This window comes from Hansschlegelia zhihuaiae, assembly GCF_004103825.1.
In the GTDB taxonomy this organism is placed as follows: Bacteria; Pseudomonadota; Alphaproteobacteria; order Rhizobiales; family Methylopilaceae; genus Methylopila; species Methylopila zhihuaiae.
In genome coordinates this window covers 1-56106 of record NZ_RYFI01000023.1, presented here as the reverse complement: position 1 = coordinate 56106, position 56106 = coordinate 1, and the positions used below count along the sequence as shown (strand labels likewise).

Annotated in this window: 55 protein-coding genes (1 of these 55 only partly in view); 13 read left to right on the top strand and 42 right to left on the bottom strand. The window is 64.9% G+C overall.

Annotated elements, in window-relative coordinates:
- A protein-coding gene (locus EK403_RS19285; protein WP_128779098.1) for a UvrD-helicase domain-containing protein crosses the window boundary here: on the bottom strand, positions 1–2059 show its 5' portion. 1340 nt of this gene lie to the left of the window's left edge; only the first 2059 of its 3399 coding nucleotides appear in the window; it begins with the start codon at positions 2057–2059; its stop codon lies beyond the left edge, outside the window.
- A complete protein-coding gene (locus EK403_RS19280) occupies positions 2059–4047 on the bottom strand; it encodes a PD-(D/E)XK nuclease family protein (RefSeq protein ID WP_245479800.1) in 1989 nt (662 codons plus the stop codon). Before EK403_RS19280 ends, EK403_RS19285 begins: the two co-directional genes overlap by 1 nt.
- A gap of 234 nt (positions 4048–4281) precedes the next feature.
- On the opposite strand from EK403_RS19280, the gene EK403_RS23425 reads away from it, so the two are divergent.
- The 7 genes from EK403_RS23425 to EK403_RS19250 all read left to right on the top strand — a co-directional run bounded on the left by EK403_RS23425 (position 4282) and on the right by EK403_RS19250 (position 15805).
- Complete coding sequence (locus EK403_RS23425) at positions 4282–4941, top strand: hypothetical protein (RefSeq protein ID WP_245479799.1); 660 nt, start codon at positions 4282–4284, stop codon at positions 4939–4941.
- A 70-nt stretch (positions 4942–5011) separates the two neighbouring features.
- Positions 5012–5872: a WYL domain-containing protein gene (locus EK403_RS19275; RefSeq protein ID WP_128779091.1), complete on the top strand. Its 861-nt coding sequence runs from the start codon at positions 5012–5014 to the stop codon at positions 5870–5872.
- Entirely contained in the window at positions 5856–9125 is a 3270-nt protein-coding gene (locus EK403_RS19270; RefSeq protein ID WP_128779090.1) for a helicase-related protein, read from the top strand. Before EK403_RS19275 ends, EK403_RS19270 begins: the two co-directional genes overlap by 17 nt.
- The gene (locus EK403_RS19265; protein WP_128779089.1) at positions 9122–9817 is read left to right on the top strand and encodes a DUF4391 domain-containing protein; all 696 of its coding nucleotides are present in this window, start codon (positions 9122–9124) and stop codon (positions 9815–9817) included. The genes EK403_RS19270 and EK403_RS19265 overlap by 4 nt, the downstream gene beginning before the upstream one ends.
- Before the next feature lie 10 nt (positions 9818–9827).
- Complete coding sequence (locus EK403_RS19260) at positions 9828–11732, top strand: site-specific DNA-methyltransferase (RefSeq protein ID WP_128779088.1); 1905 nt, start codon at positions 9828–9830, stop codon at positions 11730–11732.
- A gap of 10 nt (positions 11733–11742) precedes the next feature.
- Positions 11743–14781, top strand: a complete 3039-nt coding sequence (locus EK403_RS19255; protein WP_128779087.1) for a type III restriction-modification system endonuclease — start codon at positions 11743–11745, stop codon at positions 14779–14781.
- Positions 14782–14911: 130 nt separating this feature from the next.
- Positions 14912–15805, top strand: a complete 894-nt coding sequence (locus EK403_RS19250; protein WP_128779086.1) for a LysR family transcriptional regulator — start codon at positions 14912–14914, stop codon at positions 15803–15805.
- Here the strand turns inward: EK403_RS19250 and EK403_RS19245 are convergent.
- The 40 genes from EK403_RS19245 to EK403_RS19050 all read right to left on the bottom strand — a co-directional run bounded on the left by EK403_RS19245 (position 15800) and on the right by EK403_RS19050 (position 50567).
- Positions 15800–16039 (bottom strand): DUF2274 domain-containing protein, encoded by a 240-nt coding sequence (locus EK403_RS19245; protein ID WP_128779085.1) that lies wholly within the window; start codon positions 16037–16039, stop codon positions 15800–15802. The genes EK403_RS19250 and EK403_RS19245 overlap by 6 nt on opposite strands.
- Before the next feature lies 1 nt (position 16040).
- Complete coding sequence (locus EK403_RS19240) at positions 16041–17225, bottom strand: TraB/TrbI/VirB10 family type IV secretion system protein (protein ID WP_128779084.1); 1185 nt, start codon at positions 17223–17225, stop codon at positions 16041–16043.
- The gene (gene trbG, locus EK403_RS19235) at positions 17222–18202 is read right to left on the bottom strand and encodes a P-type conjugative transfer protein TrbG (protein ID WP_128779083.1); all 981 of its coding nucleotides are present in this window, start codon (positions 18200–18202) and stop codon (positions 17222–17224) included. The genes EK403_RS19240 and trbG overlap by 4 nt, the downstream gene beginning before the upstream one ends.
- On the bottom strand, positions 18199–18888 hold the full coding sequence (gene trbF / locus EK403_RS19230; RefSeq protein ID WP_128779082.1) for a conjugal transfer protein TrbF: 690 nt from the start codon (positions 18886–18888) through the stop codon (positions 18199–18201). The genes trbG and trbF overlap by 4 nt, the downstream gene beginning before the upstream one ends.
- The gene (gene trbL / locus EK403_RS19225) at positions 18885–20243 is read right to left on the bottom strand and encodes a P-type conjugative transfer protein TrbL (protein WP_128779081.1); all 1359 of its coding nucleotides are present in this window, start codon (positions 20241–20243) and stop codon (positions 18885–18887) included. Before trbL ends, trbF begins: the two co-directional genes overlap by 4 nt.
- A 3-nt stretch (positions 20244–20246) precedes the next feature.
- Complete coding sequence (trbK-alt, locus tag EK403_RS19220; RefSeq protein WP_128779080.1) at positions 20247–20531, bottom strand: putative entry exclusion protein TrbK-alt; 285 nt, start codon at positions 20529–20531, stop codon at positions 20247–20249.
- Between the two features lie 23 nt (positions 20532–20554).
- The gene (gene trbJ, locus EK403_RS19215) at positions 20555–21322 is read right to left on the bottom strand and encodes a P-type conjugative transfer protein TrbJ (RefSeq protein WP_128779079.1); all 768 of its coding nucleotides are present in this window, start codon (positions 21320–21322) and stop codon (positions 20555–20557) included.
- The gene (gene trbE / locus EK403_RS19210; RefSeq protein ID WP_128779078.1) at positions 21319–23778 is read right to left on the bottom strand and encodes a conjugal transfer protein TrbE; all 2460 of its coding nucleotides are present in this window, start codon (positions 23776–23778) and stop codon (positions 21319–21321) included. Before trbE ends, trbJ begins: the two co-directional genes overlap by 4 nt.
- A 14-nt stretch (positions 23779–23792) precedes the next feature.
- The gene (locus tag EK403_RS19205; RefSeq protein ID WP_128779077.1) at positions 23793–24074 is read right to left on the bottom strand and encodes a VirB3 family type IV secretion system protein; all 282 of its coding nucleotides are present in this window, start codon (positions 24072–24074) and stop codon (positions 23793–23795) included.
- On the bottom strand, positions 24074–24406 hold the full coding sequence (locus EK403_RS19200) for a TrbC/VirB2 family type IV secretion system protein (protein ID WP_128779076.1): 333 nt from the start codon (positions 24404–24406) through the stop codon (positions 24074–24076). The genes EK403_RS19205 and EK403_RS19200 overlap by 1 nt, the downstream gene beginning before the upstream one ends.
- The gene (trbB, locus tag EK403_RS19195) at positions 24403–25386 is read right to left on the bottom strand and encodes a P-type conjugative transfer ATPase TrbB (RefSeq protein ID WP_128779075.1); all 984 of its coding nucleotides are present in this window, start codon (positions 25384–25386) and stop codon (positions 24403–24405) included. Before trbB ends, EK403_RS19200 begins: the two co-directional genes overlap by 4 nt.
- Positions 25387–25574: 188 nt before the next feature.
- The gene (locus EK403_RS19190; protein WP_128779074.1) at positions 25575–26003 is read right to left on the bottom strand and encodes a CopG family transcriptional regulator; all 429 of its coding nucleotides are present in this window, start codon (positions 26001–26003) and stop codon (positions 25575–25577) included.
- Between the two features lie 5 nt (positions 26004–26008).
- Positions 26009–28000 carry a conjugal transfer protein TraG gene (locus EK403_RS19185; RefSeq protein ID WP_128779073.1) on the bottom strand — a complete coding sequence of 664 codons (1992 nt, stop codon included), beginning with the start codon at positions 27998–28000 and terminating at the stop codon, positions 26009–26011.
- Between the two features lie 26 nt (positions 28001–28026).
- Complete coding sequence (locus EK403_RS19180; RefSeq protein WP_128779072.1) at positions 28027–29766, bottom strand: relaxase/mobilization nuclease domain-containing protein; 1740 nt, start codon at positions 29764–29766, stop codon at positions 28027–28029.
- Between the two features lie 243 nt (positions 29767–30009).
- Entirely contained in the window at positions 30010–30789 is a 780-nt protein-coding gene (locus EK403_RS19175; RefSeq protein ID WP_128779071.1) for a lytic transglycosylase domain-containing protein, read from the bottom strand.
- A gap of 3 nt (positions 30790–30792) precedes the next feature.
- Complete coding sequence (locus EK403_RS19170; protein WP_128779070.1) at positions 30793–31128, bottom strand: DUF736 domain-containing protein; 336 nt, start codon at positions 31126–31128, stop codon at positions 30793–30795.
- Between the two features lie 68 nt (positions 31129–31196).
- Positions 31197–31742, bottom strand: a complete 546-nt coding sequence (locus EK403_RS19165) for a S26 family signal peptidase (protein ID WP_128779069.1) — start codon at positions 31740–31742, stop codon at positions 31197–31199.
- Positions 31739–32260: a DUF2840 domain-containing protein gene (locus EK403_RS19160; RefSeq protein ID WP_128779068.1), complete on the bottom strand. Its 522-nt coding sequence runs from the start codon at positions 32258–32260 to the stop codon at positions 31739–31741. Before EK403_RS19160 ends, EK403_RS19165 begins: the two co-directional genes overlap by 4 nt.
- Positions 32257–32508, bottom strand: a complete 252-nt coding sequence (locus EK403_RS19155) for a hypothetical protein (protein ID WP_128779067.1) — start codon at positions 32506–32508, stop codon at positions 32257–32259. The genes EK403_RS19160 and EK403_RS19155 overlap by 4 nt, the downstream gene beginning before the upstream one ends.
- Positions 32505–33158, bottom strand: a complete 654-nt coding sequence (parA, locus tag EK403_RS19150; RefSeq protein ID WP_128779066.1) for a ParA family partition ATPase — start codon at positions 33156–33158, stop codon at positions 32505–32507. Before parA ends, EK403_RS19155 begins: the two co-directional genes overlap by 4 nt.
- On the bottom strand, positions 33155–34219 hold the full coding sequence (locus tag EK403_RS19145; RefSeq protein WP_245479798.1) for a replication initiator protein A: 1065 nt from the start codon (positions 34217–34219) through the stop codon (positions 33155–33157). Before EK403_RS19145 ends, parA begins: the two co-directional genes overlap by 4 nt.
- Positions 34220–34333: 114 nt before the next feature.
- A complete protein-coding gene (locus EK403_RS19140) occupies positions 34334–34615 on the bottom strand; it encodes a helix-turn-helix transcriptional regulator (RefSeq protein WP_128779064.1) in 282 nt (93 codons plus the stop codon).
- Positions 34616–34751: 136 nt separating this feature from the next.
- The gene (locus EK403_RS19135; protein WP_206659591.1) at positions 34752–35294 is read right to left on the bottom strand and encodes a DUF2285 domain-containing protein; all 543 of its coding nucleotides are present in this window, start codon (positions 35292–35294) and stop codon (positions 34752–34754) included.
- Positions 35260–35514, bottom strand: a complete 255-nt coding sequence (locus tag EK403_RS22770) for a transcriptional regulator domain-containing protein (protein WP_128779063.1) — start codon at positions 35512–35514, stop codon at positions 35260–35262. The genes EK403_RS19135 and EK403_RS22770 overlap by 35 nt, the downstream gene beginning before the upstream one ends.
- Before the next feature lie 128 nt (positions 35515–35642).
- On the bottom strand, positions 35643–35903 hold the full coding sequence (locus EK403_RS19125; protein ID WP_128779062.1) for a DNA -binding domain-containing protein: 261 nt from the start codon (positions 35901–35903) through the stop codon (positions 35643–35645).
- Positions 35904–35999: 96 nt separating this feature from the next.
- Positions 36000–36266, bottom strand: coding sequence for a helix-turn-helix domain-containing protein (locus EK403_RS19120; RefSeq protein WP_128779061.1), 267 nt, complete (start codon positions 36264–36266; stop codon positions 36000–36002).
- A gap of 270 nt (positions 36267–36536) precedes the next feature.
- On the bottom strand, positions 36537–36863 hold the full coding sequence (locus EK403_RS19115) for a DUF736 domain-containing protein (protein WP_128779060.1): 327 nt from the start codon (positions 36861–36863) through the stop codon (positions 36537–36539).
- 571 nt (positions 36864–37434) lie between these two features.
- Positions 37435–37875, bottom strand: coding sequence for a hypothetical protein (locus EK403_RS19105; protein ID WP_128779059.1), 441 nt, complete (start codon positions 37873–37875; stop codon positions 37435–37437).
- A gap of 132 nt (positions 37876–38007) precedes the next feature.
- Positions 38008–38175, bottom strand: a complete 168-nt coding sequence (locus tag EK403_RS22535) for a hypothetical protein (RefSeq protein WP_164919683.1) — start codon at positions 38173–38175, stop codon at positions 38008–38010.
- 281 nt (positions 38176–38456) lie between these two features.
- Positions 38457–38879, bottom strand: a complete 423-nt coding sequence (locus EK403_RS19100; protein ID WP_128779058.1) for a type II toxin-antitoxin system VapC family toxin — start codon at positions 38877–38879, stop codon at positions 38457–38459.
- Positions 38876–39130, bottom strand: a complete 255-nt coding sequence (locus EK403_RS19095) for a FitA-like ribbon-helix-helix domain-containing protein (protein ID WP_128779057.1) — start codon at positions 39128–39130, stop codon at positions 38876–38878. Before EK403_RS19095 ends, EK403_RS19100 begins: the two co-directional genes overlap by 4 nt.
- 84 nt (positions 39131–39214) lie before the next feature.
- The gene (locus EK403_RS19090; RefSeq protein ID WP_128779056.1) at positions 39215–40141 is read right to left on the bottom strand and encodes a DUF2493 domain-containing protein; all 927 of its coding nucleotides are present in this window, start codon (positions 40139–40141) and stop codon (positions 39215–39217) included.
- 313 nt (positions 40142–40454) lie between these two features.
- The gene (locus EK403_RS19085) at positions 40455–41495 is read right to left on the bottom strand and encodes a DUF7146 domain-containing protein (protein ID WP_206659590.1); all 1041 of its coding nucleotides are present in this window, start codon (positions 41493–41495) and stop codon (positions 40455–40457) included.
- A complete protein-coding gene (locus tag EK403_RS19080; RefSeq protein ID WP_128779054.1) occupies positions 41495–45841 on the bottom strand; it encodes a strawberry notch family protein in 4347 nt (1448 codons plus the stop codon). Before EK403_RS19080 ends, EK403_RS19085 begins: the two co-directional genes overlap by 1 nt.
- A 149-nt stretch (positions 45842–45990) precedes the next feature.
- Positions 45991–46287 (bottom strand): hypothetical protein, encoded by a 297-nt coding sequence (locus tag EK403_RS19075; protein ID WP_128779053.1) that lies wholly within the window; start codon positions 46285–46287, stop codon positions 45991–45993.
- Entirely contained in the window at positions 46284–46547 is a 264-nt protein-coding gene (locus EK403_RS19070; RefSeq protein WP_128779052.1) for a DUF6117 family protein, read from the bottom strand. Before EK403_RS19070 ends, EK403_RS19075 begins: the two co-directional genes overlap by 4 nt.
- Entirely contained in the window at positions 46544–46960 is a 417-nt protein-coding gene (locus EK403_RS19065; protein ID WP_128779051.1) for a hypothetical protein, read from the bottom strand. The genes EK403_RS19070 and EK403_RS19065 overlap by 4 nt, the downstream gene beginning before the upstream one ends.
- A 69-nt stretch (positions 46961–47029) precedes the next feature.
- Positions 47030–47251: a hypothetical protein gene (locus tag EK403_RS19060; protein ID WP_128779050.1), complete on the bottom strand. Its 222-nt coding sequence runs from the start codon at positions 47249–47251 to the stop codon at positions 47030–47032.
- A 60-nt stretch (positions 47252–47311) separates the two neighbouring features.
- Positions 47312–49456 (bottom strand): ParB/RepB/Spo0J family partition protein, encoded by a 2145-nt coding sequence (locus EK403_RS19055; RefSeq protein ID WP_128779049.1) that lies wholly within the window; start codon positions 49454–49456, stop codon positions 47312–47314.
- Between the two features lie 160 nt (positions 49457–49616).
- A complete protein-coding gene (locus tag EK403_RS19050) occupies positions 49617–50567 on the bottom strand; it encodes an ArdC family protein (protein WP_128779048.1) in 951 nt (316 codons plus the stop codon).
- Between the two features lie 233 nt (positions 50568–50800).
- On the opposite strand from EK403_RS19050, the gene EK403_RS19045 reads away from it, so the two are divergent.
- The 6 genes from EK403_RS19045 to EK403_RS19020 all read left to right on the top strand — a co-directional run.
- On the top strand, positions 50801–51394 hold the full coding sequence (locus EK403_RS19045; RefSeq protein ID WP_128779047.1) for a DUF6088 family protein: 594 nt from the start codon (positions 50801–50803) through the stop codon (positions 51392–51394).
- 108 nt (positions 51395–51502) lie between these two features.
- Complete coding sequence (locus EK403_RS19040) at positions 51503–51730, top strand: hypothetical protein (protein ID WP_128779046.1); 228 nt, start codon at positions 51503–51505, stop codon at positions 51728–51730.
- Positions 51723–54206 carry an AAA family ATPase gene (locus EK403_RS19035; RefSeq protein ID WP_128779045.1) on the top strand — a complete coding sequence of 828 codons (2484 nt, stop codon included), beginning with the start codon at positions 51723–51725 and terminating at the stop codon, positions 54204–54206. Before EK403_RS19040 ends, EK403_RS19035 begins: the two co-directional genes overlap by 8 nt.
- The gene (locus tag EK403_RS19030; RefSeq protein WP_164919682.1) at positions 54207–54926 is read left to right on the top strand and encodes a DCL family protein; all 720 of its coding nucleotides are present in this window, start codon (positions 54207–54209) and stop codon (positions 54924–54926) included.
- A gap of 212 nt (positions 54927–55138) precedes the next feature.
- On the top strand, positions 55139–55759 hold the full coding sequence (locus tag EK403_RS19025) for a type IV toxin-antitoxin system AbiEi family antitoxin domain-containing protein (RefSeq protein ID WP_164919684.1): 621 nt from the start codon (positions 55139–55141) through the stop codon (positions 55757–55759).
- On the top strand, positions 55749–56106 hold a 358-nt coding region (locus EK403_RS19020; protein WP_164919681.1), incomplete at its 3' end, for a nucleotidyl transferase AbiEii/AbiGii toxin family protein. The genes EK403_RS19025 and EK403_RS19020, both read left to right, overlap by 11 nt.

Here is a 56106-nt window from a genome sequence, read left to right as displayed (position 1 = left end):
AGAGAGATTGCAGTCGTTCGATGACCTCGCGCGCGAGCGGGTGCGTGATGAGGGCGGGGTCGATGCTGAGATCCAGGCGCGGAATCCGATCCGGCTGTTCCTCCGAGCGCGGAAGCGCCCAGATGATGTCCAGCAGGTTTTCCTCGGTGAGGCCGACCAGAGGCCCGCGCAGCAACGCACCGAGCGCCAGCGTGTCGCGGCGATCGGCCAGGACGCGGGTCAGGGCGATGAGATCCTGGATTTCCTGGCGGCGGAACAGCCCCTTGCCGGCCTGGGTCGCCACGGGGATGCCGCGGCGCTCCAGGGCCTCCTCGTAGCGCCACAGCTCCGCGCCGGTCGGCGCCAGCAAGGCAATGTCGCCCGGCTGGCAGGGACGTTCCGAGCCGCTGCGACGGTCGACGACGGGGTGACTTTCGATCAGCCGGGCGCACAGCTCGGCGATGGCGTCGGCTTCGGCGTCACGCTGCCGCTCGGCGCTGGCCTTGCCGTTTTCGTCGGCCACGGCGATGTCGAGGGCCGCCACGCACAGGCCGCCCCGGTCATCATGAAACGGGTCGAGAGCAGTGAAGCCCGGCTGCCCATCGGCCGAGAGCACGGCCTCGAAGCGCTCGTTGACGAAGGTGAGGATCGAGGCGCAGGAGCGGAAATTGGTAGAGATCGACAAGAGGCTGCCGGGGTCCTGGGCGCGGAAGGCGTCGCGCGCCTGCACATAGGCGCCGACATCGGCGCCCCGGAAGCGATAGATCGCCTGCTTGGGGTCGCCGACCAGGAAGAGCGCGCCCGGCCGGATTTGGAACCGGGTCCAGTCGTCATTGCCATCGACCGGCTCGCCGCACAGTCGCCAGAAGATTTCGGTTTGCAGGGGATCGGTGTCCTGGAACTCGTCGACGAGGACATGGGCGAAACGCTGCCCCAGTGCCCGGCGCACGGCATCGTGGTCGCGCAGCAAGTCGCGCGCCGCGAAAATCAGATCGTCGAAATCGAGCTGGGCGCTGGCGCGCTTGTGGTCGCGATAGCGTTGCAGGATCGGTCGCGCTTCGTCGATCATCGCCGCCAGGGCATGGCCGGCGGCCGCTTGCACGAGCGCGACCCAGGCGTCGCAGCAGGCGGTGTAGTGGGTTTCGGCGGCGTCGTTCAGCCGATCGCCGTCGGCCTTGGGAAGACCAGCTTCCTTGGCCGCGGCGGCCCATTTGCCCTTCTTGCGGTAGGAGGCGAAGGCGCCGGCCTTGGTGCAAAGGTCCGGGTGAGGACGCGCGGTCAGTAGGCGAACGAGGCCCGCCGGCGTCGCGGGGTCGGGACCGTTCGCCACGGCGGTCGCCATTTCGGCCAGGCGCTCGACGATCGTCACCGTTTCGGGTTCGGCCGCAGCCGCGCCATCCATGAAGCCCGCGAAATCCGCGGCGGCCTGCCGGTACGCCGTCAGGCACCCGTCGAGCGGAGAGATGGGCGGGGCCGCGAGCGTGGGGCGGCGGCGCAGATTCTCGGCGATCTTATGGATGAGCGCCACGGTCTCGCTGGGGCTGTGCAGCACCATCTCGGCCAGGATGCCGCCCTGGCCGCCGGACAGGCGTTCGCGCAGCCAGCCATCGACAATCTCAAGGAAAGTGAGATCGGCGTGGTTGCGGTCCATGACGCCGGCGCCGGGATCGATGTCGGCTTCCGCCGGATAAGGCTTGATCAGGCGCTGGCAGAAGCCGTGGATGGTCGAGCAGGTGATTTCGTCGATCGCGGCGCTGGCGGCGGCGAGGTTGTCGCGATGGGCCTGGGACAGCCCATCGGGCAGCGCCACGCGCAGCTCGGTCGCGATCGTGCCGGCCGAGAGATCGGCGACGAACTCGCGGACACGCGACAGCAGCTCGCTCGCGGCGAGTTCGGTGAAGGTGACGGCGGCGATGGAGCGCGGCGCGACGCCTTCGGCCAGCATGGCGGCGATGCGGCCAGCCATGACGGCGGTCTTGCCTGAGCCCGCGCCGGCCTCGACCAGGATCGAGCGATCATGGAGGCTGATCGCATCGCGGCGCGCGCCGTCGTCCTTCAGCACCTTGGACACACTGCTCATCATTCCGCCTCCCAGACCTGAGCGACATCGCCAAGCCGCTCCGTGGCGGCCGGCATTTTGCGTTTGCAATAGGTGGCGCTGGCGTTGGCCGGCAGGGCGAAGGCGAGGTCGTCATAGTCGCCGCCGGTATCCGGGCCAGGCAGGGCCGCGCCTCCGGCGAGACTCGACCGTGCCGCGCGCAGATAGCCGGTGATCTCTGCCAGCACGGCCTCGGGATCGTCGAGCTGAAGATCGACGGGCTCGCGCGGGTAGAGCAGCGAGGCGCTGATGGCGACGTCGTCCCCGAGGAGCGCCTTCACCGCGAAGGCATAGAGGCAGCGTTGAAGCTCGCGTCCGCCGTTCAGCCGGATCTCGCCCCGCGGCGGTCGGCCGGTCTTGTAGTCGCGCACGAGCGCGCGCTTGCCGTCGCCCGAGATGTCGAGCCGGTCGATATAGCCGGCGATGCGGAAGTCCGTGTCGGGAATCGTGACCGGCGTGCTCGCATCCCAAGGCGTCTCGGCGTCGGATTTCGGCTCCAAGCCGCCGAACGGCACTTCGCCAAAGGCGCGCGCTCCGGGCAGGATCTCATCGCCATAGGAAAGGGCGCGCCCCGCCATCACGCGGGCATCGTCGAGGGTGCGCCCCCAGATGACGGACGGAGGAACCGGGCGCTCGCTCTCCCAATCGGCGGCGACGGCCTGCGCGGCCTGGGCCACCGCCGCTTCGATGGTCTCCGTGTCGGCTGAAGCAAGGCCGCCGCCGGCTTCGAGGTCGCGCAAGGCGCGGTCGAGAACCATGTGGACGAGGTCGCCGATCCCGAGCGCGTCGAGGACGAGCGGTTCGGCGCTACTCTGCGGTTCACGCCATCCGAACGCATAGACCCACACGAAGCTGAGCGGATTGCGCAGCAGGCGGCGCAGCGAGCTGGCCGACTGGGTGCCGCCGAGGATGGCGAGCACGAGCGGGTGATCCGCCCGCACGAGCCCGTCATGGGGAGTGATCTCGGCCCGCCGCCAGTCGCGCCAGCAGCCCTGCGCGCCGACCGCTTGCGGATCGGCCGCGAACTCCTGGGGCCGGGCCATGAGGCGGTCGGTCTCGCTGAAAGCGTGCGCCGGCGTCGCGTTGCGGCGCAGATAGGTTTCGTCGCTCCGACCGGCGAGCAGGGGGCTGCGTCCCAATAGACGCCCGTCGCTGTCGCGTCGGGCGCGCGAGAGAACGACGGTATCTGCCGTCGTGGCGATGATCGTCTCGAAATCTCGGCGGTCGGCGAGATTGACCGGCAGCGGATCGAGCACTGGGGTCGGGATGATATGGTCCGGGATCAGCCGGTCCTCGGCGATCCCGCGCGGCCAGCGCGAGGAATTGAGCCCGAGGAGCCGCACGAAGCGGCGAGGCGACGCGGCGAGTGCGCTGGCCGGCATCCAGGCGACGCAGACGCACGCTTCCAGTCCGTCGTCCTGCTTCAGGGTTTCGAGCGTCGCGTCGATCGAGGCGGCAGGGCCGGCGAGCAGCGCCTTGCGCCAGATCGCGAGCGCGCGGCCCTTGAGGAAGGCATCTCCGATCTCGCTGGCGGCGTCCGATCCTTTCGCCAGAGTGTCGACCGCTGTGCGGAGTGCGGGAACATGGTCGGCGCCGTCGGGCCAGTCTTCCGGCGTCAACCGGGCCAGAAGGCGGTTCCAGGCGCTCGGCGTCGAAAGCGGCGCATCGGTCGGCAGAACGCGCAGCCAGCCTTCGGGCAGGGTCTCGAAAGGCCCGTTGTCCCGGCAGAGCGCCGCGAGGCGGCGAAGCCGCGACTGCGACAGGCCGCGGACCACGATGTCGGCCAGCGCCGCAGCCGCCTGGCCCTCGCGGGTGGTGATGGTGCGGACGCCATGGACGAAGTGCAGGTCGATGTTGGCGTCGGCGCGCAGGGCCAGGAAATGATCGTCATAGTCGGCGGGCGAGGCGGTCGCGATGGCGATCTCCGAAGGCGAGACGCCCGAGGCAAGCAGGCTGCGCGCCCAGCGCATCGCCTCGATGGCCTCATGATAGGCCGTCGCGGCGCTGACGGCGCTGATCCCCGGCGCTTGCGCCGGTGCGCGCGCGACCGTGACGCCGGTGCCGTCCAGCCATGCGGGAACGCTCCTCGGGCCGGCCGACCACCGCACGGGAATATGGGCGGTGAGGGCCTGGAGCAGCGGCCGCCAGCAGGGCGAGAGTTCGGTAAGGCCGACGATCTCCATCGGGCCGAGGACCGCCGGTGCATGACTGATGCGGGCGGTCGCGGCGGAGACGATATCGAGAGGTCGCATCATGCCGGGCGGAAGCTGGTCGAGAACGGCCGCTTCCAGGCGCGCGATGGCGGCGAGACGGGGATGATCCGCCGCGTGTGCGGCCAGATCGATGCCCGCGCGCCAGGCTTTGTGGAGCGTGTCAGCCGCCGCGTCGATCATGCCGGGAAGAGCCTTGATGCTCTCCAACTCGCCCATCGGCGTTGTGGGCAGGGCCGCCTGGATGGCCGCGCGCAGGCTCTCGTCGTCGATAGGGCGGACGAAGCCTCCGGCCAGCCGGACGGCCGCCTGCTCGAAGGACATGATCTGGAGGCCATGGCGACCGTCACGGCCCGCCGCCAGGCGGCCCTCCCGCATGGCGAGGCGGCCGTGAACGACCAGTGTGGATCGATGTGCGATGGTCATGGCCGCTCTCCTTCCGGGCATTACTTGCTGTTGAGCCGCTGGGCCGGCGTCGATGCGGCTGCCGTCTTTGCGAGCGTGCTGCTGTTGGGGTTGCGCAACGCCTTGGCCGCGCCGCCGGCGGTCCGCTTGTTGGTGATTTCAATCCCTGAACCGCGTTTCCGCATGTCGCGCCCCACCCCAAAACCATCCAGTCAATCACCATTGACGGATCGCCCCATATGGGAATAATAATTACATGGATCGCGTCGATGCGTCCATATAGTTTTTATCCTAATCGGCGCGCGGAGGCAGGAAAGCAATGCCAGAGGCCGCTGCGGCATTGAAATGGGGTGTGGAGCGCCGGCTCGAATTCATCGAGTTCCGTCTTTACTGGGAAGGTGGCGTGAATCGTTCGGACATCATCGAAGCGTTCGACGTGTCCGTGCCACAGGCGTCGAAAGATTTGACGCTGTACCAGGAGCGCGCGCCTCGCAACGCCATCTACGATAAGAGTGCCAAGCGCTACATCGCGAGCAATGAGTTTCAGCCCTGCTTTCTAAAGCCAGATGCTGGACAGTACCTCAACCAGCTTCGCTCCGTCGCTGAAGGCATTTTGGCCTCATCCGAATCCTGGATTGCTCATTCCCCCCCTTATGCCGGACCGCCTGTGCCGGCCCGTGGGGTCAACAACGATACGTTGCGAACAGTGCTTGCGGCGATCCGCCAAAACCAGGCAGTCGAGATCAAATATCAATCGCTCTCCAGCGATGATCCACGTTGGCGATGGATCGCGCCGCATGCAATCGGCTTTGACGGGTTCCGGTGGCACACCCGCGCCTTTTGTGAGGTCAGCAAGTCGTTCAAGGACTTTTTGCTCTCACGGATCATAGAGGTCAGGTCGATTCGGTCGAGTGGAGTGTCGCCGGAGGATGATGCCGATTGGAACGAACTCGTCACGCTGGAAATAGGGCCGCATCCGCAACTTTCCGAAAGCCAAAAACGGATCATTGCCCTCGACTACGGCATGCGAGGGGGACGTGCTCAGATTCAGGTTCGAAAGGCGCTGCGCTACTATGCGCTGAGACGGTTGGGGCTCGATACGCCGCCGGAGGCTCGGCGCCCGCAAGATCAGCAAATCGTGCTTCTGCGTGAGGGGGCTGTCGATGAAAATCATCGATAACACCTCCCTGCTTCTCGGCGACGATCTGAAGGCGACGGTAAGACGCGGTACGCGGCTGAAGATCGCGGCGTCGTGCTTCTCGATCTACGCCTTCGAGGCGCTCAAATCGGAGTTGTCGAAGGTCGAGAGCCTCGAGTTCATCTTCACCGCCCCGACCTTCGTACCGATGGAAGTGACCGACCGTCTGCGCAAGGAGCGGCGAGAGTTCTTCATTCCGAAGACGACGCGCGAGCGGGGGGTGTACGGAACCGAATTCGAGATACAGCTTCGCAACAAGCTGACGCAACGAGCTGTCGCTCGCGAATGCGCCGAGTGGATTCGAAAGAAGGCGCGCTTCAGGTCGAACACGACCAGGGCGCCGATGCAGCAGTTCATCCATGCGGGTTCGGAAGCTGGCGACGTCGCGTATATGCCGATCAGCGGTTTCACGGCCGTCGACCTAGGCTACCAGAAAGGTGACGCGGTCTCCAACCTCGTGACCCGCATCGACGATGCCGCTCATACGCAGGTCTACCTTCAGCTCTTCGGCCAGATATGGAACGATGAGGAGAAGGTCAGCGATGTAACGGCCGCAATCTGCGACCACATCGAGTCCGTCTACCAGGAAAATTCCCCCGAGCGGATGTATTTCCACATCCTCTACAACATCTTCCAGGATTTCCTCGAAGAGGTCGATCAGGATGCGCTGCCGAACGATCTGACCGGCTATAAGGACAGTCTCGTCTGGAACAAGCTGTTCAACTACCAGCGAGACGCGGCGACTGGCATCATCAACAAGCTGGAGATGCACAATGGCTGCATCCTGGCGGACAGCGTTGGCCTCGGCAAAACCTTCACCGCGCTCGCGGTGATAAAATACTACGAGCTGCGCAATCGGTCGGTTCTGGTGCTCTGCCCGAAGAAGCTTGCCGACAACTGGCGGAACTACAACACCAACCTGACGACCAACATCTTTGCCAAGGACCGCTTCAACTACGACGTCTTGTGCCACACCGATCTCTCCCGCACTTCGGGAGAGTCGTTCGGCATCCCGCTTAACCGCGTGAATTGGGGCAACTACGATCTCGTCGTCATCGACGAGTCGCACAATTTCCGGAACAACGACGTCTTCAAGGACCGGGAGACACGCTACCAGAAGCTGATGAACAAGGTCATCCGCTCTGGCGTGAAGACCAAGGTTCTGATGCTCTCGGCGACGCCGGTAAACAATCGGTTCAACGATCTGCGCAATCAGCTTGCCCTCGCCTACGAAGGGGAGTCCGAAAACCTCAGCCGGCACCTCAAGACTAAAACAGGGGTCGAGGAGATATTTCGGCGCGCCCAGAAGGCCTTCAATGCCTGGTCGGAGCTTCCGCCACCGGAGCGGACGGCGGCCGCCATCCTCAAGGCGCTCGAGTTCGATTTTTTCGAGCTGCTCGACGCGGTGACGATCGCCCGGTCACGCAAGCATATCGAGACCTTCTACGACACGAAGGATATCGGAAAGTTCCCGCAGCGCCGAAAGCCGCTGTCTCATCAGTGCCCGATAACCCACCGGCCCGACGTGCTCGGGCTCAACGACATCTTCAGCCACTTGTCGGTGCTCAAACTCGCTGTCTACGCCCCGATCAGCTACATCCTGTCGAGCCGGCTGCGCAAATACGAAGAGATCTACGACACCCAGGTCGAGGGCGGGCGCGGCAAGCTGCGCCAAGCGGATCGCGAGCGGAGCCTTCAGGCTCTCATGACCACCAACCTGCTCAAACGGCTGGAAAGTTCGGTCGAAGCCTTCCGGCTTACCTTGCGCGCGCTGAGTGGGAACATCGCGCAGACGCTCGATGCGATCTCGACCTTCGAACGGACCGGCGGCTCGGCGAGTGTCACCGATCATCTCGGTGATCCTGGCTTCGACGACGACGAGGACCTGGTCGGGCTCGACGAGTTTACGGTCGGCAGGAAGATCCAGATCAGCCTCGCGGACATGGACCTGCCGTCCTGGAAGCACGATCTGGAGGCTGACCTCGCCCTGATCCGGGACCTGATCGCCTCGATGGACAAGGTCGGTCCCGATGATGACGCCAAACTTCAGCACCTCAAGGACGTTATTACCCGTAAGGTTGGCGAGCCGCTGAACCCCGGCAATCGCAAGGTTCTCATCTTCACCGCCTTCGCCGACACGGCGAAGTACCTCTATGCCAACCTGACGCCGGCCTTCCTGCAATCTCACGGACTCAATTCCGGCCTGGTGACGGGATCCGACGCGCCGAAGACCACGCTGAAGAAAAGCTACGATTTTCAGTCCGTCCTGACGCTGTTCTCCCCGCGCTCGAAGGAGAAGCACCTGGTCCTGCCGCATGAGGCTGGCGAGATCGACATCCTGATAGGTACGGACTGCATCTCCGAAGGCCAGAACCTTCAGGACTGCGACTACCTGGTCAATTACGACATCCACTGGAACCCCGTGCGGATCATCCAGCGCTTTGGGCGCATTGACCGTATCGGGTCGCCGAACACGCAAATCCAGCTCGTCAATTATTGGCCGGACATCTCGCTTGACGAGTACATCAACCTCAAGGAGCGCGTCGAAAATCGCATGGTGATCGCCGACGTCACGGCTACCGGCGACGACAATGTGCTCACCGCCAAGAGTAGCGACATCGCCTATCGGAAGGAGCAGCTCAAGCGCCTACAGGAAGAGGTAATTGAGCTTGAGGACGTGCGGACAGGGATATCGATCACCGATCTTGGCCTCAACGATTTCCGCATGGATCTCCTGAACCACATCAAGGAGAATGGCGACCTTGAGCATCTGCCCAACGGCATGCACGCGGTCGTGCCGGCGCAGCCGGCGCTCGGGCTCCTGCCGGGCGTGATCTTTGCGCTGAAGAACATCTACGACAGCGTGAACATTAACCAGCAGAACCGCCTTCACCCCTATTACCTGGTCTATGTCGGCAGCGACGGGGATGTCGTCGTCGACCATACCGAGGTGAAACGACTGCTCGATCTGATCCGCACGAGTTGCCGGGGCCGAGCTGAGCCGATCCAGGCGGTTTGCCGCCTGTTCAACGAGCGGACGCAGGACGGCCGGAAGATGGAGCAATGCTCCGAGCTTCTGAGCGCGGCGATCCGTTCGATGATCGAGGTAAAGGAGGAGAAGGACCTCGACAGCCTGTTCAGTGCCGGGCGGACCACGGCGCTGGTCCACACCATCGCGGGGCTCGACGATTTTGAGCTGATCGCCTTCCTCGTGGTGGAGGAGGCGCCTGCATGACCGCCGTCTTCTTCGACTATCCCAAGGCGGCCGCCTTCGGCCGCGTGGTGCCCAAGACGAGAATCTATGAGCACGCTGGCGCGAATACGGCGCTGAAGGACCTGTTCGTCACCCAGGTCGATCAGATCGCCTGGAAATTCAAGCTGGCGCCCGAGACCATCAACCTCGCCGCTACGCGAGCGGTGAGCGAGATTCAGGTGTTCGGCGTCAGCCTGCGGACCAACAAGCTGGACGACGAGGTGCTGCGCGCCATTGATCGCGCCATTCCCTTTCCGTTGATCTTCGAGCTCACCTGGTCGGGCAAGCGGAGAGCAGTTGCTGCCTTCAAGCGGCCGAGCGATGCGGATGCGGCCAAGTGGGTGGTCAGCGAGTATTTCGCGACCGACTGGGCGCCGGACGATGCGCCGCGCCAGCCCCTGCCCGTCGCGCTCAATCTCGGCGGGCTCTACGACGCCATTCTCACAGCTATGATGCCGGTGGCGAAGGCGGCGGACGAAGACATTCAGACGCGCGTGGCGCGCATGGAAGCGATCCGGGCCAAGACGCGCGAGGTGGATCGGATCAAGACCCGCCTCGCCCGCGAGAAGCAATTTAACAAGCGCGTCGTCATCAATGCCGAGCTGCGCACGGCCAAACAAGAGCTGGAGCGTCTAACCGCGGGCGATCCTGTCGGCGCCGCTACGAGTGAGTAAAGGGATACGTATGGAAAAGCTGAAGATGCACAGCTCCGATCTGACCATGGAGAACATCGCGAAGGTCCGCGAACTGTTCCCTGGCTGTGTGACTGAAGCGCACGACGAGGAGACCGGGCAACCGCGTCTGACGGTGGATTTCGATCAGCTTCGGCAGGAGTTGAGCGATCATGCCCTCGAAGGTCCTCAGGAACGCTATCACCTCAACTGGCCTGGGAAGAGAGAGGCTCTTCTTGCGGCCAACGCGCCGATTGCGAAAACACTTCGTCCGGCGCGGGAGGAAAGCGTGGACTTTGATCGCACTAAGAACCTTTTCGTCGAAGGTGACAATCTCGAGGCGCTAAAGCTCTTACTTGAAAACTATCTTGGCCTCGTAAAACTCATTTACATAGATCCGCCGTATAATACCGGAAATGATTTTGTTTACGACGATGACTTCGAAGACGATTTCGCAACCTACCTCATAAAATCCGGCCAAGCAGAGCCTAGTCGGGATCGTATGGTTGCGAACCCGGAGTCAAATGGCCGATTTCATTCAGATTGGCTTTCGATGATTTACTCTCGCCTCCGTATTGCGCGGTCACTTCTTCATGAATCAGGATTTATTTTTGTTTCGATTGACGTTCTTGAGCTCGCAAATCTTATATCTGTTGGTAAGGAGGTGTTCGGAAACGACTGCTGTATAGGCGTTATTTCCAGGGCTACCGGGACGCGGATGGGAAGCGGTAGCAGGGGGATTGCCCGCGAGCTCGATTACATCGTTGTTTTCTCAAAGAACGCGGAGAGCAGTCTACTTGGACTGCCGATGTCTGAGGAGGAGATGGCGCTATACGACCAGGAGGATGAAAAGGGGCGATATCTGACGCGCTCGCTGCGGCGTACTGGTGGAGAGAACCGCCGAGAAGATCGGCCAACCATGTTTTTTGCTGTACAGGACCCTGATGGCGGAGACGTGTACCCGATCGCGCCAGAGGGATACGAAAGCAGATGGGTTTGCAGCAAGGACACGTATAAGAAGCTCGTCCGAGAAGGTATGATTGAGTGGAAGAAAGTTACTCGGGGTGGCGTATCCAAATGGCAAGTATATCAGAAGCACTATCTAAAAGGCGGTCGTAAGGAGGTTTCTGATCTATGGAATGACGGCGCCGGAAACAAAAAAGCAACCAAGGAACTCAGCGCGCTATTCGACAGGATCAAGGTGTTTGATCACCCAAAGCCCGTCGATCTCCTTCGTCGCATTATTCAGATCGGCACCGAGGCGAAATCGTCAGATATCGTAATGGACTTCTTCGCTGGTTCAGGGACCACTGGTGTCGCCGTATTGGAGCAAAATGCCGAGGACGGAGGCAACCGGCAATTTATCCTGGTTCAGTTCCCTGAAGAGGTGGGCGACGGAACCGAAGCCCGGAAGGCCGGCTTCTCCAACATTGCGGAAATTACCAAAGAGAGAATTCGTCGCTCCGGTCGTGCGATTGCAACGGGGCCCCGTCACGCCGACTGGAATGGTGACGTCGGGTTCAGGACTCTCAAGATTGACACGTCGAACATGCAGGATGTGTACTATCGCCCGGACCAGGTCGATCAAAAGGACCTGCTTCAGGCGGTCGACAACATAAAGCCGGACCGCACCCCAGAGGATTTGCTGTTCCAGGTTCTGGTCGATTGGGGCGTGGACCTAGCCCTGCCGATCCGGCGCGAGGTGGTGCAGGGCAAGAATGTCTTCTTCGTGGATGAAAACGCCCTCGTCGCTTGCTTCGATGTGGGTGTGACCGAGGAACTGGTGAAGGAGCTTGCCAGCCGCGAACCGCTGCGCGTCGTCTTCCGCGATAACGGGTTCGTATCGGACGCCGTGAAGATCAACGTCGAGCAGGTCTTCCGCCAGCTCTCCCCCAGCACCGACGTTCGGTCGATCTGAGGGGGCGAGCATGAAGCTGAAGTTCAAGGTCCAGCCCTATCAGACCCAGGCCGTGGATTCGGTGGTGGACTGCTTCGCCGGTCAGCCGCTGGTGAACGGCATCACCTATCGGATCGACCCAGGCCGAAAGGCGCAGGTGAGCGCCTTCGAGGAGGGCTTCAAAAACGCCGATCTTGCCCTGACCGACCTTCAGGTGCTGGCGAACATCAAGGACGTCCAGCGGCGGCAGAACCTGCCGATCTCGGACAAGCTGGTCTCCAGCGCCGGGTGCAGGCTCAACCTCGACATCGAAATGGAGACGGGCACCGGCAAGACCTATTGCTACATCAAGACCATGTTCGAGATGAACAAGCGTTACGGCTGGTCGAAGTTCATCATCATGGTGCCCAGCATCGCCATCCGCGAGGGTGTCTACAAATCGCTCCAGATCACTGCTGACCACTTCACCGAAAGCTACGGCAAGAAGGCGCGCTTTTTCATCTACAACTCCAGGCGGCTGCACGAGCTGGAGAGCTTTTCATCGGACGCGGGCATCAACGTCATGGTGATCAACATCCAGGCGTTCAACGCCCGGGGAGCCGACAACCGCCGCATCTATGACGAGCTGGATGATTTCCAGTCGCGCAAGCCCATCGATGTTATCGCCAGCAACCGGCCGATCCTGATCCTCGACGAGCCGCAGAAGATGGAAGGCGCCGCCACGATGGAGGCGCTGCCGAAATTCAAGCCGCTGATGATCCTTCGCTACTCGGCGACGCACCGGACTGAGCATAACCGCATCCACCGGCTCGACGCGCTCGACGCCTATAACCAGAAGCTGGTGAAGAAGATCGCTGTGCGAGGTATCCAGACCCGCGGTCTCGCCGGTACGAACGCCTATCTCTATCTCGAGGGCATCGACATCTCGAAGAAGGCGCCGGTGGCGCGGCTCGAGATCGAGGTCAGGCTGAAGTCCGGCGAGATCAAGCGCCAGCTCAAGCGTCTGGAGTTCCGTGACGACCTGTTCGCCGAGTCTGGGGAGCTGGACCAGTATCGCAACGGCTTCACCATCGCGCAGATCGACGCCCGCAACGATACGGTGGAGTTCACCAACGGCGTGGTGCTCCATGCCGGCGAGGCGACTGGCGATGTGTCCGAGCGCGACATAAGGCGCATCCAGATCCGGGAAACGATCAAGGCGCACCTCGACAAGGAGAAGCAGCTCTTCGCCCAGGGCATTAAGGTGCTGTCTCTCTTCTTCATCGACGAGGTTGTGAAATACCGAGACTATGCCCAATCGGACGAAAAGGGCGAATACGCTCGCGTTTTTGAGGAGGAATACGAGCTTCTCAAAGAGGAATACCTGTCCGAGCTGGCGATTGACGGCGAGGCCTATCGCAAGCACTTGGCCGGAATCGACGCGGCGGCGACCCATAATGGCTACTTCTCGATCGACAAGAAAACGAACCGGCTAAAGGACCCCGTGGTCGGGGCACGCGCAGTCGATTCCGACGACGTGGACGCCTACGATCTGATCCTGAAGGACAAGGAGCGGCTACTGTCCTTCGGCGAACCGACCCGCTTCATCTTCTCGCACTCGGCGCTCCGGGAAGGATGGGACAATCCCAACGTGTTCGTCATGTGCATGCTCAAGCACAGCGACAACACGATCTCGCGCCGCCAGGAAGTCGGCCGCGGGCTGCGCCTGTCGGTCGATCAGAACGGCGACCGCATGGACAAACCCGCCGTGGTCCACGATATCAACATCCTGACCGTCGTAGCCAGCGAGAGCTACACGGCTTTCGTCAGCGGCCTCCAGAAGGAGATCGCCGACACGCTGACTTCCCGTCCCCGTAAGGCGACCGAGGCATACTTCACCGGGAAGACCATCACGACCGATGCCGGGCCGATCGAGATCACGCCGGCGATGGCGAAGCAGATATATCGCTATCTGATGAAGAACGACTATTCGGATGACGCGGACCAGATTACCTCGGCGTACCACGAGGCCAAGGAGGCCGGGACGCTGGCGGCGTTGCCGGACGAACTGACGCCTCACGCGGACCAGATTTTCCAGATCATTGACAGCGTGTTCAGCGATGCTCAGTTGCCGAAGGTAGACGATGGCCGGAAGCCCAAGAGCAATCCACTGAACGACAATTTCGAGAAGAAGGAGTTCCAAGAACTCTGGCAACGCATCAACCAGAAGGCCGTCTATCGCGTAGAGTTCGATTCCGACGAACTGGTCCGCAAATGCGTGAGCGCGCTCGACAGCCAGCTCTGGGTCACGCCGCTTCAGTACACTGTGCAGACCGGTGTCCAGGGCGAAGGGTTGACCGATGAGCAACTGAAGGCCGGCGACGGTTTCTCGCTCACCGGCTCGACGACTGAGCGTGGTGGCTCGGTGCATTCTCTCGTGAAATACGACCTTCTCGGAAAGGTCGCCGAAAACACCGAGCTGACGCGCAAGACCGTGGCCGACATCCTCACGGGGATCCAGGCCAGTGTGTTCAGTCAGTTCAGAGAGAACCCCGAGCACTTCATCGCGGAGGCGTCCCGGATCATCGCCGAGCAGAAGGCGGCGATGGTGATCGAACGGCTGGCCTATGACGAAGTGGATGAGCGTTATGACGTGGACATCTTCACCGCCGCGCAGACCGGACAGGATTTCTCACGCGCGAGTGCCAAGCTCAAAAACCACGTCTATGACTATGCAATCATAGACTCCGATGTGGAGCGCGATTTCGTCAAGCAGCTGGATAGCAGCGGTGAGGTTGTCGTCTACGCTAAGCTGCCTCGCGGTTTCCTGATTCCGACCCCGGTGGGAGACTATAACCCTGACTGGGCGATCTCCTTCAAAGCTGGACGCGTGAAGCACATCTACTTCGTGGCGGAAACAAAGGGCACAATGTCGTCTATGAAGCTGCGAGAGATCGAAAAAACAAAGATCGAGTGTGCCCGGAAATTCTTTGGGGAGATCAGCCAGAAAATCACTCAGGATCGGGTGAGGTATGACGTGGTGACGGATTATGCGAAGCTCATGGACATCGTGAGCGGTGCCGTTGCCTGACATACCGGTCCACACTGCGCGGGAGCACGAAACCTGAGCGCTTGTAGCTGCACTGGGCCGCCCGGCCTGGCCGCCACTCGTCATATGCAACCAGAAAAGGGGTCTATCCGGACGATCTTCAGGTGCAAGTATGAACTTTCGACATCTGCGTTATTTCATTGCGGCTTCCGAGCATGGAAGCTTTCGAAAGGCGAGTGCGGCGCTCGGCGTGCAGGAGTCCACCATCAGTCGCCGGGTTCGCGACATGGAAGACGGGCTCGGGTCAGCGTTGTTTCACCGCCATAGCGGCGGCGTGTGCCTGACGGTCGCAGGGCAGCGGCTCCTGTCGAGGGCACGAAAGGTTCTTCGCTACGTCAATGAAGGCGCCGAGATCGTGGACGCGGTCGGTCGCGCCAAGGAAGGTCATCTGCGTATCGGGATCTTCTCGTCGCTGGCATCCGGTTTTCTCCCCAACCTGCTGCGGCGCTTCGCCGAGGAGCATCCTAGCGTTCTCATCGAGCTTGCCGACGGCAACCCGGCAGAGCATGTCGCAGCGATCCAGCAGTTCCGGATGGACATCGCCTTTCTGACAGGAACCCTGGAATGGCCGCGATGCGACACAGCCTGTTTCTGGTCAGAACGTGTTTTCGTGGTGCTGCCTGAATCGCACGCGCTTGCTCAACGGGAGGAAGTGGCGTGGCATGAGCTTGCGCACGAGACCTTCATTGTCAGCGACGTGCCCCCTGGGCAGGAAGTCCATGATTATCTGGTGCAGCGGGTCGCGGATCTCGGCCACCATCCGAAAATCCAGTCGCAGTTTGTCGGGCGCGACAATCTGTTGACGCTTGTCGCTATCGGCAGCGGGCTCACGGTCACGAGCGAGGCGACGACGGCGGCCCAGATACCGGGCATCTGTTACAGGCCGATCACCGGCGAGGTTCTGCCCTTCAGCGGCGTGTGGTCGCCGAAGAACGACAATCCGGCGCTCAGGCGCTTCATCAGCATGGCCAAGATTATGGCGCGCCGCCAGGGCGTAGAATTATGAGCTGGCATCACCCATGGGTTTCGCCCGGCGGGCTTTTGCGAACCCGCGATCAGTCGCAATAAAGCGCTCGAGCATCGGCACGATCAACTGCACGGGATCGCGCACCGGCTGTCCGGTCTGGCGTCCGAGCAGCTCGGCATATGCCGTGAGATCTCGGTGAAGCGACGCGGGCAATTCGAGCGTCGCCTTCATCGGCTTTTCCTCCATGATCGGGCCGAGCTTCAATTTCGTCATGTCAGCCTCCGTAGGGTTCGAGGACGAGATCGCGGGTGACGATCACGTGGACGGGAAAGCCCGGCCGGATCGTCAGCGTCGGCGGGACGTTTAGCTGGCGACGAACGATCTGCTGACCAGCGTCATTGATCGTGTCCTGCCCCCCGTTGCGAATGGCGCGCAGGAGCCGGTCCTGATCGTCGATGGCAAGTTCGGACCCGACCGAAAGAAGCGTTGAGAGGCCCGCCGCCTTGGCGAGATCCCACCAATGATAATCGACGCCATCCTCGAGGCCGGCATAGCCTTGGGCATCGGCTCCGGGCTGGCGTTCGAGCACGATGGACCGGCCGTTCGGGAGGATGAGCCTGTTCCAGACGAGAAGCACGCGGCTCTGCCCGTATTGGACGCTGTTGTCATACTGGCCGATGATGCGGGTGCCCTGCGGGATCACGAGGATGCGGCCGGTCGGGCTGTCGTAGATGTTCTCCGTCACCTGTGCGGTGATTTGCCCCGGAAGGTCGGAGCGGATGCCGGTGATGAGGGCGGCCGAGATGACCGCGCCCGCCTGGAGCACATAGGGTGACGCCGGCGCCATGATCCGATCGGCTGCAATCGTGCGGCGGTCGACGGGAGCGTTGAGGAACGCAAGCTGGCGATCCTGCGCGGTCTGGCCGCCCGGTTGCGTGCCGGCTCCCATGCCGGCAAGTCCGGGGAGGTTTGCGCCTGCGGGTGCCGAGGTCGAGGCTGGACCGGATTGGAAAAACACGCGACTGGTGCGGGCGGCCTCCAACTCGGCGAGACGACGTTGCTCCTCGGGATCAGGCCCTGGCGCTGCCATGGCGGGCGGCACGACAGGCTTTCCTTGATTCTGTGCGCTGACGATCGGGCGGCCGAGGTCTCCCGGCAGCGCCGGGCCAAGGACTGGGCCGGTGTAGTCGCGTGGCAGACCGGCCAGGCCGTCGGCCGTGGCGCGGTTGTCGGTCGAATAGAGTTCATCGCCGCTCTTGCCGGGGGCTCGGGTTTGAAGCGCGTAGATGAGAGAGCCGCCGATGCCGACGAGAGCAACGGCGGCCGCGCCGGCGAGCACCCTGCGCGACAGCCGGGTGACACGCGGAGGCTCTGCCCGCAGGCGCATGGAGGAAGGTGAATCGACGGCGGGCGTCGATTGATCCAGCGGTTCGGCGTTGTCGTGGTCGGTGTCGCTCATGATGCAGGTTTCCCATCGGTTCGCACGATCCTGACGGCCTGCTGCTGCTTGCCGCTGCCGAGGCGCAGTTCGGCGGCGCCGAAGATGCGGTCCACGATCAGGATGTTCTGGTAGATGCGGCTGTTAACGAGTTGCGGCTCGCCGTCAGTGCCGAGAACGAAGATCGGCGGCATTTCACCCTGGGCGATGCCCCGAGGAAATTCGACATACACACGCCTGCCGTCGTCATAGACGGAGACGGGCCGCCAGGGCGGCGTGTCGCCGGTGATGCCGTATCGGTAGTGACGGGCCGCGGCGGCTGGAATGGCGGGTGTCGCCGGGATGCTGGCGCGCTGCGATGGCGGCGGCGCCGGATACGCCCATGCGACGGCCGGCATATAGGGTTTTGCTTCCGCCCTCAGTTCGAGCATGTAGATGCGGCGGTCGGTCGTGATGACCAGGTTCGTGGTGATGTCGGGGCGCGTCGGCTTGACGAGGATGTGGACGCGGCGCGAGAGGCCGGACCCGCTTTCGGTATCGCCGATGATCCAGCGGGCGGTGTCGCCGGCGGCGATCGGCCCCGCGCCGGTCAGGCTTTCGCCCGGCTCGAGTGCGATGTTGGTGATCTGGCCGGGCGCGGCATAGACCTGATAGAGCGCGCCTTCGCTCCACGGATAGATCTGGATGGCGTTGTAGTAGCCCTCGCGTCGCGGTTCGACACGGGCGGCGGCGTTGGCGTTTTCGACGCGGCCGGTCGGCGAGCTGGCTGAGACGCCGCCACGAGCGGGCGTCCAGGCCGGTGGTGTGTGCAGTGGACGTGGCGGCTGCTCGGTGACCGGCGCCGGGACTGCCGGCAGAGGCGGCACGTTACTGTCGTAGCTGATGGTGGGCGGTTTGAACGTGGCGCAGCCCGCCAGCATCGTCGCGCAAAGCAGCGCCATCGCCAAAGCGGGTTTACGGAAAGCCAGTGAGCTGGTTCTGCGGACGGACGCGCTCATTGGGCCATCTCCCGCGACCAGGAGATGGCGTTGACATAGATCCCCAGTGGATTGGCACGCAGACGTTCGGCGTCGCGCGGCGTCTGGACGACGACGGTGAGGATTGCGGTCCAGCGCTCGGAGCCAGCGAGCTGACCGCCCTCATAGCGCTTCTCGGTCCAGGCCACGCGGAAGGAATCCGCAGAGGCTCGGATGACGCTGGATACCTCGACGGCGATCTGCTGCTTGCCGACCTTGGTAAAGGGATCATTGGTGCGGGCGTAGTCGTTGAGCGCCGAAGCGCCGCGATCCGTCGTCCATTCATAGGCGCGTAGCCAGTTCTGGCGCACGATGATCGGATCGGCCGGGATGCTTCTGACCTGCTCGATGAAGCGGGCGAGGTGCCAGGCCACCTGCGGATCGGTCGGGCGATAGTCGGCGGTCGCGGCGGCAACCGTTTGGGCTTGGCCGAGACGATCGACCTGCACGACCCAGGGGACGACGGTGCCGCGTGCCGATTGCCAGATCAGCGCGGCGGCGAAGCCCGCCGACAGGAACAGTGAGCCGAAGGCCATGATGCGCCAGTTTCTGGCCTGGACGCGGGCAGAGCCGATGCGGTCGTCCCAGATCTGCGCTGCGCGCTGATAGGGCGTCTCGGGCTCGGGTGATTTCCCATAGTGGGCGGAGGGTCGTTTGAAGAGGTTCATATGCGGTCGCTTTCAGAGATGTTGACGGAGGAGCCACCGCCATGGCCGTCGCCGGAACGGACGGCATGCGCGGCAAGGGTGACGCCGTGGCTGAGGGATTGGTGGCGCTTCATGCGCCTGGCCCAGTCGGGCGGGCCGTTGCGGGGCGCTGCTGCGGCTTCGCTCGCGGTCTGCGAATCGGGAATGCTGCCCATGGTCGAGGAGCCCCCGGTCGCGCCGAAGCCGGCCTTCGCCCCTTCCGTGAAGTTGGACCTGACGCTTTCGGCCGCGCGCGCCGTTGCCCGTTTCAGTGGCGAGACGGTCGCCGCGCCGGCCGCGCGGGCGACACCGCCAAGGCCGGAGGCGACGCCTTCGGCGCCGGACTGGCCGAAAGAGCCGACACTATAAGCGGCGGCGGCTCCGCCAGCCGCGGCCGCGCCGCCGCGCACGGCGGCCGCACCGCCCGACATCGCTGCAGCTCCTCCTTTCAGGGCGAGGCCCGCCGCGCCACCGGCGGCGAGTGCGGCTCCGCCGACGGCAAGGCCGGTGCCGACGGCCGCCCCGGCGCCGAGTTGGGGCCCGCCGCTGACGAGACCGGCGGCGATACCGGGGCCGAAGATGCCGAGCCCCAGCAGCGACAGCGCCGCAAGGACGATCGCCATGGCGTCGTCGATGGAGGGCGTGACGCCGCCAAAACCGGCGGTGAACTGGCTGAACAAGGTTGAGCCGATGCCGATGATGACGGCGAGCACCAGCACCTTGATGCCCGACGAGACGACATTGCCGAGGACACGCTCGGCCATGAAGGCGGTCTTGCCGAAGAGCCCGAACGGGATGAGCACGAAGCCGGCGAGCGTCGTCAGCTTGAATTCGATCAGGGTGACGAAGAGCTGGATCGCCAGGATGAAGAAGGCGAGCAGCACCAGCGCCCAGGCGAAGAGCAGGCAGGCGATCTGGATGAAGTTCTCGAAGAAGGCGACCCATCCCATCAGATCGGAGATGGATTCGAGCAGCGGCCGCGCGGCGTCGAGCCCGGTTTGCGCAACCTTGCCGGGGCGCATCAGATCCTGTGCGGTAAAGCTCGTGCCGGAGGCTTTGAGGCCGAGGCCTGCGAAGGAGTCGAAGACGATCCGGGCGAGATTGTTCCAGTTGCCGATCAGATAGGCAAAGACGCCGACGAAAAGCGTTTTCTTCACCAGGCGGGCGATGATGTCGTCTTCCGCGCCCCATGACCAGAACAGGGCGGCGAGCGTCACGTCGATGACGATCAGCGTCGTGGCGATGAAGGCGACCTCGCCGCCGAGCAGGCCGAAGCCGCTGTTGATGTAGGAGGTGAAAACCCCCAGAAAATTGTCGATGACGCCTGCGCCGCCCATCGGTCACTGTCCTTTCGTCGGCGGGATGGCGGGCGCCGGGGCGCGGCCGAGGAAGCGATCGCGGCTCTCGGCCCAGACGCGGAGGCAAGCCGCATCGCTCGCGGCGGCCTGGCCAAGCTGCTGGCACCGGCGCTGCCCGTCGCGGAGCGGATCTCGCGCGGGTTCGACAGCACGGGCGTGCTCCGTGTCCGGAACCGTTTCCTTCCGGGCCATCTCGATCGCCGTCGCCGTGATCGCGAGCGATACGAAAACGACGGCGCCCAACCGGGCCAGCATCTTGCCATCCATGGCGTTGCTCCCCTCCTGGGCCCTCAGTTGCCGTTGCCGAACATCTGCGCGTTGCCGGGTTGATAGCTTGTCCCCGGCGTGAGGAAGCGGCGGCGCTGCTCGCGGCCTTGGGCGGCGGCCGTCGCACGTTCGGCTTCCGTCAGCGCGGTGGCGCGGCCGTTGGCCGACATCAGCGCGATCAGGTCGGAGAGCTGCTGCGACTGAAGAGCGAGAAGCTGATTACCAGCCTGGGTCGCCTGCAACGCGCCTTGGGCGCCCTGGCTCTGGCTGACCAGCGCGGACATCTGTGCGCGATTCGTGTCGATGTTGCCGACGACACCGGCCTGCACCCGCATGGCGTCCTGCAAGCCGCCGACGGTGTTCTGCCAGCGTGTGCGGGCATCGGAGACGAGCTTGGCGTCGGTCGCCGAGAGCGAGACACTGCCATATTGCTGCTGGAACATCCGGTCGACGCTCTGGACGTCAAAGGCGATGTTCTGGGCCTGCTGAAGGAGCTGCTGGGTGCGCTGGACGTTCTGCTGAATCTGCTGGAGCGCCGAATAGGGCAGGTTCGCTAGATTCCTGGCCTGATTGATGAGGCCCTGCGCCTCGTTCTGGAGCGAGCGGATCTGGTTGTTGATCTGCTCGAGCGAGCGCGCCGCCGTCAGAACATTTTGCGCGTAGTTCGTCGGATCATAGACGATCCACTGTGCGGCGGCGGGCGTCGTCAGCATGGGCGACGCCGCCAACGGCATCGCCAGGATGAACGCCGCGAGCGACAGCGCGCGCGGACGGGAACGAAGCGTATTCATGATTGTGCCTCCTTGTCAGGCTGCTGGGGGACGAGGTTGGTGAGATCGGGGATGAGGTCGGCGGCCCACTCGGCGCCGCGCAGGCGCAGCCACGCGGCGAGGAACCCCTCGCGGCCATGCTCTGCGAAGGTGCGGGCGATTTCGGATTGGTCCGATTTGGATGAAGCGGCAGAGAGTGCGAGGCCGACCTCAGAGAGGCCGAGCTCGAAGAGACGATTGCCCCGCCGGCTCTGGCAGTAATAATCCCGCTTGGGTGTCGCCCGCGCGAGGATCTCGATCTGGCGATCGTTCAGGCCGAAGCGGCGATAGATGGCCGTGATCTGCGGCTCGATCGCGCGCTCGTTCGGCAGGAGCAGCCGCGTCGGGCAGCTCTCGATGATGGCCGGCGCGATGTTGCTGTTGTCTATGTCGGAGAGCGACTGCGTGGCGAAGATGACGCTGGCGTTCTTCTTGCGCAGCGTCTTCAGCCACTCACGCAATTGCCCGGCGAAAGCCTCATCATCCAGGGCAAGCCAGCCTTCGTCGATGATGAGCAATGTCGGGGAGCCGTCGAGGCGATCACCGACGCGGTGGAACAGATAGGAGAGGACGGCGGGCGCCGCGCCGGTCCCGACCAATCCTTCGATTTCGAAGGCCTGGACCGAGGCAGAACCCAGATGCTCGGCCTCCGCGTCGAGTAGCCGCCCGTAGGGACCGCCGACGCAGTAAGGTCGCAGCGCCTGCTTCAGGTCGTTGGATTGCAGCAGGACGGTCAGGCCAGTGATCGTGCGTTCCTCGACCGGCGCGGACGCGAGCGAGGTGAGCGCCGACCAGAGGTGTTCTTTCACCTCGGGCGTGATGGCGATGCCCTCGCGGATCAGGATGGCGACGATCCAGTCGGCGGCCCAGGCGCGCTCGGGCGTGTCGTGAATACGCGCGAGTGGTTGCAACGAGACCGAGGATGCCACACCCTCGGTGAGATCGCCGCCGAGATCGTGCCAGTCACCGCCCATGGCGAGCGCGGCGGCACGGATCGAACCGCCGAAGTCGAAGGCGAAGACCTGGCTGCCGGGATAGCGCCGAAACTGCAGGGCCATGACGGCGAGCAGCACGGACTTGCCCGCGCCCGTCGGGCCGACAACGAGCGTGTGACCGACATCGCCGACGTGGAGCGAAAACCGGAACGGGGTCGAGCCCTCGGTCTTGCCGAACAGCAAGGGGGGCGCACCGAAATGCTCGTCCCGTTCCGGCCCCGCCCACAGCGCGCTCAGGGGAATGATGTGGGCGAGATTCAGCGTCGAGATGGGGGGCTGGCGCACGTTGGCGTAAACATGCCCCGGCAATGACCCCAGCCATGCGTCGACGGCGTTGATGGTCTCGGCCATGCAGGTGAAGTCGCGGCCCTGGATGACCTTCTCGACAAGCCGCAGCTTCTCGTTGGCGATGCGCGGATCGTTGTCCCAGACGGTGATCGTCGCGGTCACATAGGTCTGGCCGGCATAGTCGGCGCCGAGCTCCTGAAGGGCGAGGTCCGCGTCCGCCGCCTTGTTCGAGGCGTCGGTGTCCACGAGCGCGGATGCCTCGTTGGTCATCACCTCTTTCAGAATCGCGGCGATGCTCTTCCGCTTGGCGAACCACTGGCGGCGGATTTTGGTGAGGAGCCTCGTCGCGGCGGTCTTGTCGAGAAGGATCGCGCGTGTCGACCAGCGATAGGGAAAGGCCAGGCGATTGAGATCGTCGAGAATGCCGGGCGTCGTCGCGGTCGGGAAGCCGACGATCGTGAGGATGCGCAGGTGCGCCCCGCCGAGGCGAGGCTCCAGGCCGCCGGTGAGCGGCTGGTCCGCCAATAGCGCGTCGAGATAGATCGGTGTCTCCGGCACGCGGACGCGGTGCCGCTTTGTCGAAACCGTCGAGTGGAGGTAGGTCAGCGTCTCGCTGCTATCGAGCCAGGCGCATTCGGGCATGAAGCCGTCGAGCAACGCCAGCACGCGATCGGTCCGATCGACGAATGCGCCGAGAATTTCTTTCGGGGCGACTCTGCTGTGCTCGCGGCCCTCATAGAGCCAGGCTTCGGTGCGCGCGGCGTCCTCGGCCGGCGGCAGATAGGTGATGGTGAGGAAATAGCTGGAGACGTAATGCGCGCCGGCTTCCTCGAAATCGGCCTTGCGCTCGGCATCGAGGAGCGCAGCGGCGGCGTCGGGAAATTGGCTGGACGGATAGGTGGACGCCTCCTGCCGTTGAGCCTCGACGAAGATCGCCCAACCCGACCCGAGGCGGCGGAAGGCGTTGTTGAGCCGGCCGGCGACGGCGACCAGCTCGGCCGCCACGGCGGAATCCAGATCGGGACCGCGGAAGCGCGCGGTGCGCTGGAAGGAGCCGTCCTTGTTGACGACGACCCCCTCGGCCACGAGCGCGACCCAGGGCAGATAGTCAGCGAGGCGGGCGGCGGTACGGCGATATTCGGCAAGGTTCATCATGGCGACGCGCCTCCTCAGACGGACAGATGAGCGGGGATGCGCAGGTGCCGGCGGCCGACCTCGACGAAGAGCGGGTCGCGCTTGGCGGCCCACACCGCAGCGAAATGCCCAACGGCCCAGATCAGCAGGCCGACGAGCCAGAGGCGCAGGCCAAGGCCCACGGCGCCGGCCAGCGTCCCGTTGAGGATCGCGATGGAGCGAGGTGCGCCGCCGAGCAGGATGTGTTCGGTCAGTGCCCGGTGGACCGGGACGGTGAACCCCGGAACGGCGTCGAGCTGTTCGAAGCCCGTCGTCATCAGACGAGCGCCCCGCCGCCGAAGCTGAAAAAGCTCAGGAAAAACGAGCTTGCCGCGAAAGCGATCGACAGGCCGAACACAATCTGGATCAGCTTGCGGAAGCCGCCCGACGTATCGCCGAACGCCAGCGCCAGGCCGGTGGCGATGATGATGATGACGGCGACGATCTTGGCGACCGGCCCCTCGATGGATTCGAGGATTTTCTGGAGCGGCGCTTCCCACGGCATGGACGAGCCGGAAGCATGGGCGGCGGGGACGAGGACGAGATTGATGTAGGTGAAGGCTGCGGCCATCGCGGCATAGCGGCGAACGCGCATAGTGGTGCGGATCATGATGGAACTCCTGTGCTGGCGGGGGTTGCGGGGGTGATGCGGTAGTCGCCGTCCGGGCCGAGCCCTTCGACGCGGGCGAGTTCAGCGAGCCGGCGCGCGGACCCGCGGCCCGAGAGGACGGCAACGAGATCGATGGTCTCGGCGATTAGGGCGCGCGGGACCGTGACGACGGCTTCCTGGATGAGCTGTTCGAGGCGGCGCAGCGCGCCGATGCCGCTACCGGCGTGGATCGTGCCGATGCCGCCGGGATGGCCGGTTCCCCACGCTTTCAGGAGGTCGAGCGCTTCGGAGCCGCGCACCTCGCCGATGGGGATGCGATCGGGGCGTAGGCGCAGCGATGAGCGGACCAGCTCGGAGAGCGTGGCAACCCCATCCTTGGTGCGCATGGCGACGAGGTTGCGTGCCGCGCATTGCAGTTCGCGCGTGTCTTCGATGATGACAACGCGATCCGCCGTCTTGGCGACCTCGGCGAGGAGCGCGTTGGTCAGCGTGGTCTTGCCGGTGGAGGTGCCGCCCGCGACGAGGATATTGGCGCGTGCCGCCACGGCATCACGCAGCGTCGCGGCCTGGTCGGTGGACATGATTCCGGCGGCCACATAGTCGTCGAGCGTGAAGACCGCGACGGCGGGCTTGCGGATGGCGAAGGCCGGCGCCGCGACGACGGGCGGCAACAAGCCCTCGAACCGCTCCCCGGTCTCAGGAAGCTCGGCGGAGACACGCGGGCTGCGCGGATGCACCTCGACGCCGACATGGTGCGCGACAAGGCGCACGATACGTTCGCCATCGGCGGGCGACAGCATCTCGCCCGTATCGGCCAACCCCTCGGAGAGGCGATCCACCCAGAGACGGCCGTCCGGGTTCAGCATGATCTCGACGACGGCCGGGTCTTCGAGAAGATGGGTGATGGTGGAGCCGAGCGCGGTGCGCAGCATGCGCGCACCGCGCTCGAACGCCTCCGGCTTCTGGCTGGTACTGGTCATCCTTGCCCCGCTTCCTGACGGGGCAAAAACAGATGGTCCCCGGATCGGGGTGATTAAAAGAGCCCGAAATCAGGCTGATTCAACAAGTATCGGTCGTCGTAGTAGCGTGGCGTGCAAATACAGGAGAACGGCGGCGAGGCCCTGATCTTGATGGAGCCGGAATGCTCACCAGATGACGCGCGAGATCGTCATGTCTCCGACTCAGAGACATCCTCCGGGATCTCCTGCCGCAGCTTCGGCCCTTTGGCGAGACGCCGGCCCAGCGCGGTGATGAACGCCTCGTATCGCTCGCTCGATTTGGCGCGCGCCGCCTGTGCGGCTGGCTCGGGTAGGGCTGGCGTGGTCGTGATCCAGAAGCGGATGAACACCGCAAGCGTTTCGACCGCGATGCCCAGGTCTCGCTCTAGGCGGGCCATACGGCGGTCGAGTTGATCGAGGCGTTTGGCGACGATCGCCTCGCGGCGTTCGGCATCGTCCGGCGACAGGAACGATGCGATGGCGGCTTCGGCGATCATGGATTGCGACTGATCCCGGCGCGCAGCGAAATTGGCGAGCGCCTGCGTGACGTCAGGATCCAGATAGACGGTGAACTTCGATTTTTTCCGGTGACCGGTCATGGCGCTTAGAGCTCCATGCCGTCATTGGGATCGAGCGAGACCTGGCGCGCCACGCCGCGCATCACGCGGGTCAGGCGCTGATTGCGTGCGGCCTCGTCTTCCGTGTCATCGGGAATGTCGATCTCAAACTCGTTGTCGATCGGCGCCTTCTTTTCGATGGGGGCTACGCGGTTGAGTTCGGGCTGATGGCGACGTTCGGACTCGGTGGCGTCCTCATCGTCGCTGCTGCCGATGGTCGGCGCGGTGCTGTCAGCCATATCCGGGCGTGCAGGGATCGGCAGCTTGCTCCAATCGTCCGGCCGCCCTTCTGCAGGCCGGACCAGTTCGGGCGGCGACATGATGCGTTCCTTGAAGCGGGCATCCTCATAGTAGCGCGCCTTCTTCGCCCGGATCGGCGGCGTGCCGGCGACCATGACGATTTCATCGGTCGGCGGGAGTTGCATGATCTCCCCAGGCGTCAGGAGCTGGCGCGCGGTCTCCGAGCGCGACACCATCAAATGGCCGAGCCAGGGCGAAAGCCGATGACCGGCGTAGTTTTTCATGGCTTTCATTTCGGTCGCGGTGCCGAGCGCGTCGCTGACCCTCTTCGCGGTCCTTTCGTCGTTCGTCGCAAAGGAAACGCGCACATGGCAGTTGTCGAGGATGGAGTTGTTCGGGCCGTATGCCTTCTCGATCTGGTTCAGCGACTGGGCGATCAGGAAGCTCTTGAGGCCATAGCCTGCCATGAACGCCAGCGCGGATTCGAAGAAGTCGAGGCGACCGAGCGCGGGAAATTCGTCGAGCATGAGCAGCAGGCGATGCCGCCCAGCCTTGGCTTGCAGATCCTCGGTGAGACGCCGGCCGATCTGATTGAGGATCAGGCGGATCAGCGGCTTGGTGCGATTGATGTCCGAGGGCGGCACCACGAGGTAAAGCGTCGTGGGGCGCTTGCCGCCCACCATGTCGGTGATCCGCCAGTCGCAGCGCCGTGTCACTTCGGCCACCACGGGATCGCGGTAGAGCCCCAGGAACGACATGGCGGTGCTGAGCACGCCGGAGCGTTCGTTGTCCGATTTGTTGAGCAGCTCGCGCGCGGCGCTGGCGATGACGGGGTGCGGTCCGGCTTCGCCGAGATGGCTGGTCTTCATCATTGCGGCGAGCGTCGACTCGATCGGCCGCTTCGGATCGGAGAGGAAGGCTGCGACACCGGCGAGCGTCTTGTCGTCCTCGGCGTAGAGGACGTGCAGGATGGCGCCGACCAGCAGGGCGTGGCTGGTCTTTTCCCAGTGGTTGCGCTTTTCGAGCGAGCCTTCGGGATCGACGAGGATGTCGGCGATGTTCTGGACGTCGCGGACTTCCCACTCGCCGCGGCGCACCTCGAGCAGCGGATTGTATGCCGACGATTTCGGATTGGTCGGGTCGAACAGCAGCACGCGGCCATGACGGGCGCGGAAGCCGGCCGTGAGCTGCCAGTTTTCTCCCTTGATGTCGTGGACGATGGCCGAGCCCGGCCACGTCAGCAGGGACGGCACGACCAGGCCGACGCCCTTGCCCGATCTGGTCGGCGCGAAGCACAGAACATGCTCGGGGCCGTCATGCCGGAGATAGTCGCGTTCATAGCGGCCGAGCACGACGCCATCGGGGCTGAGCAGGCCCGCCGCCTTCACCTCTTCCTTTTCGGCCCAGCGGGCGGAGCCGTAGGTCGCGGCGCTTTTCGCTTCGCGGGCGCGCCAGACCGACATGCCGATGGCGACGGCGATGGCGATGAATCCGCCCGATGCCGCGATCATCCCGCCTTTGGCGAAGATCTCCGGCGCATAGGCGTCGTAGAAATACCACCACCAGAAAAACGCCGGTGGATAGTAGATCGGCACACCGAACAGGGCGAACCAGGGCGAGCCGAGCTGCGCCTGAGAGCCGAGGCTCCATGCCACATATTGCGTTGCCGCCCAGGTGGTGAGCAGCACGATCAGGAAGACAACGGCGATCTGCCCCCACAGGATTTTGGTCGCGGACATTGCGGCGGTCCTTTCTTCTTAGGTGATCAGAGGCCGAGCCCCCGCTTGCGGCCGAAACTCCAGTCGACGCCGCCGTCGCCGCGGGCGACTCCCGAGACGTGCTTGCCGAGCTGGCTTTCGAGGGACGGCGACCAGGGCACGAGCTGGAAGCCCAGGCCGTCATCGATCATGGCGAAGCGGCCGGATGCGAGCGTCATGCGCTGGCGATATGTGCCGGCGACATATTCGCCATTGCCGGCCGGCTTGAACGGCTGGCCGGTCTCTTTCGCCAGCTTGTCGGCAACGGCATCCACTTCGCGGCGGCGAAGCGTCTCGATCAGGTTACGGCTGAAGACGATGCGCCGACCTTGCTGCTCGGCGAGACCTTCGCGGACCAGATGCTCGGCACGTTGCCGCATTGCGTCCCGCACCTCGGCGCCGAACCCGCCGTCCGACACGGCGACCGGCTCGCGGGCGATGGATTGTCGGTCGAGCCAGGTCGCGCCCGAGGCGTTCACCTGATGCTGGAGATCGAGATCGGAGCGGACCGCGAGCGCGACGCGGCGTTCGCCCCGTGCATCTTCGAAGGCGCGTAGCTCGACGATCGACCCGGGCGGGCTGTCACCGGCGGCGTCGAGATGCGGCAGCTTGATGTGGTGGGTGCGGCCGTCAACGCCATCGACCACGGCATAGGCGGTCCCCTTCAACTCGTCGTCGAGGCCGCGCTCGACCAGACGGCCGATGACTGGAACGTCGAGGCTTTCCCCGGCCAGGACGTAGTTTCCCGAGCCGCGCTCGATGCCGCTTTCCGTGAGCGCGCGGTGCATCCGCTTGATGATGTCGCCGCGCTCGCCGAGTTCACGAAGAACCGTCTCCGCTTCCGGCTTGATGAACCATTGCTGGAGCCCGATCTGTCCGGCCAGGCCACGGACTTCCAGGGCGCGCAACCTGCCGACCTTCAGCGCATGGAATTCGTCGGGCCGCGGGCCGGGCTGCGGAGCGAGATCGATGATGCCGTTCTTCCCGGCATCGCGGACAAGCTGCCGGTCGAGCTGTGTCCAGCGTTCGGCTTCGACCTGCCGCTCGAGATTGCGACTGATCTCCAGATCGGTTCGCTGGCCGAGTTCCTGGGTCACGAGATCCTGCGCGCGAGCGCGCATTCCCTCCTTGATGTAGTCGCGGGAGATTACGAGGTCCTGGCCGTCGTCGGTTCGCCCGCGCAGGATGATATGGATATGGGGATTGTCGGTGTTCCAGTGATCGACGCCGACCCAATCGAGCTTCGTGCCCAGATCCTTTTCCATCTGCGCCATCAACTCGCGGGCGTGGTCTTTGAGGTCGGCCAAATCCACCGCGTCCTCGGGCGAGACGATGAAGCGGAAATGGTGCCGGTCATCCTCGCAACGTTCTCCGAAATCGCGGGCATCCATGTCGTCGCCTTCGGGACCGAACAGCCGCGCCTTCTCCCCGTCTCGGGTCACGCCGTCGCGGCGCAGGTAAGTCAGGTGAGCGGTCAGCGGCGCGGCGCGCGCGGAGTGACGCACGACGCGGGTCTTGATGACGACGATGCGCGAGCGGCCGGTGAGCAGGCGGTTGGCTTGAATACTGGCGCGCTGACCGCGCCCAAAGCGCGAGCGGTTGCCCGGCGTGATCTTGCCGGAGCGGGAGACGCGGCCCCCGGCCTTCTGTGCGGCGCCGAGCGCCTGCGCGATGAAGGGGCGGGCTTGCTGCGCACGGGTCGAGCGGATGCGCCCCGGTCGGACGCGAAATTCGCTGTCATCGGCCACGGCGGGGGCTCGCACGGTGCAAAAGAGTATGGAAAGTCAGGGAGATGGGAGCACTCCGCACGGTGCGCGAAAGCGCGGCACCGTGCGGAACGCCCCAAAAATCTGAGCAAAAACAACCGTCCGACCGAAGCGCACCGTGCGCCTTTTTATCTCGCCATCGTTCGGTTGTTTGGCCTGCCTCTGCCCCTCGCGCTCTCCAGGCCACGCGGGGATACGATAAAGTGCGAAGGGTGCTGCCCGCTCTCATCGGGGCGCTCTCCCGTCGGCGCGAGCGACGACAAGGGGGGCATTCGAACCGTCGGCGGCATCGGACGAACGCGCCGCGACGGAAGAGCGGCTATCGTCCGAATGCGCGTTGTCCGGTGAGGATGCAGCTGAACGAGCGTCGGCGGAACGCACGACGAAGAGCGGCGCTTCACGCCAATCCGGTGGCGGTGGCGGCGCAACGGACGGCGCGTTCAAAGGCGATGTCGCGCCAAGCTGTGGAGCCAGCAACGCGACGTAAGCCCGTGTTTCGGCGGGCAGCGCGCGCGCCCTTTGGAGGTAATCGTCGTAGCGCGCCGGGCCTGCATTATAGGCCGCGAGCATCGCCGGGACATTGCCGTAGCGGTCGAACATTTCGCGCAGGTAGGCGGCGCCCGCGAGAATGTTGTCGCGCGGGTCATAGGGATCGCGGCCGAGACCATAGCGAAGACGAAGCGCGGCCCAGGTGTCGGGCATGACCTGCATCAGCCCCAGCGCGCCGGCAGAGGATACGGCGCGCACATCGCCGGCGCTTTCGGCGCGTTTGACGGCGATGATCCAGTGCTCGGGGATGCCGAAGCGCTGCGAGGCCTCGGTGACGAAAGCAGCGTGCGGATCACCGGGCGCGGTGCGCGGCGCTGGCGCCGATTGCGCGAGAGCAGCGCCGGCGACATCGGTTGCGAGGGCGAGGCCGGAAAGGAGAAGGAGAGCCATGCGCCGGGCGGACTGATGCCGCCCGCGCGCACTCCGATGGCTCGTCGATGGACGGCGAGCGGGCATCGGTCAGTCCTTCTCTGCGCGGTCGCGCGGACGCGACCAGTGCAGCGACCAGGACGTCTTGTCGTCGCCGTTCTGGAAGAGGTTGGCGCGGATCGGCTGCGGGAACGTGGGATCGTCGAGCTGGATCGAGACGTAATCGCCGGCTTTTTCGCTGGAACGCTTCCAGCCGGCGCCGATCTCCGGGCCTTCGTCGCTCTCGGCGTGAACGCGGTAGTCCGGCGCGTTCTCGGTGTCGTTCGCCCCCGCCGTCACGATGGCGACCGCGATGTCGAGGCTGAGCGTGCGGATATGGCCGGAATAGCCGGACTTCTGCCGTGTGAACTCTCCGATCTGTGTCATGCGGAACTCCTGTCGATTGTGCTGCGGTGATGAGATGGACGGCGGTGCAAACGCCGTTGGTCGCGCGCTCACCGCGTCCGCGCGCGCCATTCGAAGCGGCCGTTGCCTTCCTCGTCGGTCCACAGCGGGACGGCGCGGCCGATGATCTGGTCGGTGGAGGTCAGGCCGAAGTAGCGACCGTCGAGAGAGTCGCGGACCTGCCAGTTCATGAGGAAGACTTCGCCGGTCGGGATGCGGCGACAGCCCTGCCAGTCCGGCAGGTCGCGCCCCTCGCGGTCACGCTCCAGCGCATCGCCCATCTCGACGCCATCGACCGTGATGGTGAGGTTCGAGCGGCAAACGGTCTGCCCGGAAACGCCGAGGATGCGTTTCAGCAGAGGCACGCCTTTGGGCAGATAGCCGCGGTCGGCCAGGAAGGTCGCGAGCGGCTCGGGCGCATCGACGGCGACGAGATCGGTGACTTCGAACGGCCTGCCGAAGTCGATCGTGTAGAATCCGATCGGCGCGCTGGCCGAGGCGTTCCACAGGAGCTTGATCGGCATCGGCGTGAGCGCCGGATAGCCGACGCCCATCGTGGCGAGCGCCATGACGAGGAAAAGCCCGGCGCGGGTCACAGCTCCATCCTCCGGCGCAGGAGGAAGGCGCGGTGCTGGTCCAGCGTATAGGCGCGGGGCTGATGTCCTGCCGCCATCCGGTTGTGGACATGCCGCCAGTGATCCGGCGACACGGCGTCGGCCTCGATGCCGAGGGCCTCGATGGCATCGATGTGCCGAAGCACGTCCTCGACCTTGGGCCAGCCCTCGATCTTGAGCAGGATTTCGCCGCCTGGCCGCACGAAAGGCAGCGTCTGGTAGAGCTCGCCCGGCTCGATGGCGCGCACGATGTCGATGCGCGAGATGATCGTACCGAAGTCGTTGGCCGCCCATCGAACGAACGCGAAGACCGTGTTCGGGCGGAAGGAGACGACACGCCGGCGGCGGTCGAGGATCTGTTCGTGCGCCTCGCGGCCGAACCTGGTCCAGTATTCGATCTTCTTCTCGATCCACGTCAGCTCGACATGGGTCATGTCGTCGTGGGAGAGCGTCGACGGCATCGGGCCGCCGCGCACGCGGGGAGCCGCGATGCGAGTCATGAAGGGTCTCCTTGGGTCGGTGGGAATTCGCGCGCGAGCAGCTCGCGCAGCATGTCGGCGACGGTGACGCCGCGCCCGAACGCGGCGATCTTGATCCGCCCGCGCATTTCCGGCGTCACGTCGATGGTGAGCCTGGCGGTAAAGGCGGACAGATCAGCTGCGCGCGGCGCGCTGTCGGCCGCTTTGATCCACTGTTCGGGATCGGCGGGACGTGAGGCGAAGCCGCGACGGGTGGATCGCTCGTTCATGGTGCGCTCCGCTCGATGCGAAGACGGAGGAGTTCGTCAGTGAGCGCCGTGATTTCGTTCGCGGCCGATGCCGCGTCGTCGAGTTCGGCGACCAGGCGGCCAGTTTGCGCGGCGGCAGCGAAGGCGATGCGCTGGCCTATGGTGGTGGCGAGGAGCGGCGGATCGTGATCGGCCAGAGTCTCGGCCGTCTCGCGTGCGAGGATGGTGCGTGCAGCGCAGCGATTGAGCAGGAAGCGGGCGACGAGCTGCGGGCGATAGATGCGTGCTTCGCGCAGCAGCGCCAGCATCTCGGCGGAGGCCCAGCCGTCGAGTGGCGACGGCTGCACGGGGATCAGAACGAGGTCGGCGGCGAGGAGCGCGGAGCGCATGAGGCCGGCGACGCGCGGCGGGCCGTCGATGACGACATGGTCGACATCGCGTGCCAGCTCGGGCGCTTCGCGGTGGAGCGTATCGCGCGCCAGGCCGACGACGCCGAACAGGCGCGGCAGGCCCTCATGGCTGCGTTGCTCAGACCAGTCGAGCGCCGATCCCTGCGGATCGGCATCGATCAGGGTGACGCGCCCGCCGCGCCCGGCGAGTTCACCGGCGAGGTTGAGCGCCAACGTCGTCTTGCCGACGCCACCTTTCTGATTGAGGAACGCGACGATCATCGCGCACCGCCGGGCCGGTCACTGAGCGGAAGCTGATCGGTGACGACTGGCTCGCTCTCCTGACGGCCCATCGGGGCCGTAGGAGCGCCCCGGAGCGGTGATTTGCCGGTGGCGCGGAGGTTGGTTGCGGCGGTGCGGATGAGGTTTTCCACATCGCGCGCGCGCTCTTCAAAGTTAGATTCTTGGTTAGAGTCTAAGTTAAGGGCGCGAATCCGCCTGCGATTTCCAGAGGTTGAGGCCGGTTTGGGTTCCTGATGGCACGAGCCTCGGGTTCCCGATGGCACGATAGTGCGGGTTCCCGATAGCACGACCGCATCCACAGGTTTTCCACAGGTCGCCACCGGCTCGAATGCGAGCAGCGTGCGGCCGCCGATTTCCACCTCGAGCGAGACGACGTAGCCGGGCAGCGGCTGGCGCCGCACGATGTCGCGCAGTTCGAAGGCGAAGCGTTTGAACGGCGACAGGCTGCCGGATTTGAGATGGAGGTGTCGCAGGTCGAAGCGCCAACCGCCGCGCTGGCGGCCGCCGTGCTTGCGCACGATGCGGTAGAGCCAGCGATCGAGGCCGCCGGTGAGGTGGAAATAGGCCGGGTCGATGGTGAGGATGAGCGCGTCGTCGAGGACGGCCTTGTAGAACCAATCGGGGACGATGAGTTCGATGCCGTCCGGCCGCCCTTGGCGATCTGTGCGCTCTTGCCACTCGTTGATCCACGAGAAGCGGTGACGGCGGCCTTCGGCTGGCTGACGGATCGAGGTTGAGATGGTGGTCGATTGCAGCCGGTCCAGCGCGGCCTTGAGCCGTTGATAGTCGCGCATGGATGTGCCGCGACCGACATAGGTGAGGATCTCATAGGGTGTCGCCGCCATAAGGCGCGAGGTGCGCAGCCCGGCGTCGCGGGCCTCGACGATCTGGCTGGCGGCCCAGATCAGGATGTCGGCGTCCCAGATCGTGGCCATGCCATGATCGGGAATGGCCTCGACCCGGATGGAGACGTCGCCGGCCGAAAAATCGATCGGCGCGATGCGGTGCGACTTGGAAAGGGAGAAGAAGGGATAGGCCATGAGATCCTGCGCGTCTCGTGGCGCGAAGTCACCGGGGAGCGCGCGAAACAGGTCGAGCTGCCCACGCTCCGAAGGGTCACGACGCCGCACCACCGTGAAAGGGACCGGCCACGATCAGCGTGCGTATCGGCCGGCGATCTGGCCGGTCGGCAGCGTCTGGCGTTTTGCTGGAAGCACGGAACCGCGCGGATCGGACGTCGAGGTCACGGCGCCGCGATCGGCCCAGGTTTCAAGATCGTCGACGGAATAGACGACGCGCCCGCCGAGTTTGCGATAGGCCGGGCCAGTGCCGTAGGTGCGGTGCTTTTCGAGGGTGCGCGCGGACAGGCTGAGAAATTCAGCGGCTTCCTTGGTCCGCAAATAGCGTGGCGGGAGCGCGGCGGTATCGGGTCGCATGGGGCGGGCCTCCGTGGGGTTGCTGGGGGCCGCTGGCGATCAGCGGCTGGCAGCGACCACGGTGGCGGAGAACCGTCGGCGGGGTGGATGGGGGACTTGGGATGGCTAAATTTCCCACCCCTGCCGTTCGCACAGGCTAGGTGCGACGGCGATGCCGAAGCAGGTGCAGATAGCCGCCATTGATGAGCGTCATTCCGCCTTCGACGAAGGCGATCACGGCATCACGCAGGGGCGATGTCTTCCAAGGTTCGGGGTCGATACGCGCCGCGCCATAGATTGCGATGGCGATCTCGCGATAGGTCGCGCCGTTCATGCGACCATCGGCGGCGCGGAGTTTGAGGCGAAAGCGGCGGCGCTGTTCGACAGTCATGCGCGTGTCGCGCAGCGGCGGACGTTGGAGCCAGGCGCGCGAGAGGCGTGTCAGCGCATCGATACGATCGAGGATGTCGTCATCGATGGGGATGACCGCCGCAAGTTGATCGTATGGGGATGTGCCCGGAAGAAAGAGGACCTGGAGGTTATGGTCGGGAAGACCGGAATATGATCCTTCGGGACCGTCACGCCCCGCGACGAACAGGTCGGTGAGGCTGTTTGAAGCAGAAGGCAGAAAGCTCGGCCGAGTTGTCAGAAAGAGGACGGCGGGGTCATTCGACGACGACCACACCACCTGTTGCTGCATGGCGGAACGACCTGGTCTTGCGGGGAAATCGCAACCCCCAGCGCTGCTGCATGGCGTCAGGCAGCGGCTGAGTCTCGGCGCGGGCATTGAGCAGGCTGGCGTAATCGGCCTGATAAGGCTGGTATCTACGAAGGCATTCCCAGGCGAGGCCTTCGATCGGCAGAGTATCGAAGAAGTCGTAGCTGCGGTCGTCTCGCCAATTTGATGTATCGGGCCTCATCGCATCAACTCTCCCGCGTGGTGCGCGCAAGTCGAGCGTGCACTGTTCGCTACACGGAGATGGTGTTGGAAGCCCGGGGGAGGGCATCGCGCGATGTCGAAAAGGCATCACGCCGGTTAGCGAACCTGTCAGCCGTGGGTCGGTCGCAGGAGGTGCCGATAGCCGGTGTGTGTCATCCAGCGGGCGCGATCGAGATGACTGTCGTGGATGCGTCGGCAGCGCTCCGGCTCAAGGGCGGGATCGAGGCCGAACAGCACCCGCACGGCTTCCTCCCAATGCGCGCCGTCAGCGGCTGCATCGAGCAAGCGCATGTAGAGTTTGACGTGCGACTTGTCGTAGTCGGTGAGATATTGCCCCGACGGCGCGATGTCCTGGAATGGTTCGATCATGGTGCAGACTCGGCGGATACGCGACGCCTGTCTATTAACCAAGTTTGGTCCGAAATGGAGCCAGTGCGAATGACGAGGAGCCTGGCTGCCCGCAGGTCAGCGTAGGCCGGTAGATCGGTTCGGCTTGTTTCCGCGATCATCGACCAGCAGCACTCCTTGCCCTCGGTCGGTCGACAGAAAGACGATGCCAGCAGCTTCCAAGGCCCTGCGTGCCTGATCGCGTGTCGTCTCATACACATCGAGTCCGCTTTCGGATTCGAGGCGTTTGAGAGCTGTCAGCGATATGCGGGCCTTGTCAGCGAGCGTCTCCTGCGTCCAACCCAGCAACGCGCGTGCGGCCCGGGATTGTCGGGCGGTGATCATGCATGATCACCTCCCATCGCGACCGGCGCGCGCTCCAGAACTACGACTAATTTAGTCGCTCTAGCCCATTTCCGCCAGCTTAAAGACCAGGTCGGATGGCCGTGTTGCGTTGGCGCCGACTTACTGATTCGCGCACTCGAACCGTTGTCGCCAATGAAACGAGGGTTCTGCGGACTGGCTTTCGCAGTAAATCCAGACGGTGCGTCTTCGGTGTGATCCGACTATATGAAGGCGGCCCCGGCCTTTCGGCCGGGGCCTCGTGGCGCCGCCTCAGTCTCCGCGGCGGCCATTGGGGCGGGACCAGATCAGCGAGTAGCCCTCGCCGTCTTCGTCATCGAAGAGGTTGGCGTAGATCGGAGCGTTGAAGCTCGGATCGTCGAGCTTGAGGCCCAGATAGTCGCGGCCCTCGTTGGAGCGCTTGGACCAGGCGGCGCCGATCTCGGCGCGGCCGACCAGAACCCGGTGGCTGGGGGCGTTCTCGCCGCTGGCGCGCAGGTCGGGGACGATACGCACGCCCTTGGCCTGGACGCTGAGGGTGACGATTTCGCCGGTGAATTCGTTCGAGCCGGTCTTCTTGAAGGTGCCGATGGTCGCCATGATAAGTCTCCGTTTTCCGTTTCGAGCCCGCACCATTGCGGCCTCGATGGCGATCGACAGGCCGGAGGCGAGCGACGACACATCGCTTGCGACCGCAGCGCAGCGGAGGATGGCGCAGGCGCGACTTTGTTGTTTCGCGAGGAATGACGGCGCAGCCGGCAGGGGAAGAAAGTCGGGACCAGCCGTTGTGGCTCAGGCGCTCGAGGCGAAGCCGTCCTTCGGCCAGATCAAGCCATTGAAGAGGCCGTTTTGGAGCGGGCCCTGGACGGATAGACGGCGGAGACGGTGGCGGCTCAGGGGCTCCGCACGGAGACCTGACCGGAGATCACAGGTGAGGGCTCACCCTGGCCCTGGCCGTGAGGCGCATGTCCCTGTCCCACCAGCCCTGGCGGGGCGCTTCGGCGCCGACATCTTTCGGCCGCGCCTTCGGTGCCGCCCCTTGATGCGCTCCAACCCGCCGCGACAGGGGGCACAGCCGCCGGTCACTGTCTCCGCCTCCCTACAGGACTGCCCCTGATGACGGGGCGGCGAGGCATATCGCCGTCTCGTTCGCCGGACGGACGTTGCAGCGTCAGGCGCGGGACAGGTTCCCGGTCGAAGGGCCGGGCGCCGCCATTCCGGTGATGCGGGCGAAGGCGACGATGCCGACCGCGATGGCCCCCACAATCGAGAAGGCAAGCTGCCAGCCCTCGGACGGCATGGTGTGCTTCACGATGCCATGGGTGGCATGGAAGCCGGCGACCACGGCCGGGGCGACGAACGCGGCGGCGATGAGCAGGCGCCCCCAGGTCGGCCGGACGGTGGCGAGCAGGAGCTGGCCGATGCCGAAGGTCAATCCTGCGGCCGCGAAGCCGACAAGGATCGCGCCGAGCCATCCCGCGCCCGTGCCGTAGGCCCAGGTGCCTGCGGTCACGCCCGCGAAGAATGGAAGCGCGAAGACGGCGAGTGTGAACAGCAGCCAGCAGAGGAAACCGATGGCGGTGATACTGAGGAGGATGCCGATGAAGATCATGGTGGTGTCTCCGTGAATGTCAGACGGATGCGCCTCCACCACCACCATGGCGCAGCAAGCAACGTAGCAGATGTCAGCCCGCTGCGGGAGCCGGGATGCGTGGCGCCCGCCGTTGGCGCGACCCTGTTCGCCTCACGAGGCGAAGGGGTCGATTTCGTCGACGATTGCGCTTTCATCGCCGTCATATTCGGCCGCTGGCGTCACCGAGAGCGTGCCGTCGCCGGCGCGGTAGATGACGATGACGGCCATCAGGGTGGTGGCGAGGCTGAAGGCGAACGCATGAGCGGTTTGGAAGGACATCGACCTGGCTCCTGTTTCGAGCGGAGGTCCATCCCCCGCTGACAGGCGCCCGAAGAGTCCGGCCGCTGGCCGCAATCACCGCGTGCGGCGAAGCCGGAGCGGCGGCACGCGCATGCGTAGTCCGACCCCTTGAGGGTTGATGGCGTCAGGCCATCGGCTGGACCAAGGATCAGCGTCTTGAAGCGGGGGTGGCCGTCCGGTCGGGAGACCGTGATGTCCGTTATCCGCGAAGCCGTTTCCGGCGGTTTGCCCGGCTCAACCCGAGTGGCCGGTGAGGATCGTCATTGCTCCGCCTTCCAGGGATCGATGACCTCAAGGCCGGCGGCATCGAATGCGCTGGCATCGCGCGTGGCGACGACGAAACCTCGCGAGGCTGCGATCGCCGCGATGTAGCCGTCGGGTGTCGGAAAGCCCTTTCCGGCGGCGCGGGCTTTGACGGCGAGTTCGGCATAATGTCGTGCGGCGCCTGTATCGAACGGCAGGATACGATCTGCGAACAACTCCATCACGCCATCCAGGGCCGCGGTGAGCCTGTCCTTTCGCTTGCCATCGGGAAGCGCGCCGATCCCGAACATCAGTTCGGCGACCGTGACGCTGGAGAGGTAGAGCGTCTCGGCGGCCTGTTCGTCGAGCCATGCCCGCACCGTCTCGTCGGGCTCGGGCTTCATCGCCTCGGAAACGACGTTGGTGTCGAGGAGGATCATTCGAAGCTCATCGGCTTTGCCGGCGTCCTGTCCCGGGTCTGTTCGAGGGCGGCGACATCCTCATTGGTCAGCCCGAGGCGGCGGCTGCGTTCCGCGAGCGCGCTGCCAAGCCGCAGGCGCGTGTCGGGGCGGACAGCCGTTTCGAGGATATCGCGCATTTCGGCCTCGGCGCTGCGGCCGTGCTGCGCCGCCCGCACCTTGAGGGCGCGATGCGTCGCGTCGGACAGGTTCCGGATCGTGACTGCGGGCATGATAGCACCTCCTCCGATGGTGATGGCTGTGATAGCACAATATAGAATATGCTATCAATTTTCAAGATGAAGGTCGGACGGCGCTCATGCGCCGCCCGATCCGAACCGATAGACCGGGATGCCAAGCTTTCTGGCCTTGTCGGCGAGATTGTCCTGGATGCCGGTGCCGGGGAAGACGAGGACGCCGATCGGCATGATCGCCAGCATGGCGTCGTTGCGCTTGAACGGGGCCGCCTTGGCGTGCTTCGTCCAGTCGGGCTTGAAGGCGACCTGTGGCACCTTGTGGGTTTCCGCCCAGCGCGATGCGATCTTTTCGGCGCCTTTCGGGGAGCCGCCGTGCATCAGCACCATGTCGGGGTGCTTGGCGTGAACCTGGTCGAGCTTGGCCCAGATCAGCTTGTGGTCGGCGGTGTCGCCGCCGGAGAAGGCGATCTTCGGCCCTGCGGGCACGAGCACCTCGGTTTCCGCGCGGCGCTTGGCGGCGATGAAGTCGCGGCTGTCGATCATCGCAGCGGTCAGATGGCGGTGGTTGACGCGCGATCCCGTGCGCTGGGACCAGGGTGAGCCGGTGGCGCGAAGGTAGCGGTCGGCGGCGCTGTCGCGGAAGACCTCCAGGCTGTCGCGCCGTTCGATCAGCGATTGCCCCAGGTCGATCAGGCGTTCGAGCTGGACGGATTTGACCTCGGAGCCATCCTGTTCCCGCTGGAGGCGCTTCTGCGCCTGCTCGTTGTCGTCGAGTTTGCGGTCGGCCCGCTCGACGGCGCGGTGGAACATATTGACGGTCGACCAGAGGAGATCGTCGAGGTCGGGATCGAGGCTGGTATCGGCCACGGTGGCGATCAGGGCGTCGAAGATGTCGGCGACGGCGCCTTCGATGATGCGGTCCTCCGGGACGGGTCGAGGATCGGCTTCGTCTTCCGAAGGTCGGTAGCCGTAGAGCTGAAGCTCCTGCACGATATGGTCGGTCGGCGATGTGGCGTGTTCGGGTTCGTCGTCATCATGCCCGTTCATGGGATGCTCCATCGGTTGGACCGCGACCGTCGCGGCCTTCATGGCGACGAAGCCGTCAGGCGGGACGGACCTGCACCCGGAGCGAAGCGAGAGGGCCGAAGCACAGCGGAGGATGGCGAAGGCCGGCGATTTTGTTTCGCGATGGAAAGCGGCCCCTTGGGGCCGCGCCGGAAAATCGTCGGCCGCAGCCATTGCTGATCCGGACCGGCTGACGGCCGATCGCCCTCTCGAAGGCCGAGGCGCGGTCCTCTCCGGTCGAAGGACGCATCCTGCGGGCATGGTGACGGCGCCCCCGCCACCTCATTGCCAGCGACTATGCTGCCTCAAGCCAGAAGCGGGCGACGTCCTGCGGTGCGAGCTGCACCCTGAGATTGGCCCGGAGCGCAGCCAAGCCGAGGCGCCGGAGATCCTCGTTGAAGTCCTCCAGCACCGGCGAGAGCACAATCGCCTCGATCCCGGCTGCGTTCGCCCGTTCGACCAGGCTGTCCCGCGCGCCGTTGCCTGCCGGGTCGTTGTCACGGACGACATAGAGCCGGCGCAGATCGCCGGGGAACAGGATGGCAGCGAGATGGGCAGCGGACAAAGCGGCCGCCATCGCCATGTGCGGTATCGCCTGACGCGCCGACAGGATGGTCTCGATACCTTCGCCCGCCGCCATCACCTCGCCGGCGATCCCGAAGCGGACGGCAGCCCCAAGCAGATTGCCCATCGCCTTGCGCTGCGTGTCGACTGGCGCCTTGCCAGAGCCGTCAGGGGCGAGCCAGGTCCGATGCGCGCCGGTGATCGCGCCCCGAAGATCGGTGACGGCAGCGATCATCGCCGGCCAGGTTTCGGTCGGGCCATGATCGTCGGGCCGATAATAGCAGCGTGGATGGAAGCGGAGGTTTCCGGTTCCGTGCAAAGCCGTAATGCCGCGATGGCGGAGATACGTCTCTACGAGTGTGCCGCTGATCGGCTGGGACATGGCGAACAGCCGCTTTGCCGCCTCGGCCGAGCCTGACGGGGCTGGTGTGCTCGCTCGCTTCTTCGTCGCCGGCGCGGGTTCGGGACGTGGCAGGCTGAGGAAGGTGCGGGCCTCCTTGACGACATCGGCGAAGTCGGTGAGGCCGCAACTCTCGCGGATCACGTCGAGAAGATCGCCGTGCTCGCCGCTCTGTGCGTCGGTCCATTTGCCGGCTGGTCCCTTCGCGGTCTCTTTCAGCCGCACGAACATCGAGCGGCCCGGCGTGTTGCGGACGTCGCCGACCTGCCAGTAATTGCCCTGGCGACGGCCGGCGTCGAGATAATGGCGGCACACCGCCTCAGCCTCACGGCCGAGACGAGTCGCCAGATCGGAAGCGTCGAGTCGGACCATCATGCCGCCTCGCGCTCGCCGATACGCTGGACCGGATAGCGGCCCAGCACGCGCTCCAGCACCGCAGGACCGGCGCTATCGGTCGGCACGAACATCCTGAGCTTCCAGGAGATGATCTCGTGGAACAGTCCGTAGGCGGTGAGCCGCTCGCGCATCGTGTCGGTGAAGCCCGACAGTTCGATGCGGTTGGCGCCCATGACGCGGACGCGGCGAAGCTGAAGCCCCTCGGCGAGGTCGAGGATGGTGCGGCCATCCATCAGCGCCATGAAGGCGTCGGCGGGCGCAAGCGTGGCTGCGCCGGTCGTGGTCGCATTTGCCGCCCAGGCAGGCGAGACCTTGCGGCCGACGATCCGTTCGCCCCCGTCGGTCTGGAGCCGATAGACACGGGTGGACTCGTTCGGCAGCCGCTTCCAGATCGGCAGCAACAGGCCGGCGACGATGTGGATCGTGCTGTCGGAGAACGCCGGCACGTCCGCGACCTCGGCGTTCCAGGTCGTGGCGAAGTCGTTCCGCTCTGCCTCGATCCAATGGGTCTCGCCCATCATCTTCACCGGGACGGTGTGCGATTCCATCGGCCGGATCAGCCGGACGCGGCGTTCGATCTCGCCATCGTCGAGCATGATCGAGGTGGCGGGGATCTGGAGGGCGGCGCGGCCCGAGCGTTCGTTGACCAGCAGCCTGGCGCCGGGTTCGCCGAGAAAGGCGAGCGCGTCGTCCAGCGTGACCGGGCGGTTGCGAGTCCTCTGGGCGATGGTCAGCAGGCGCGTCTCCGCGCCCGTGCCGGGATGGGTGTAGATGGTCTGGCGGCCGGTGACGGTGAAGCCTTCCGCCGTCAGCGTCTCCAGCCCGACATCGTAGATGCCGGCGGCGATGGCGCCCTCTATCTTGGCGGTGAGAAGCTGCTCGAAGGCGGTGAACAGGATGCCCTGCAGCTCGATGGTCAGGGCCAGCAGCCGGTTGAGGAAGGTGGTGATCGGCGGCAGCTCGTCCTTGATGCCGTTCGCGTCCATCAGCTTCAGGCCGGTGGCGGACTCGAAGCGCTCGAGCGAGCAGCCTTCGACCTTGCCCCGCACGAGCAGCAGATAGAGCTGGCGCAGCGCATCGCGGGCATAGGCGCTTTCGAGATTATCTTCGGGACGGAACAGGCCCTGGCCGCCGGTCTGGCGCTGGCCGCGCGTGATCGCGCCCAGCGTATCGAGGCGGCGGGCGATGGTGGAGAGGAAGCGTTTCTCCGCCTTGACGTCCGTGGCGATGGGCCGGAACAGCGGCGGCTGCGCCTGGTTGGTCCGGTGCGTGCGGCCAAGGCCCTGGATGGCGGCGTCCGCTTTCCAGCCGGGTTCGAGCAGATAGTGGACGCGCAACCGGGTGTTCCGCGCCGAAAGCTCGGCATGATAGCTGCGACCAGTGCCGCCGGCGTCCGAAAAGATCAGGATGCGCTTGCTGTCATCCATAAACGCCTGGGTTTCGGCGAGATTGGCGGCGGCGGCGCGGTTCTCGACGACGAGGCGGTCGCCGCCCGAAGCCGTGTTCTTGCGGACGATGCGCCGCGATCGGCCCGTGACCTCCGCCACCAGCTCGGTGCCGAAATGCTGGACGATCTGGTCGAGCGCGCCGGGCACGGGTGGCAGAGAGGCGAGCTGCGCGATCAGCTCGTCGCGACGCGCGACGGCCTCGCGGCTTTCGACGGGCTGGCCGTCGCGATAGACCGGCCGCGACGACAGGTTGCCCTCACCGTCGGTGAACGGCTCGTAGAGCTGCACCGGGAAGGAATGGGCGAGGTAGTCGAGAACATATTCGCGGGGCGTGATGTCCACGCGAACGTCGTTCCATTCCTCGGTCGGCAACTCGGCCAGACGGCGCTCCATCAGGGCTTCGCCCGTCGACACGATCTGAATGACGGCGGCATGGCCAGATTCCAGATCGGCGGTGATCGACCGGATCAGGGTCGGCGTCTTCATCGACGTCAGCAGATGGCCGAAGAAGCGCTGTTTGGCGCTCTCGAAGGCGGAGCGGGCGGCGGACTTGGCCTGCCGGTTCAGCGTGCCGGTGGCGCCGGTGATATTGGCCACCTCCATCGCCGCATCCAGGTGGTTATGGATGATGGCGAAGGCCCCGGCATAGGCGTCGTAGATGCGGATTTGCTCGGGGGTCAGCGCGTGCTCGACCAGCTCGTATTCCACGCCGTCGAAGGAGAGCGAGCGGGCGGTGTAGAGGCCGAGCGCGCGCAGGTCGCGGGCCAGCACCTCCATCGCCGCGACGCCGCCGGCCTCGATGGCTTCCACGAACTCCGCCCTGGTCGAGAACGGAAAATCCTCGCCGCCCCACAGGCCGAGCCGCTGGGCGTAGGCGAGGTTGTGGACCGTGGTGGCGCCGGTCGCCGAGACATAGACGACGCGGGCGTTCGGCAGCGCGTGCTGGAGCCGCAGACCCGCGCGGCCCTGCTGCGAGGCGGCGACGTCGCCGCGTTCTCCCTTGCCGCCACCGGCATTCTGCATCGCGTGCGCCTCGTCGAAAATGAGGACTCCATCGAAGTCGGAGCCCAACCATTCGACGATCTGCCGGACGCGCGAAACCTTCTCGCCACGGTCGTCGGACCGTAGCGTGGCATAGGTCGTAAACAGGACGCCTTCCGGCAGCGTGATCGGCCGCCCCTGCGGGAAGCGCGACAGCGGCGTGACCAGCAGGCGCTCCATGCCGAGCGCCGACCAGTCGCGCTGCGCGTCCTCGATCAGCTTGTCGGACTTGCTGATCCACACCGCCTTGCGGCGGCCCTGGAGCCAGTTGTCGAGAATGATCGCGGCGGACTGACGCCCTTTGCCGACGCCGGTGCCGTCACCGATCATGAAGCCGCGCCGGAAGCGCGCGGCGTTCGTCGCTTCCTCGCGCGCGGCGGTGACGACATCGAAGGTGGCGTCCACCGTCCACGATCCGGCGAGATGATCGGAGTGAGCCTCGCCGGCATAAATGACGGTCTCGAGCTGCGCGTCGGACAGCAGCTCGTGGATATTGACCGGGAGGTGCGGCCGATAGCTCGGTCTGGGCGGGGCGACCGAAGCCATCGCCGCCGATTGCACCAGCCTGGTGGGGTGCGCCTGAGAACCGGCAATACGGATCGCCTGCAATCCGTATTCTTCATAGATGCCGTCGGACAAACGGCCGCCTTCGCCTGCTAGGCCGTCCTGGGTCTCGTAGGCGAGTGGCAGGCCCTTCGGCTCGGTCATCGGCACGGCCGCAGGGACGGCCTTGGCGGTGCGGTTGATATAGCCGCGCACGCTGCGAGGGGTGGAAGCCGCGACAGTCGGGACCGTGAGGGAGGGATCGACGGCGAGCCGTGTCGGCAGATGATCGTCGAGCCAGCCCAGCAGCGTGGCGGCGTCCGAGGCAACGCCGGGTGCGGCCGGGAACACGGCCGGATCGTCGGCGGGCCGCTTGTCGATGACGGTCAGCCGCGTCGGAAACGTCGTGCCGTGTTTGGCATAGACCGCGCCGTCGATGGCGGCGGAGAAGACGATGCGCCCGCGCTCCTGCAGGCGAGTGAATGCGTCCCGCCAGGCCAGATTGTCGGGCGCGAAGCTGGCGCCGGTGATCGTCACCAGGCGTCCGCCGGGAGCCAGACGCGCCAGCGCCGAGGCGACATGGCGATATGTGGTGTCGGCTATGCGGCCTTCGACATTGGCCATTGCGGAGAACGGCGGATTCATCAGCACGATGCTGGGCGTGACGGCGGGATCGAGATGATCGTCGATCTGGGCCGCGTCGAAGCGGGTGACGGGAATGGCCGGGAAGAGAAGCGACAGCAGGCTGGCGCGGGTGTCGGCCAGCTCGTTGAGGACGAGCGTGCCGCCGGCGATCTCGGCGAGGATAGCCAGCAGGCCGGTGCCCGCTGACGGTTCCAGCACCCGGTCCGCCGGGGTGATGGCGGCGGCGTGGGCCGCGACCAGGCCGAGCGGGATCGGCGTCGAGAATTGCTGGTAGGTCTGGCTCTCGGCCGAACGGCGCGTGTGCGTCGGCAACAGGCCGGCGATCTTCGTCAGCGCGGACAGACGTGCAGCCGGAGTTACGGATTTGCGGAAAAGCGCACGTCCGTATTTGCGCAGGAACAGTACGGTCGCGGCCTCGCAGGCGTCATAGGCCGTCTTCCAGTCCCAGGCGCCGGCGGAATCGGACGCGCCGAAGGCCGTCTCCATCGCCGCACGCAGGGCAGCGGTATCGACGCGCTCGCCGCGTTCGAGATGGGGCAGCAGCAGGCCGGCCGCCGCGAAGATGGCGGCAGAGGGTTCGGGATTGGCGGCGAGCGGAAGCGGCGCGGCGACAGTCGCTGCCGCCGATGCGGAAATCAGGGTCATGATGTGAGCCTCGGGAGAGCGGGAACGGACGAGCCGCGGGGCGCTCTCTCTCGACCACACCGGCTCAAACCCGTTCCGGCCGCCCTCTCACTCTCGCGACGCTGGCATGGAAAAAGCGCCCGACCGAGAGGTGGGCGCTTTTCCGAGGATCAGTTCCAATGTCCGTCCGCGATCTCGCCGACGACGAGCGCGCGGGCCTTGCGGATCAGGTCTTGGCCGCAGGTGTCGACGTGGCCGAAGAACCTGGCGCGGGCGCCGTTCGTGGTCCAATCATCATAAGCGCAATATTCGCAGGCTTCGGATCGGAAGGCCCGCATGTCGTTGGCCCAATGCGGCTTGGGCTCGATGACGACGGTGATGCCGTCCCTGGTTTCCAGCCAGGGCAGAGACCGTTCACGCGGCGGACGCTGGCGATCCGCCGCGAAGATGGCGTCGATGTCGGTCATGGCGCCTCTCCCGCGTCGAGCCGCACGAAGCCTTCGGGATCGTCGAGATCGGGCGGCAGATAAGCGTCGTAGGGATTGCCGTCGGCGAGATGGCCGAAGGGCGTGAAGACGTAATCGCCATCGTCCCGCCCCACGGTGCAGATGACGTAGCGCGGGCTGGCCGTCGCTGCGTCGAGGCACTCCATGAGGGCGAGATTGCCGTCGCCCCCCGCGCGCAGCAGGGTCTGGAAATTGGTCCGGGCGTAGGAGGGGATGCTCATAGCGGTCCTCCCTCGCCGGAGATGGTCTGATCGAGCCAGCCATCGGTGTAGATCCAGTTCACGGTCTCGCGGGTGGCGAGGTCGAGGACATGCGCGCCGCCGCCGAAGCCATCGAGCCGGGGCTTCGAGCAGGTGTTGGCATATTGGAATCCCCATCTGCCTTTGAGGCCGAACTCGGCGGCGCAGCGGTTCACGAAGTGGATGAGGCGTTCGGGGTCGCCGGTCACGTCGTCGCGCATCCAGAGTTGGCTGCCGCCATGCTCCGGTTGGATCGAAAGGAGGAAGCCTGCGGAGGGTGGTTCCTCCGATGCGCTTTCCTCGGACAGGCGATTGTAGAGATCGAGCGCGCGGGCGGCGTTCTCGGGCGTGCCGACGTCGAGCAGGCACGAGAAATGGGTGAAATAGTCGGCCATGACAGGCTCCGGAAACGAGAAAGCCCGGCGCGATGGCCGGGCTCTGGGTTGAGGGAGGATCGAAGGCGGTCAGTAGCCGAACCGCCAGGATGGCCAGGGCTGGCCATCGTCGGCGGCGTCGACAGCTTCCGGCAGGTAGCCGGCATCGCCTTCGACCAAGGATGGGTCTCGCACCGGCGCTTCGTCGATGACGGTGACGCAGACGACGAGACCGTCTTCGACCTCAACGTGAACGGGCACGAAATACTGAAAGACGACGCGGCGCGTGGCGGACGGGTCGGGTTCGATCATGGAGGGTCTCCTTGCGACGATGCGGGGAAGCGACCTCTCGCCGCTCCCCCGCGGTGAGGGTCATTCGGCCGCGATCGTCAGGGCGTCCTCGTCCTCGATCCCGTCGCCATCCTCGTCGTCGCCGTCCTCGCTGAGGAAGTCCGGCAAGGCTACCTCGTCTGCGGCGTTGGCCTCAGCGCCCGGTTCGACGGCCTGCCCATCATCGTGATCGACCAGGCGCAGCGGCTCGGGTAGCCAGCCGGTGTCGGCCAGCAGGCGCTCGGCCTCCTTGGCCATGTCGCCCTTCTTCAGATGGTCGATGAGCTGGGCAGCCCGCTCGCCGGCGCCCTCTCGCACGGCTTCGAGGATGCGGGGCTTGGTGACGCGGCCGAGATAGTTGCCGACCGTCGGCCGCCAACCTGCCGCCACCAGGTCGAGGCCGGTGGCGCGCGCCAGCCGGTCGGCCTGCGAGAGGCGGACATCCAGACCATGCTGGCTGACGCCCGATCCGCTATAGGGATTGGGCCGCTCGAACAGTGCGTTCACGCCGAAGCTGACGCAATGGGCGAGCAGATCGAGGCGCGTGCCGTCGTCGAGATGGGTGAGCCAGTCCCACAGCGCCTGGTCGTCGGCGGGAACATGATCGCCCCAGCGCTCGTGCCGCTCGGCGACCTCGCGCGCGGGTGCGCTGTCTTTCAACTCCTCGGACTGCGCCGAGAAGAAGATATGATTGACGCGAGCCTCGAGGCAGCCGGCCGGCGCGGTGCGCCGGAAGGTGTCGCTGACCAGCTTGTGCAGCAGCATGGTCATGGCGACGTCGGGATGTTCGGCGACCGCGTTGCGCAGAGCGAGGGTGCGATGCGCGGTCAGCTCGATGACGAGGCGCTCGGGCAACGGCTTGATGCCATCATCCTCGTCGTCTTCCGGTTCCGTGGCCTGGCCGCCGATGGTGATGACGGCGCGTTGAACGGCGGGCGCGGCCGGATGGCTGGTTTCACCGTCGGCCTCCGGCGCATCGCTGCCTTCGGGCTCGGCCGGATGCTCATCCTCGGGACGGACATAGCCGCGATCCACCGACAGCGAGCCGTCGGCGTCGAGGCTGACGAATACGCCAGCGACGGCGATGTCGGCCGGATCGTAGATCGCGGGGCGCTGCTCGAAGGCGTCGAGGGCCTGTTCGATCTCGCCGAGACGTGCGTCGATCTCGTCCGGCAGCTCATCGGCTTCCGCATATTCGGCTTCGAGCCGGTCGTATTCGTCGCGCAGCGCCTCGCGGGCGGCGCGCTCCTCTTCGGTCAGGTCGACCGTGACGCCAGCCAGTTCGCGAAGCCCATGCTGGTGGCCGTAGGGAAAGCTCAAGGCGGCCTCGACCCATTTCCAGCCTTCGCTCGCGATCTCGTCGGCGGTGGTCTTCAGCTTGTCGGCCACCATGCGGTCGAGCAGGGCCGGATCTTGCAGCCAGCCACCATCGTCCGACTGGAACAGGTCGCGCAGCACGATGCCGCCGGCCGCCTCATAAGCCTCGACGCCGATGAAGACGGCCCTTTTGTCGGAGGCGCGGACCGAGGTCTCGGTCAGCATCCGGCGGATCTGATAGGGCTCCTTCTGCCAGCTATCCTTGACTGCCTCCCAGACCTGCTCCTGACGGGCATGGTCCTGCGAGACGGTGAAGGCCATGAGTTGTTCGAGCGTCATGCCGTCGTCGGCATAGATCTCCAGTAACGCCGGCGAGACGGAAGCGAGGCGCAGGCGCTGCTTCACGACGTTGACGCCGACAAAGAAGGCGGCGGCGATGGCTTCCTCGGTCATGCCCTTGTCGCGCAGCCCCAAGAAGGCGCGGAACTGATCGAGCGGATGCAGCGGCGCGCGCTCGATGTTCTCGACCAGCGAGACCTCGTCGACCAGGATGTCGCTGTTGGCGTCGCCGACGACGCAGGGCACCGGCGCGGTCTTGGCCAGGCGCTTCTGCTTCGCCAGCAGTTCGAGCGCGCGATAGCGGCGGCCGCCGGCGGGCACCTCGAATATGCCTGTCTCGGCGCCATCGGCGTCGAGGACGGGACGGACATGCAGGCTCTGGATCAGGCCGCGCCGGGCGATGGACTGGGCCAGCTCCTCGATCGAGACGCCGGCCTTGACGCGCCGGACGTTGGACTGGCTCAGCACCAGCTTGTTGAAGGGGATGTCGCGCGCCGACGACAAGGTGATCTTCTGAACGGCTGTAGCCATCGGGGTTTACTCCGCGACGGGCGGCCGGGAGCCTCTCTCTCGACCTCCAACCCGTCACGAAGCGAAGCGCCGCCCTCTCACTCTCGGAGAGCCGCGCCACACAGGCGGAAAGGCGTAAAGCCGGAAGCCCGCTTCTCCGCCTTTCCGGTTTTCAGGATCGTCACGCCGCCTGCCGCTCGTCGTCGGCTGCATCGACATCGGCGCCCGGCTGGAACCCTAGCAGCCAGTCGGCCGCCTTGCTCGCCTGGGAGGCGGCGCGGACGATGGCGCGATTGTCCTCGCGCAGCACCTCGAGCCAGGAGCCGATATAGTCAGCATGGCGGACGGTGGGTGTGATGCCGAGCGAGGCGCAACAGAAGGCCGCGTTGATCTCGGCGACCAACTCCTCGAAGGCGTATTTTTTTGAGCCGAAGGAACCCGAGAAATCGCGGTTCAGGCGTGAGGGGTGGCCCGTGGCGTGCCCCAGCTCGTGCAGGGCCGTCCTGTGCCAGTTGATCGGCTCGAAATACGCCTGCGGCGGCGGCACCTGCACATAGTCATGCGCCGGGACATAGAAAGCGCGGTCCCCGCCGATGCGGAAGTCGATGCCCGTGGCCCGGATCAGGGCCTCGACCTGCGGCTCGATGAGGCCGGGCGGAGGCGGTGGAGCCACAATGGCGACATCCTCCGGTAGGCCGTCGCATTGCGCCGCGTTGAAAACCGTGAATCGCTTGAGGAACGGGATCGCGGCCGCTTCCTCGCCGGCCTCGCGGGCGCGGCGCTTCTCGTCCTCCGGCGTGAAACGGTCAGCATAGACGACGGTGGTGCCGCGTTCGCCCCGGCGGACATTGCCGCCGAGCGACAGGGCCTGGCGGAAGGTGAGCCAGCTCTGGCCGGGAAAGCCGTGCTGGATCACCGCGCCCCAGAGGATCAGCACATTGATCCCCGAATAATGCCGCCCGGTCGCGGCGTTCCTCGGCATGGCGAGGGGCGCCTTGACCGAGGCCGATCCCCAAGGCTGGACCCAGGGGAAGCGGCCTGCCTCCAGCTCGGCGATGATCTTGCCGGTGATGTCGTCATAAAGGCTCGCCCGATCGGAGCCGGGGCGTGCGCTGGCGTCTTTCCTGAACATCGCGGTTCTCCGCGACGGGCGCCGGAGACCTCTTCTCCAGCCCTCAACCCGTCACGGAAAACCCGTCCCCACTCTCACTCTATAGGGGGCGTTGCGGGGATCTCCCCGCAGAAGGGGTAGGCCGAGACCTTGGTTCGGCCGCAGGGGAAGGCTTCCCCCTTATCCGGCCTGTTCTTATGGGCTTCCTTAAAAACTGTCAGAAACTCGCATATGTTTCCAACAGGAGAAAGACGATGACATGGCTGACCGAACAGATTTTGTCGCATGCGACGGGCCTGCCCGAAGGCGCCCCTGTGTCCGCCAAGAGCCTGCTGCACCTCGGAAACCGGGCGGCCGTGGATCAGGCGTTGTCGCGCCTGACGGAGCGCGGGCAGCTCATCCGCGCCGGTCGCGGCGTCTATCTGCGCCCCATCGCCAGCCGGTTCGGCACGCGCACGCCTTCGGTCGAGCAGGCTGTCGAGGCTCTTGCAACCCAAAAGGGGGAGGTCATCGTCTCGAACGGCGCTGCCGCGGCGAACGCCCTTGGCTTGACGACGCAGGTGCCCGTCCGCTCGGTCTATCTGACCTCCGGGCGCAGCCGAAAGATGCACCTCGGCAAGCAGGTGGTGGAATTGCGGCATGCACCGCGCTGGCAACTGGCCCTGGCCAACCGGCCGGCGGGGGAGGCTGTGCGGGCGCTGGCCTGGCTCGGCCCGGAAAAGGCAGAGGCCGCGCTCACGACATTGAAGCGGAAGATGCCGCCTGGTGTGTTCGGCGAACTGGTTGCCGCCGCGCCGCAGCTTCCGACATGGCTCGCGCAGAGCGTCGGAAAGGCGGCCTATGGCTGATGTCTTTCTCCGTCTTTCCGCATAAACACAAATAGTCTCGAAGGAAGCGCCACTTTCCCATGGGCGCTCTCCTTGAATTGTCCAATGCAAACAAATGGGGACATGCGCGTGGAAGATGAAGCAAACGTGGCAGATACGCCGGACCAATTTCTTAAGGCCTTGGGGAAAAGTCTGAAGGGGACGGAAGGTGTCGATGCCGGCATGGCGGACATCCTTGAGGCCCATATCCTGAAAGCGGCGCCGGCGCAGAACGCCGTCGCTCAGGCCAAAGACGCGATCCTGAAACTCGCAGCCGAGCGCGCGAATCCTCCGAAGCCGGAGGTGGATAATGGCTGACCCTTACTTCCTCCAGTCCCTGGCCCTTTCCGGCTTCCGCGCGTATCTCCAACCGAAGACCTTCGATTTCAGCAAGAAGCGTTGCCTGGCGATCTTCGCGCCGAACGGAAGCGGTAAATCCAGCGTCATCGATGCGCTGGAGTTCATGTTCTCCAAAGACGGAACACTCGAAAGGCTCGGTCAGCGCGCCATCAACAACCAGGCTGGTCCCCTGGCGCTGGCGCACAATCTGGCTGAAGAGGCGAAGATTGCGTCGACGGTTACGATCGACGTGGTCTCGGGCAAGAATGCCGCCAACGGTAGCCGGTCGGCGACGGGGGCGAAGCGACCGATACCGGCGGTGGCGACAACTGTGAACGCCTGCTTCGCTGTGCCACCGATCATCCGCGGACATACGCTGCGCACTTTTGTTGAAATCCATACGCCCGAACAGCGCTACGCGGATGTCGCCAATTGGCTGCAACTTGGCCCACTGGTTGAGGTACAGAAGAATATCCGTTCGCTGCGCGCGCAAGTGAAGGCCGCCGCCGAGGACGAGGCAGCGCTGCAGCGCGTTGATACCCAGCTTGCCAAGGAGACGGCCCAGGCGGTGAAGACCTGGGATGAGGCGGCGGTGCTTTCCCACGCCAACACGTCGGTCTTGGCGCCACTCGATCCCGCGCTGATGATGGCGGCGTTGGCCGCCGGCGATCCGGCCTATCTCGAACTGGAAGCGCGCGCCAAGGCCGAGGACAACAAAATCGGGCTTGCGGGCCTGCGCCAGATCCGCAATGCGGCTGCCGCTTTGCGGGCCGAGACGAAAGACGCAGAGAGCGGCGAGATTATCGTCAGCGGTGCGATTCCGACCTTTGAAACGGCTGTGGCGACGCTGTTGGTGGCGGAGAGTAAGGAGGCGGAGGAACGCGGCAAAGCGGCGAGCACCGTGTTTCAGGCTTTATGGAAAGCCGCAGAACCGCTTTTTGCCGAAGGGGTGGCGGCACCTGACATTTGCCCGGTCTGTGCAACGCCTGTCGCAGACACGGCGGCGGGCAGCGCTGGGGCGATCCGGGAACACCTCGCCAAGCATCTCGAAGAACTGGCGGACTACGCTGCCGCTAAGAAGACGCTCGACGGGGCCAAGACTGCCGCGACCAGGGCTCATACCCAGTTGTTGGCGGCGCTGCCCGGGCTGACTGGTCTCCTCGGAGATGGCGAGGCGGCATTGAAAGCCGATCTTATCGACTATCAAGCAGGAATCGCCGGCTGGCCGCAGACCGTCCTTCCGTCCTCGGCCGATGTTGTCGCGGCAATCATCAAGCTGCTCGCCACGCTAGATCAAGCCATCGCGGACATCGAATCGAAGCAAGGCGACCACACCTATATCAAGGCCAAGGCGAAGATCGATCGACTGCTGGAGCTACAGGCCGATCGGAACCTTGCGCTGCGGACGCGAGATGAACTGGGGAAACTCTCCAACGCCTTGACCGCGCAGGCGACGATCATCTCAGCCGAGATCCGCAAGAAGGTGCAGAGCCTTCTCGACAAGCTTCAGACGCCGATGAACGATATCTACAAGCTCATCCAGGGCGCTGGCGCCAAGCCAATCCGGCTGGAGTTGCCGGCGGAAGACGACACGAACCAGCAGCGGCTCAACCTCCTGATCGATTTCGCCAAGAACCGCACGGGCGTGCAGCCTGGCGGCTATTTGAGCGACTCACAGATTCATTCGGTGGCGCTGGCGTTGCGGATGGCGGCGATCAAGCAATTTAATGCCGGCGCGCCCATCATCGCGCTCGATGACATCGTCACCTCCTACGATGCCGATCATCGGCGCACCATTGCCGGACTTATCGCCACCATGTTCGGCGACTGCCAGATTCTGATCACCACGCACGACGAGCGATTCTTTAATTATTTGAAGGATCAACTCGAGGCGAAAGCCTGGCACTTCACCCGGATCATTGGCCTCGATCCGGCCTATGGGCCGCGTTTCGCTGATCATAAGGTCAGCGATGAGATGATCGAGGCACGTTGGGTGGCGGGCCAGTCGGCGGCCAACGAGATGCGTCAGGCCGAGGAGGAATGGCTTCTCGGCATCTGTCGGGATTTCGGGGTGAGCGTCCGCATCCGACCGCTGGAGAGAGCCTATTCCTACGAACGTAGCGAGTTGGCCTCTGCGCTCGCCGGATTGCTCAAGGATGCCAAGCTGGCGCCAGCGTTGGTGCCGGGCGTCAACAACCGGTTCCTTGATAGTTTGGTGAAAGGCGAGATCGAGAATTTCGGCAGCCACTTCCAGGACGGGCCATATGGCGACGGTTCGATTGGCGACGAGAAGGCGCGCTGGGAGGAATTCAAGATTTTCCGCAGCCAGTTTGCCTGCAAGAAGTGCAGTCGAACGAAATTCCAGCGGCCCTTTACTCTCAAAAAGCCGGTGTGTGCGCATGATGGCTGCGAGGCGCAGTTCGAGTTTGCGGCAGCACCGGCAGGGATGGCTTGAATGGGTGGGCGTTCGAAACCCGTAGAGCTGGCGACGCGCAGCTTCGAGAAGCAAGGCGACGCAACGGCTTTCTTCAAGGCTATGCTGAACCGCTATCGTCCTGGTGAGCGAGTGAGTGACGAGGATGGTCTCGACGTTGCCGCCCTTCTCGAACGCCACACCGAATATGTCGCCAAGGTGGGCTGCGGTGTCAGCCATTTTCAGGTCATGATGACAGAGCATGGGACGCAATGCTTCCGGATCATCCGCACCGATGGCAGCGGCACGGATTTCTCCTACCCGCACTGCATCTCCCAGCGACCACCCAGCCGTAAGCAGGAGGTCGCTCAAGCCTTTCGACGTGCGGTGCGCTTCGATCTCTACAAGGCTCGTGATGATTTCTTCGCCACCCACGGCGGTTCTGACGGTCTGGTTTCCTGCGCCGTTACGGGCGAAAGAATCTCGCGGGATGAGGCGCATATGGATCACCGTCCACCGATGACCTTCGAGGTTATCGTGACGACGTTTCTCTGCGGGCGCGGTCTGTCGCTAGACGATGTGCCGCTGACGACAGGCAAGGACGATCAAGTCTCGCCCGAGGTTACGGATAGTGCTTTGAGCGAGGCATTTCGAGCCTACCACGCTGGCATCGCGCGGCTCGATTTCGTGCGGAATACAGTCAATCTGGCCCAAGCCAGTCGGAATCGGCTGAAGGACGGCCGGGTTGTGCTAAAAGGATAGCTGCTGTCGATCATGAGACTTTCGCCGTTCTCTCTCGTCTCTTTGGCGCGCGGAGAAAATATGAGGTCGGCGATGGTACGGTTGTCGTCCAGCCATCTCGGCCAAGCTTTGTGAAAGGACGGAGACGGGCAAGGTTCGGGGATTCCCAAGTCAACGATCCTGTGATAAAACCTCTGCTATATTTTTCCGAGTCAGAGGAAATGTCACTCTCCATGCCGTCCACTAGCGCCCAGCGGCTTCGTGCGCTCGACCTCCTGAATGCCCGGGGTATGCTCCGGCTCAAGGATTTCGTCGCCGAAGGCATTGGTCCAGAGACGCTTGCCAGGCTTGTTCGAGAGCAGGCGGTTGTTCGCCCGGCACGGGGCCTCTACCAACTCCCCGACGCCCACGTTGACGCTGCCCATAGTCTCGCTGAGGCAGCAGTTCTGGTTCCAAAGGGTGTTGTCTGCCTTACCTCGGCCCTTCAATACCACGAACTGACGCTGCAGATGCCGTCGGCTGTATGGATGGCGATCGATCGCGCTGCCTGGCGACCCAAGATCGATTATCCACCTATCCGATTTGTGCGCTTCACCGGATCGGCGCTGACCGAAGGGGTTGAGCGTCACCGTATCGAGAATGTCGACGTCCCCATCACAGATCCGGCAAGGACGATTGTCGATTGCTTTCGCTACCGGACCAAGATCGGCCTTGACGTTGCGATGGAGGGGCTGCGTGAGGGCCTCCGCCGCCGCCGATGCAAGCCGGATCAGCTCTGGCGTTACGCGCGCAAGGCGCGGGTCTGGTCGGTCATGCGCCCTTACGTCGAAGCAATGGTGTCCGATGCCGCGTGAGCCCCGCAACATTGGCGCATCAGTGCGGGCGCGGCTCGTCGATCGGGCACGTGCCGAGCGGTCGGATTTCCAAATTCTCCTGACGCGATACGCGCTTGAGCGTCTCCTCTACCGGCTGAGCGTCTCACCGCATCGCGACCGCTTCGTTCTCAAAGGCGCGATGCTCTTCGTGACCTGGGTCGCAGACCCGTTCCGGCCCACGCGCGATCTGGATCTGCTTGGCCACGGCGATAACGACGCGGAGGCCATCGCCGAAACGTTCCGGGCGATCTGTGCGCAGCCCGTTGCCGACGATGGCGTGACGTTTGACGTCGCCGCGTTGACGGCGGCGCCGATCCGCGAGGAGG

Excerpts from the sequence above, each read along its gene's own strand:
- EK403_RS19205 (WP_128779077.1), bottom strand. The coding sequence starts at position 24,074 with ATGACGACGGGCTTCGAACAGCTCGACGCCGTTCCGGGGTTCACCGTC.
- EK403_RS19050 (WP_128779048.1), bottom strand. The coding sequence starts at position 50,567 with ATGTTCAGGAAAGACGCCAGCGCACGCCCCGGCTCCGATCGGGCGAGC.
- EK403_RS19255 (WP_128779087.1), top strand. The coding sequence starts at position 11,743 with ATGAAGCTGAAGTTCAAGGTCCAGCCCTATCAGACCCAGGCCGTGGAT.
- EK403_RS19035 (WP_128779045.1), top strand. The coding sequence starts at position 51,723 with ATGGCTGACCCTTACTTCCTCCAGTCCCTGGCCCTTTCCGGCTTCCGC.
- EK403_RS19045 (WP_128779047.1), top strand. The coding sequence starts at position 50,801 with ATGACATGGCTGACCGAACAGATTTTGTCGCATGCGACGGGCCTGCCC.
- trbJ (WP_128779079.1), bottom strand. The coding sequence starts at position 21,322 with ATGAATACGCTTCGTTCCCGTCCGCGCGCGCTGTCGCTCGCGGCGTTC.
- EK403_RS19085 (WP_206659590.1), bottom strand. The coding sequence starts at position 41,495 with ATGGTCCGACTCGACGCTTCCGATCTGGCGACTCGTCTCGGCCGTGAG.
- EK403_RS19185 (WP_128779073.1), bottom strand. The coding sequence starts at position 28,000 with ATGTCCGCGACCAAAATCCTGTGGGGGCAGATCGCCGTTGTCTTCCTG.
- EK403_RS22535 (WP_164919683.1), bottom strand. The coding sequence starts at position 38,175 with ATGTCCTTCCAAACCGCTCATGCGTTCGCCTTCAGCCTCGCCACCACC.
- EK403_RS19250 (WP_128779086.1), top strand. The coding sequence starts at position 14,912 with ATGAACTTTCGACATCTGCGTTATTTCATTGCGGCTTCCGAGCATGGA.
- EK403_RS19135 (WP_206659591.1), bottom strand. The coding sequence starts at position 35,294 with ATGCAGCAACAGGTGGTGTGGTCGTCGTCGAATGACCCCGCCGTCCTC.
- EK403_RS19070 (WP_128779052.1), bottom strand. The coding sequence starts at position 46,547 with ATGAGCATCCCCTCCTACGCCCGGACCAATTTCCAGACCCTGCTGCGC.
- EK403_RS23425 (WP_245479799.1), top strand. The coding sequence starts at position 4,282 with ATGACTGATGCGGGCGGTCGCGGCGGAGACGATATCGAGAGGTCGCAT.
- EK403_RS19030 (WP_164919682.1), top strand. The coding sequence starts at position 54,207 with ATGGGTGGGCGTTCGAAACCCGTAGAGCTGGCGACGCGCAGCTTCGAG.
- trbE (WP_128779078.1), bottom strand. The coding sequence starts at position 23,778 with ATGATGAACCTTGCCGAATATCGCCGTACCGCCGCCCGCCTCGCTGAC.
- trbB (WP_128779075.1), bottom strand. The coding sequence starts at position 25,386 with ATGACCAGTACCAGCCAGAAGCCGGAGGCGTTCGAGCGCGGTGCGCGC.
- EK403_RS19065 (WP_128779051.1), bottom strand. The coding sequence starts at position 46,960 with ATGGCCGACTATTTCACCCATTTCTCGTGCCTGCTCGACGTCGGCACG.
- EK403_RS19025 (WP_164919684.1), top strand. The coding sequence starts at position 55,139 with ATGCCGTCCACTAGCGCCCAGCGGCTTCGTGCGCTCGACCTCCTGAAT.
- EK403_RS19145 (WP_245479798.1), bottom strand. The coding sequence starts at position 34,219 with ATGGCCTATCCCTTCTTCTCCCTTTCCAAGTCGCACCGCATCGCGCCG.
- EK403_RS19120 (WP_128779061.1), bottom strand. The coding sequence starts at position 36,266 with ATGATCACCGCCCGACAATCCCGGGCCGCACGCGCGTTGCTGGGTTGG.
- EK403_RS19160 (WP_128779068.1), bottom strand. The coding sequence starts at position 32,260 with ATGACTCGCATCGCGGCTCCCCGCGTGCGCGGCGGCCCGATGCCGTCG.
- EK403_RS19115 (WP_128779060.1), bottom strand. The coding sequence starts at position 36,863 with ATGGCGACCATCGGCACCTTCAAGAAGACCGGCTCGAACGAATTCACC.
- EK403_RS19240 (WP_128779084.1), bottom strand. The coding sequence starts at position 17,225 with ATGAGCGACACCGACCACGACAACGCCGAACCGCTGGATCAATCGACG.
- EK403_RS19175 (WP_128779071.1), bottom strand. The coding sequence starts at position 30,789 with ATGCCCGCTCGCCGTCCATCGACGAGCCATCGGAGTGCGCGCGGGCGG.
- EK403_RS19140 (WP_128779064.1), bottom strand. The coding sequence starts at position 34,615 with ATGCGACCCGATACCGCCGCGCTCCCGCCACGCTATTTGCGGACCAAG.
- trbG (WP_128779083.1), bottom strand. The coding sequence starts at position 18,202 with ATGAGCGCGTCCGTCCGCAGAACCAGCTCACTGGCTTTCCGTAAACCC.
- EK403_RS19170 (WP_128779070.1), bottom strand. The coding sequence starts at position 31,128 with ATGACACAGATCGGAGAGTTCACACGGCAGAAGTCCGGCTATTCCGGC.
- EK403_RS19055 (WP_128779049.1), bottom strand. The coding sequence starts at position 49,456 with ATGGCTACAGCCGTTCAGAAGATCACCTTGTCGTCGGCGCGCGACATC.
- EK403_RS19090 (WP_128779056.1), bottom strand. The coding sequence starts at position 40,141 with ATGAACGGGCATGATGACGACGAACCCGAACACGCCACATCGCCGACC.
- EK403_RS19080 (WP_128779054.1), bottom strand. The coding sequence starts at position 45,841 with ATGACCCTGATTTCCGCATCGGCGGCAGCGACTGTCGCCGCGCCGCTT.
- EK403_RS19060 (WP_128779050.1), bottom strand. The coding sequence starts at position 47,251 with ATGATCGAACCCGACCCGTCCGCCACGCGCCGCGTCGTCTTTCAGTAT.
- EK403_RS19260 (WP_128779088.1), top strand. The coding sequence starts at position 9,828 with ATGGAAAAGCTGAAGATGCACAGCTCCGATCTGACCATGGAGAACATC.
- EK403_RS19275 (WP_128779091.1), top strand. The coding sequence starts at position 5,012 with ATGCCAGAGGCCGCTGCGGCATTGAAATGGGGTGTGGAGCGCCGGCTC.
- EK403_RS19280 (WP_245479800.1), bottom strand. The coding sequence starts at position 4,047 with ATGCGCTGGGCGCGCAGCCTGCTTGCCTCGGGCGTCTCGCCTTCGGAG.
- EK403_RS19270 (WP_128779090.1), top strand. The coding sequence starts at position 5,856 with ATGAAAATCATCGATAACACCTCCCTGCTTCTCGGCGACGATCTGAAG.
- EK403_RS19075 (WP_128779053.1), bottom strand. The coding sequence starts at position 46,287 with ATGACCGACATCGACGCCATCTTCGCGGCGGATCGCCAGCGTCCGCCG.
- EK403_RS19200 (WP_128779076.1), bottom strand. The coding sequence starts at position 24,406 with ATGATCCGCACCACTATGCGCGTTCGCCGCTATGCCGCGATGGCCGCA.
- EK403_RS22770 (WP_128779063.1), bottom strand. The coding sequence starts at position 35,514 with ATGAGGCCCGATACATCAAATTGGCGAGACGACCGCAGCTACGACTTC.
- EK403_RS19190 (WP_128779074.1), bottom strand. The coding sequence starts at position 26,003 with ATGACCGGTCACCGGAAAAAATCGAAGTTCACCGTCTATCTGGATCCT.
- EK403_RS19095 (WP_128779057.1), bottom strand. The coding sequence starts at position 39,130 with ATGCCCGCAGTCACGATCCGGAACCTGTCCGACGCGACGCATCGCGCC.
- EK403_RS19105 (WP_128779059.1), bottom strand. The coding sequence starts at position 37,875 with ATGATCTTCATCGGCATCCTCCTCAGTATCACCGCCATCGGTTTCCTC.
- EK403_RS19265 (WP_128779089.1), top strand. The coding sequence starts at position 9,122 with ATGACCGCCGTCTTCTTCGACTATCCCAAGGCGGCCGCCTTCGGCCGC.
- parA (WP_128779066.1), bottom strand. The coding sequence starts at position 33,158 with ATGATCGTCGCGTTCCTCAATCAGAAAGGTGGCGTCGGCAAGACGACG.
- trbK-alt (WP_128779080.1), bottom strand. The coding sequence starts at position 20,531 with ATGGATGGCAAGATGCTGGCCCGGTTGGGCGCCGTCGTTTTCGTATCG.
- EK403_RS19155 (WP_128779067.1), bottom strand. The coding sequence starts at position 32,508 with ATGAACGAGCGATCCACCCGTCGCGGCTTCGCCTCACGTCCCGCCGAT.
- EK403_RS19125 (WP_128779062.1), bottom strand. The coding sequence starts at position 35,903 with ATGATCGAACCATTCCAGGACATCGCGCCGTCGGGGCAATATCTCACC.
- EK403_RS19245 (WP_128779085.1), bottom strand. The coding sequence starts at position 16,039 with ATGACGAAATTGAAGCTCGGCCCGATCATGGAGGAAAAGCCGATGAAG.
- EK403_RS19100 (WP_128779058.1), bottom strand. The coding sequence starts at position 38,879 with ATGATCCTCCTCGACACCAACGTCGTTTCCGAGGCGATGAAGCCCGAG.
- trbF (WP_128779082.1), bottom strand. The coding sequence starts at position 18,888 with ATGAACCTCTTCAAACGACCCTCCGCCCACTATGGGAAATCACCCGAG.
- trbL (WP_128779081.1), bottom strand. The coding sequence starts at position 20,243 with ATGGGCGGCGCAGGCGTCATCGACAATTTTCTGGGGGTTTTCACCTCC.